The sequence below is a fragment of the Bacteroidales bacterium genome (genome assembly GCA_031275285.1).
GTDB lineage: Bacteria > Bacteroidota > Bacteroidia > Bacteroidales > UBA4181 > JAIRLS01.
This window is the reverse complement of sequence record JAISOY010000139.1, coordinates 1-41,744: the sequence shown is the minus strand read 5'-3', so window position 1 is coordinate 41,744 and position 41,744 is coordinate 1. Positions and strand designations below refer to the sequence as shown.

Annotated in this window: 36 protein-coding genes; 19 read left to right on the top strand and 17 right to left on the bottom strand. The window is 41.3% G+C overall.

Annotated features, from left to right (window positions below; genetic code table 11):
- Together ileS and aroB are read left to right on the top strand one after the other, a co-directional pair.
- A partial coding sequence (gene ileS / locus LBQ60_14295) for an isoleucine--tRNA ligase (GenBank protein MDR2039090.1) occupies positions 1-2,916 on the top strand: 2,916 nt, incomplete at its 5' end.
- A 12-nt stretch (positions 2,917-2,928) separates the two neighbouring features.
- Positions 2,929-3,963 carry a 3-dehydroquinate synthase gene (aroB, locus tag LBQ60_14290; protein MDR2039089.1) on the top strand — a complete coding sequence of 345 codons (1,035 nt, stop codon included), beginning with the start codon at positions 2,929-2,931 and terminating at the stop codon, positions 3,961-3,963.
- Positions 3,964-3,979: 16 nt separating this feature from the next.
- On the opposite strand, the gene purE is transcribed toward aroB, so the two are convergent.
- Complete coding sequence (gene purE, locus LBQ60_14285) at positions 3,980-4,492, bottom strand: 5-(carboxyamino)imidazole ribonucleotide mutase (protein ID MDR2039088.1); 513 nt, start codon at positions 4,490-4,492, stop codon at positions 3,980-3,982.
- A 101-nt stretch (positions 4,493-4,593) separates the two neighbouring features.
- Here purE and hpt point away from each other — a divergent pair, with 101 nt between their 5' ends.
- From hpt to LBQ60_14245, 8 genes are all read left to right on the top strand, one after another.
- The gene (gene hpt, locus LBQ60_14280) at positions 4,594-5,133 is read left to right on the top strand and encodes a hypoxanthine phosphoribosyltransferase (protein MDR2039087.1); all 540 of its coding nucleotides are present in this window, start codon (positions 4,594-4,596) and stop codon (positions 5,131-5,133) included.
- Positions 5,134-5,167: 34 nt separating this feature from the next.
- Positions 5,168-5,764, top strand: a complete 597-nt coding sequence (locus LBQ60_14275) for an adenylate kinase (GenBank protein MDR2039086.1) — start codon at positions 5,168-5,170, stop codon at positions 5,762-5,764.
- On the top strand, positions 5,764-6,768 hold the full coding sequence (gene obgE / locus LBQ60_14270) for a GTPase ObgE (protein MDR2039085.1): 1,005 nt from the start codon (positions 5,764-5,766) through the stop codon (positions 6,766-6,768). The genes LBQ60_14275 and obgE overlap by 1 nt, the downstream gene beginning before the upstream one ends.
- A 10-nt stretch (positions 6,769-6,778) precedes the next feature.
- Positions 6,779-7,396, top strand: a complete 618-nt coding sequence (locus LBQ60_14265) for a phosphatase PAP2 family protein (GenBank protein MDR2039084.1) — start codon at positions 6,779-6,781, stop codon at positions 7,394-7,396.
- A 148-nt stretch (positions 7,397-7,544) separates the two neighbouring features.
- Positions 7,545-7,883 (top strand): 30S ribosome-binding factor RbfA, encoded by a 339-nt coding sequence (gene rbfA, locus LBQ60_14260; protein MDR2039083.1) that lies wholly within the window; start codon positions 7,545-7,547, stop codon positions 7,881-7,883.
- Between the two features lies 1 nt (position 7,884).
- On the top strand, positions 7,885-8,691 hold the full coding sequence (locus LBQ60_14255) for a class I SAM-dependent methyltransferase (protein MDR2039082.1): 807 nt from the start codon (positions 7,885-7,887) through the stop codon (positions 8,689-8,691).
- Positions 8,692-8,774: 83 nt separating this feature from the next.
- Positions 8,775-9,920 carry a CapA family protein gene (locus LBQ60_14250; GenBank protein ID MDR2039081.1) on the top strand — a complete coding sequence of 382 codons (1,146 nt, stop codon included), beginning with the start codon at positions 8,775-8,777 and terminating at the stop codon, positions 9,918-9,920.
- Between the two features lie 6 nt (positions 9,921-9,926).
- Complete coding sequence (locus LBQ60_14245) at positions 9,927-10,532, top strand: ribonuclease HII (protein ID MDR2039080.1); 606 nt, start codon at positions 9,927-9,929, stop codon at positions 10,530-10,532.
- Between the two features lie 61 nt (positions 10,533-10,593).
- Here LBQ60_14245 and LBQ60_14240 read toward each other — a convergent pair whose 3' ends face one another.
- The 4 genes from LBQ60_14240 to LBQ60_14225 form a co-directional block, all read right to left on the bottom strand.
- Positions 10,594-11,346, bottom strand: a complete 753-nt coding sequence (locus LBQ60_14240; protein MDR2039079.1) for a LytTR family DNA-binding domain-containing protein — start codon at positions 11,344-11,346, stop codon at positions 10,594-10,596.
- 66 nt (positions 11,347-11,412) lie between these two features.
- Positions 11,413-12,447 carry a histidine kinase gene (locus LBQ60_14235; GenBank protein ID MDR2039078.1) on the bottom strand — a complete coding sequence of 345 codons (1,035 nt, stop codon included), beginning with the start codon at positions 12,445-12,447 and terminating at the stop codon, positions 11,413-11,415.
- An 18-nt stretch (positions 12,448-12,465) separates the two neighbouring features.
- On the bottom strand, positions 12,466-13,278 hold the full coding sequence (locus tag LBQ60_14230) for a hypothetical protein (protein ID MDR2039077.1): 813 nt from the start codon (positions 13,276-13,278) through the stop codon (positions 12,466-12,468).
- A 173-nt stretch (positions 13,279-13,451) separates the two neighbouring features.
- The gene (locus LBQ60_14225) at positions 13,452-15,083 is read right to left on the bottom strand and encodes a patatin-like phospholipase family protein (protein MDR2039076.1); all 1,632 of its coding nucleotides are present in this window, start codon (positions 15,081-15,083) and stop codon (positions 13,452-13,454) included.
- A 273-nt stretch (positions 15,084-15,356) separates the two neighbouring features.
- On the opposite strand from LBQ60_14225, the gene LBQ60_14220 reads away from it, so the two are divergent.
- From LBQ60_14220 to LBQ60_14195, 6 genes are all read left to right on the top strand, one after another.
- Positions 15,357-17,054, top strand: coding sequence for a DUF6377 domain-containing protein (locus tag LBQ60_14220; GenBank protein ID MDR2039075.1), 1,698 nt, complete (start codon positions 15,357-15,359; stop codon positions 17,052-17,054).
- Positions 17,055-17,435: 381 nt separating this feature from the next.
- Entirely contained in the window at positions 17,436-20,402 is a 2,967-nt protein-coding gene (locus LBQ60_14215) for a TonB-dependent receptor (protein ID MDR2039074.1), read from the top strand.
- Positions 20,403-20,414: 12 nt separating this feature from the next.
- Entirely contained in the window at positions 20,415-21,938 is a 1,524-nt protein-coding gene (locus LBQ60_14210; protein ID MDR2039073.1) for a RagB/SusD family nutrient uptake outer membrane protein, read from the top strand.
- 12 nt (positions 21,939-21,950) lie between these two features.
- On the top strand, positions 21,951-23,462 hold the full coding sequence (locus LBQ60_14205; GenBank protein MDR2039072.1) for a glucosylceramidase: 1,512 nt from the start codon (positions 21,951-21,953) through the stop codon (positions 23,460-23,462).
- A 108-nt stretch (positions 23,463-23,570) separates the two neighbouring features.
- Complete coding sequence (locus LBQ60_14200; GenBank protein MDR2039071.1) at positions 23,571-25,103, top strand: DUF5125 domain-containing protein; 1,533 nt, start codon at positions 23,571-23,573, stop codon at positions 25,101-25,103.
- 75 nt (positions 25,104-25,178) lie between these two features.
- A complete protein-coding gene (locus tag LBQ60_14195; protein ID MDR2039070.1) occupies positions 25,179-27,395 on the top strand; it encodes a glycoside hydrolase family 3 C-terminal domain-containing protein in 2,217 nt (738 codons plus the stop codon).
- A 101-nt stretch (positions 27,396-27,496) separates the two neighbouring features.
- Here LBQ60_14195 and mdh read toward each other — a convergent pair whose 3' ends face one another.
- From mdh to LBQ60_14180, 3 genes are all read right to left on the bottom strand, one after another.
- Positions 27,497-28,438 (bottom strand): malate dehydrogenase, encoded by a 942-nt coding sequence (gene mdh, locus LBQ60_14190; GenBank protein MDR2039069.1) that lies wholly within the window; start codon positions 28,436-28,438, stop codon positions 27,497-27,499.
- 121 nt (positions 28,439-28,559) lie between these two features.
- Entirely contained in the window at positions 28,560-29,354 is a 795-nt protein-coding gene (locus LBQ60_14185; protein ID MDR2039068.1) for a thymidylate synthase, read from the bottom strand.
- A 27-nt stretch (positions 29,355-29,381) separates the two neighbouring features.
- Complete coding sequence (locus LBQ60_14180) at positions 29,382-29,954, bottom strand: YIP1 family protein (protein MDR2039067.1); 573 nt, start codon at positions 29,952-29,954, stop codon at positions 29,382-29,384.
- Positions 29,955-30,264: 310 nt separating this feature from the next.
- Here LBQ60_14180 and LBQ60_14175 point away from each other — a divergent pair, with 310 nt between their 5' ends.
- The 3 genes from LBQ60_14175 (at position 30,265) to LBQ60_14165 (ending at position 33,475) form a co-directional block, all read left to right on the top strand.
- Positions 30,265-31,023 carry a LytTR family DNA-binding domain-containing protein gene (locus tag LBQ60_14175; GenBank protein MDR2039066.1) on the top strand — a complete coding sequence of 253 codons (759 nt, stop codon included), beginning with the start codon at positions 30,265-30,267 and terminating at the stop codon, positions 31,021-31,023.
- A 286-nt stretch (positions 31,024-31,309) separates the two neighbouring features.
- Entirely contained in the window at positions 31,310-32,308 is a 999-nt protein-coding gene (locus LBQ60_14170) for a sensor histidine kinase (GenBank protein MDR2039065.1), read from the top strand.
- Positions 32,309-32,572: 264 nt separating this feature from the next.
- On the top strand, positions 32,573-33,475 hold the full coding sequence (locus LBQ60_14165) for a DUF6268 family outer membrane beta-barrel protein (protein MDR2039064.1): 903 nt from the start codon (positions 32,573-32,575) through the stop codon (positions 33,473-33,475).
- Positions 33,476-34,157: 682 nt separating this feature from the next.
- Here the strand turns inward: LBQ60_14165 and mnmA are convergent.
- The 9 genes from mnmA to LBQ60_14120 form a co-directional block, all read right to left on the bottom strand.
- Positions 34,158-35,345 carry a tRNA 2-thiouridine(34) synthase MnmA gene (gene mnmA / locus LBQ60_14160; protein MDR2039063.1) on the bottom strand — a complete coding sequence of 396 codons (1,188 nt, stop codon included), beginning with the start codon at positions 35,343-35,345 and terminating at the stop codon, positions 34,158-34,160.
- 48 nt (positions 35,346-35,393) lie between these two features.
- A complete protein-coding gene (locus tag LBQ60_14155; GenBank protein MDR2039062.1) occupies positions 35,394-36,506 on the bottom strand; it encodes a DUF5009 domain-containing protein in 1,113 nt (370 codons plus the stop codon).
- A gap of 45 nt (positions 36,507-36,551) precedes the next feature.
- Positions 36,552-36,974 carry an RHS domain-containing protein gene (locus LBQ60_14150; protein ID MDR2039061.1) on the bottom strand — a complete coding sequence of 141 codons (423 nt, stop codon included), beginning with the start codon at positions 36,972-36,974 and terminating at the stop codon, positions 36,552-36,554.
- Positions 36,961-37,455 (bottom strand): hypothetical protein, encoded by a 495-nt coding sequence (locus tag LBQ60_14145; protein ID MDR2039060.1) that lies wholly within the window; start codon positions 37,453-37,455, stop codon positions 36,961-36,963. Before LBQ60_14145 ends, LBQ60_14150 begins: the two co-directional genes overlap by 14 nt.
- Positions 37,456-37,469: 14 nt before the next feature.
- Positions 37,470-38,141, bottom strand: a complete 672-nt coding sequence (locus tag LBQ60_14140; protein ID MDR2039059.1) for an RHS domain-containing protein — start codon at positions 38,139-38,141, stop codon at positions 37,470-37,472.
- A 102-nt stretch (positions 38,142-38,243) separates the two neighbouring features.
- Positions 38,244-38,888 (bottom strand): hypothetical protein, encoded by a 645-nt coding sequence (locus LBQ60_14135; protein MDR2039058.1) that lies wholly within the window; start codon positions 38,886-38,888, stop codon positions 38,244-38,246.
- 18 nt (positions 38,889-38,906) lie between these two features.
- Entirely contained in the window at positions 38,907-40,136 is a 1,230-nt protein-coding gene (locus LBQ60_14130; GenBank protein MDR2039057.1) for an RHS domain-containing protein, read from the bottom strand.
- Positions 40,137-40,234: 98 nt separating this feature from the next.
- The gene (locus tag LBQ60_14125; GenBank protein MDR2039056.1) at positions 40,235-40,780 is read right to left on the bottom strand and encodes a hypothetical protein; all 546 of its coding nucleotides are present in this window, start codon (positions 40,778-40,780) and stop codon (positions 40,235-40,237) included.
- Positions 40,781-40,811: 31 nt separating this feature from the next.
- A partial coding sequence (locus tag LBQ60_14120) for a hypothetical protein (protein MDR2039055.1) occupies positions 40,812-41,744 on the bottom strand: 933 nt, incomplete at its 5' end.

The following is a 41,744-nucleotide window of genomic DNA, read 5'->3' as shown; positions in this document are numbered from 1 at the left end:
ACCGGACTAAGTACACATGAACTGAACCAGCCCGGATGTTACAGGGATGTAAAAGATACCACCTGTGTGGCTATGTTTCATCTTCCGCTAAAAAATGATGCGGCAAAACTGGCCGGAGCCTTTTCGCTGATTAAAGAAGCAACAGGAGGATTACCAACTGTAAGTATTATGGCCTGGACAACAACTCCATGGACATTACCCTCCAATACCGCACTTTGTGTCGGACCTGGCATTAAATATGTATTGGTACAAAGCTATAATCCATATACCGAAGAACCTGTTGCAGTGATACTGGCGAAGGACCTTGTCGGAAAGTATTTTAATCCCAAGGCTGCAGAACTGTCTTTGGATGATTTCAAGTCGGGTGATAAATTGATCCCATACAAAATACTGGGGGAGTGTTCCGGTAAAGATCTGGAAGGAATTCAGTACGAGCAGCTCATCCCGTGGGTGGCTCCTCTTCCTCTTGACGGAGCTGCCGAACCAAACGCTTTCCGCGTTATCCTGGGTGATTATGTGACAACAGAAGACGGAACAGGTATTGTACATATTGCTCCCACTTTCGGAGCGGATGACGACCGTGTCGCCAAAATATCGGGTATCCCCCCGCTGCATCTTGTTGATAAGGAAGGCAACCGCCAGCCGATGGTTAACCGTACCGGGCAGTTTTACCCGATTGATGCTTTGGATCCGGACTTTGTGAAAAACCAGGTGAATGTCGGTCTGTATAAAGAATATGCAGGAAGATATGTCAAAAACGAATACTATGCGGCGCAGGCCGATGAAAACACCCTGGATGTGGACTTGTGTGTCATGCTGAAGCAACAGGGAAAGGCGTTCAGGATAGAGAAATATCTCCACTCGTATCCGCATTGTTGGAGGACGGACAAACCTGTATTGTATTATCCGTTGGATTCATGGTTCATTCGTACCACGGCTTGCCGTGAAGATATGATACGGCTGAATAATACCATTTACTGGAAGCCGGAATCTACAGGGACCGGCCGTTTCGGAAAATGGTTGGAAAACCTTCAGGACTGGAACCTTTCCAGAAGTCGTTTCTGGGGTACACCACTTCCTATCTGGCGTACCGAAGACGGTTCCGAAGAAAAATGTATCGGATCCATGGCCGAATTGATGGAAGAGATCAATAAAGCCGTCAGTGCGGGGGTCATGAAAAGCAATCCCTATAAAGGCTTCGCTGTAGGTGATTATTCGGAAGAAAACTATAATAAGATAGATCTACACAGGCCGTATGTCGATGAAATCATTTTGGTTTCACCAAAAGGGAATCCGATGAAAAGGGAATCCGACCTGATTGATGTTTGGTTTGACTCAGGAGCCATGCCTTATGCGCAGATACACTATCCGTTTGAAAATAAGGAAAAGCTGGAAGATCATGAAGTATTTCCGGCTGACTTCATCGCTGAAGGTATTGACCAGACCAGGGGGTGGTTTTTCACCCTGCATGCCATATCTACGATGATCCGGAATGAGGTGGCATTCAAAGCCGTTATCTCGAACGGGTTGGTACTGGACAAAGATGGGAACAAGATGTCCAAGCGCCTCAATAATAGTGTGGATCCTTTTGCTGTCATTGAAAAGTATGGTTCCGATCCGATGAGGTGGTATATGATTACCAATGCTCAACCCTGGGACAATCTGAGGTTAAATGTGACAGGTATCGAAGAAGTCATGCGTAAGTTTTTCGGAACACTGCATAATACTTATTCGTTCTTTGCCTTGTATGCCAATGTTGACGGATTTCAAAACAGCGGGAAGCAGGTCCCGGTATCCGAACGTCCGGAGATCGACCGATGGATCATTTCGTTGCTCAATACATTGATTAAACAGGTGGATGAGTGTTATAATGATTATGAGCCGACCCGTGCAGGCCGACTGATCCAGGACTTTGTAACAGAAAATCTGAGTAACTGGTATGTGCGCCTAAACCGTAAGCGTTACTGGGGAGGTACTATGGATACCGATAAACTGGCAGCTTACCAAACCCTGTATACCTGCCTGATCACGGTTACTAAGCTGGCAGCGCCGATTGCGCCTTTCTATATGGATAAACTGTACACTGACCTGAATGGATTGACAGGACTGGAGGAATTCACATCCGTACATTTATCCGATTTTCCGGTATATGATGAATCGTTGATCGATAGCGAACTGGAATCCCGCATGGATATAGCCCAGAAAATATCTTCCATGGTCCTTGCATTGCGCAGAAAGGTGAATATCAGGGTGCGTCAGCCACTCAGGAAGATCATGATCCCTATTCTTGATGATACCTTGCAACAACAGGTGGAAGATGTTCGTCGTCTGATCCTGAATGAAGTGAATGTCAAAGAAATCGATTTTATTACAGATACAGGCGGTATCCTGGTCAAGAAGATCAAACCCAACTTCAAGACACTCGGTCCCAAATACAGTAAATTGATGAAAGGAATTTCTGCATTGATTGCAGGATTTTCACAACAGGATATTACTGATTTCGAACGTACGGGTATTTATGAAACGGTCATTGACGGACAAGCTGTAGTACTGGAAAGTGAAGATGTGGAAATCACTTCAGAAGATATTCCGGGTTGGCTGGTAGCTAATGAGGGCAAGCTGACCGTAGCACTGGATATTACTGTTACACCGGAACTGAAACTGGAAGGGATCGCCCGTGAACTGATCAACCGTATCCAGAACTTACGTAAAGACAGCGGCTTCGATGTTACAGATAAGATCGACATCGTATTGCAAAAACATCCGGAAACGGATAACGCCGTGGAAACACACAGGGAATACATCATGTCCCAGGTATTGGGTACTCAATTAGAACTGGCAGATAATATTGATAGTACAACACAAATCGATATGGACGATTTTCAGCTGGGTATCAAACTGACAGTGGTAAAATAATTTTCCGGGCAAATGTTTCAACTAGTCATACAAACAAAGGATGCAACATCAGAGGTACTGGTAGGTGAATCATACCTGAACCTGTCCCGGCATTTACCTGAAAACAGGCAGATCATTATGGTGACTGATGCTCATCTCAGGAAACACTACCACGAATTTCTGGACAAGTATCCGATCATTGAAATAGGCATAGGAGAACAAAACAAAACCATAGACACATTACAATACATCTATGAACGGTTATTGCATTTCAATGCCGACCGTAATAGTTTCATTGTTGCTGTCGGAGGGGGTATTGTTTGTGATGTGGCCGGATTTGCCGCATCTACCTATATGAGGGGAGTGCCTTTCGGATTTGTATCCACAACACTTCTTTCACAGGTTGATGCCAGTGTAGGAGGAAAGAACGGCATAAATTTCGGTGGATATAAGAATATGATCGGTACTTTCAACCAGCCGCGGTTTGTGCTTTGTGACCCGCAAATGTTGCAGACACTGCCTCATAAAGAATTTATTTCCGGATTTGCTGAAATAGTCAAAGCCGCAGCCATTCGTGACGCGGATTTTTTTACTTATCTGGAACAGAATGCAGGTAGGGCTTCCGAACGGGATCCGGATGTATTATTATATTTAGTAACCGAATCAGTAAAAATAAAGGCAAAGTTCGTAGAACAGGATGAAAAAGAAGAGGGAGAGCGTCGTATTCTTAATTTTGGGCATACTTTTGGCCATGCCATTGAAATTTTAGGCGGTGTTAGCCATGGTGAAGCGGTAAGTATCGGTATGATGATTGCTGCACGGTGGTCTGCCGGAGAGTGTGGTTTTCCTTGTGAACAATTAGACCGGCTTGAACAGCTTCTCATTCGCTTGGGTCTTCCCGTGGTTACCCAGGCTTCCGTTGAAGAAGTATTTCAGGGATTGGTCAAAGATAAAAAACGGGAAAACGAATTTATTTATCTCGTATTACTGAACGAAATAGGGAAAACGGAAATACAGAAAACTTCGATTGAAACCATTAAGGAAAAGCTTCCTGCATATATCCGTTAACACATTCTTTTTTTATTCAGTTTGTTTTGTATTCGAATTTAACAGAAGCCAGTTCGTTGTTTGCCTGTACGATCTTTTTTTCTAGTCCGGCTTTGAAAGCAACAATTTTATCCATCAATTCGTTATCTGCCACCGCTAAGATCTGAGAAGCCAGGATCCCGGCATTTTGTGCGCCATCCAGCCCTACTGTCGCGACCGGAATACCCGGAGGCATTTGTAATATAGAAAGAATAGAATCCCATCCGTCAATAGAGATGGATGCTTTGATCGGAACTCCGATTACCGGTAGGGGTGTTAATGCTGCTATAACACCGGGTAAATGTGCTGCTCCTCCGGCACCTGCTATGATCACCCGTATACCTCTTTTATATGCGCCACGTGCAAAATCCATGGCCTGCTGGGGAGTACGGTGGGCGGACAATGCATGCAACTCAAAAGGTATGTGAAAGTCGTTGATTACTTTTGCTGCTTTTTCCATTATCGGTAAATCCGATGTACTTCCCATAATTATGCTTACCTTTGCATTCATAAAAAATTTATATATTTGTTATTTCAGGCAAAAGTAACATAAGTTAATATAGCCACCAACAAGTTTAAACCGAATTATCCATCATAAAAAACCACAAGAGTTTGAGGACAGTATCATTATCGGATAAAAAATTTAAAATGATCATCAGTGGTTCGCAGGTAAAAAACAGTATTGAACATATTGCAGACAGGATCAATAGTGATTATGAAGGAAAAGAAATCCTTTTCATTGCTGTTTTAAACGGATCTTTTATGTTTGCTTCGGATCTTGTTCGCAAGATCAAACCACTGTGTCGCATTTCATTTGTAAAAGTCAATTCCTATCAGGGTGATACTACTGAAGGAATTGTAAAGGAGTTGATCGGTCTTAAAGAAGACCTGAACGGTAAACATGTTGTTTTAGTTGAAGATATTGTTGATACTGGGTTTACATTGTCCAATATCATGAAACAAATCAAGTCAAACTATAAACCGGCCAGTATTGCTGTAGCTTCTTTGTTGTTCAAACCCCAATCGTATCGTAAAAGTATTGCCATTGATTATGTGGGAATAGAGATACCCAATGATTTTGTTGTCGGATGGGGATTGGATTATAATGGGTATGGACGTAATTTTGAAGATATTTATTCCATTGTCAAATAATCGAAGAATGATATAATTTTTTGAGTAAGCAAAAATGTTAAATATTGTATTATTTGGGGCGCCCGGAGCGGGGAAGGGTACCCAGGCAACATTACTCGCCGATAAGCATGAACTGGTACATTTATCCACAGGAGAGATCTTACGGCAGGAAATTGCACAAGGAACCGAGTTAGGGAAACTTGCGCAAAAAAAAATTGATCGTGGCGAATTGGTTCCGGATGATGTCGTGATTGACATGATTCGGGAACAGATTGAAAAATACGCTGATGCAAAAGGGTTTATTTTCGACGGATATCCGCGTACCCAGGCGCAGGCTAAAGCGCTCGATCAACTAATGGAAGAAAAAGGGATGCATATTTCATCTATGGTAGCATTAGATGTAACCATGGATGAATTGACCGATCGCCTGTTGAAAAGAGGTAAAGATTCCGGTCGTGTTGATGACCAGTCAATCGATGTAATAAAGAACAGGATTGATGTCTATCACAAAAAGACCGAACCTCTTATCGAGTATTATCAGGCTCAGGAAAAATATCATCCGATCAATGGATCCGGTCCTATCGAAGATATTTTTAACCGGTTGCACCAACATGTGAATAATTGTAAAGATAATAATGACCTGGTTGCTTAATGGCTGAATCTAATTTTGTCGATTATGTGAAAATCTGTTGTCGTTCAGGCAATGGGGGCGCTGGTTCTGCCCATTTCCACCGTGACCGCCTAACGACCAAAGGCGGCCCTGACGGAGGTGACGGAGGACGAGGCGGACATGTAATCGTGAAGGGTAATAGCCAGCTATGGACATTGATACATCTGAAATACCAGCGCCATGTTTTTGCAGGGAATGGACAAAATGGGGGAAGTGCGTTAAAAACCGGAGCTGATGGTGAAGATAAAATTATAGAAGTTCCGCTGGGTACTGTTGCCCGTGATGCCGAAAGCGGTGAAATGCTTTTTGAAATTACCCGGCATGGTGAAACATGCATTCTTTCCAAAGGCGGTAGAGGTGGCTTGGGTAATGATCATTTCAAATCACCTACCAATCAGGCTCCACGATATGCGCAACCGGGAGAACCGGGAGAAGAGAGTTGGAAAGTCCTGGAATTGAAGATTCTGGCAGACGTCGGTTTAGTCGGATTCCCCAATGCAGGTAAGTCTACTTTATTATCGGTAATATCCGCTGCTAAGCCTGAAATTGCAGATTACCCGTTTACTACACTGGTGCCTAACCTGGGAATGGTTCCGTACCGGGAAAACCGGTCATTTGTCGTAGCAGATATTCCGGGAATTATAGAAGGCGCTCATCAGGGAAGGGGACTGGGTATCCGTTTCTTAAGGCATATAGAGCGAAATTCGATGCTTTTGTTCCTGATTCCTGCAGATAGTAAAAATATCGGAGAAGAATACCATATCTTACTTAACGAATTAAAGGAGTATAATCCCGAGTTATTGGACAAAAAACGTTTGGTGGCAATCAGTAAATGTGATATGCTGGATGAAGAACTGACAGAAGAAATTAAAAGAGAAATCGGAGCATTACCCGAATTCCCTTCATCTGTTTTCATCTCATCAGTAGCACAAGCCGGATTAATGGAATTAAAGGACAAAATTTGGGAATTGTTGAATTCTGATTGAAATAATTTCAATGAATTGGTTATTAGAATTAGATAGGGATATTTTCTTGTTTTTAAACGGCCTGCATGCGCCATGGCTGGATCATGTCATGTGGTGGATTTCCCAGACCAAGACATGGATACCATTATATCTGGTTTTATTGATCTTAATTATATATAAAGAAAGGCGGTTCCGCTTCCTTTATACCCTTTTGTTTTTAACCTTGACTATTGTGTTGGCCGACCAGATTTCCGGACTGATCAAAGATTTAGTAGAGCGTCCGCGCCCTACCCGCAATGTTGAAATTGGAGAATTGGTACACACTGTAAAAGGTTACCGGGGAGGGGCTTATGGCTTTGTATCTTCACATGCTGCCAATGTGTTTGCAGTGGCGACATTTCTTGCCCACCAGATCAGAAATCCGAAATGGAGTATACTTTTGTATATATGGGCCATTATTGTGTCTTATAGTAGAATATACCTTGGTGTGCATTATCCTCTGGATATTTTATGCGGTGCCATACTGGGAGTTATCATAGGGATACAATGTTATATTATCAGGCTCAGGACATCTATTTTTGTAGAACGAAAAGCCCGTTTATATAAGGAAAAAAAGAGGAAACGGGAAAAATCAGGAGACAGGCAATAGATCGCTATTCTGTCTCTATTGGAATTTTCGTCTATTTTTATATTTAAGTAATATAAAACAATTAATGTCATATTGTTGAACGTAATCAATTTGATCAATGTGACTTAAGAAAACAATAAATAGCACTGAGTGCTTAAAATCATTGAATATGGAAACCACTCGTCAACAAAAAGTAGCGCGTCAGATACAAAAAGACCTGAGCGAAATCATACAACACCTGACCAAAGAGGCTACCCAGGGTAAAATGATCACTGTTACCGTAGTACGTATGAGCCCGGACCTGAGCCTGGCTAAAGTATACCTCAGTGTTTTTCCTTCTGATGGGTCCGACAAGTTTCTGGACAATTTCCAACTTTATGTGAAACATATCCGTCATGAACTGGGGAAGAAAGTACGTCATCAGTTACGCATTGTACCTGAACTGGCATTTTTTATCGATGATAGCCTGGATTATGCTGCGCATATTGATGAACTTCTAAAGGATTAATATGCAATACGATAATGTAAAAAGAACTTTGGGTGAGGTATTCAACCGCCGTCCTTTCATGCGTAAGTTGTTCTATTGCTTGCTTGATCTCTTGTTGTTGAGAGCCTGGCATATCAAAAGGGAACTTCGTCAATTGAAAAGGACAATGCCGGCTGATGCATCTGTGTTGGATGCAGGTGCCGGATTCGGACAATATACTTATTTTATGTCCAGATTATCCCGTAGCTGGAAAATCAAGGCAGTGGATGTAAAAACAGAACAGGTAGACGATTGCAATCGTTTTTTTGCACAAATAGGAAAAGGCGGTCAGGTACATTTTGAAGTAGCCGATCTTACGAAGTTTTCAGAACCGGAATCATATCATCTGGCGATTTCGGTGGATGTGATGGAGCATATCCTGGACGATGTGGCTGTTTTTAAAAATATCCACCTTTCCCTTAAGGAGGGAGGGATCATGTTGATCTCCACTCCGTCTGACCAGGGTGGTTCTGGTGCTGACGAACATCATGGATCATTCATCGATGAGCATGTACGGGATGGATACAATATAGATGAGATCCGTGATAAATTGAAACGTGCCGGATTTTCCCAGGTAGACGTAAAATATACTTACGGTACACCAGGGCATGTATCGTGGCTGTTTTCCATGAAATATCCATTGTTGATATTGAATGCATCCAAATTATTCCTGATTCTTTTGCCCTTTTATTATTTACTGGTATTTCCATTTTGTCTCCTGTTGAATTTGTGGGATGTCCATTCTATCCATAAAACAGGAACCGGTCTGAAAGTAAAGGCGATAAAGTAAAGTTGGTTATGTTCAAAGGTTACAGGCTAATACTCCTATCATTTTTCTCAGTCTTGTTGCACTTACCAGCATTTCCGTTTCATATGGAAAAAGACACTATCCAGGTCGTAGCTGTGGGTGATATCATGATGGGAACCATGTATCCGGATGGGAAATACCTCCCTCCCGACAGCAATTGCAGCCGTTCATTCAGCATGGTAAAACCTTATTTTGAGAACGCCGATATTTTATTCGGAAATCTGGAAGGTGCACTGGTCAATTCGTTGACAGGAGTCAAGAGTTGTAATAACCCGGCGGTATGTTATACATTCGGTATGCCTGCAAAATTTGCCGGCTGTCTGGTGGATGCCGGATTCGATATGATAAGTCTGGCCAACAACCATATGGGCGATTTTGGTGAGACAGGCCGCAGGACGACTGTAGAGACATTGGAAAAACATGGCATAGCACATGCAGGACTGATAACCCATCCGACATCTATTGTAGAAAAAGACGGTATCAAATATGGGTTTTGTGCATTCGCACCCAACAGGGGTACTGTAGATGTGCGGGATATCCCCGCTGCACAGGATATCGTACGTTCATTGAAGGATAGTTGTGACATTGTTATCGTATCTTTTCATGCAGGGGCCGAGGGGCCGGCGAGTCAGCATGTAACCAGGGAAACAGAGACCTTTCTGGGAGAGAACAGGGGAAATGTCTATGAATTCGCCCATAAAATGATCGATGCAGGCGGCGATATATTGTTGGGGCATGGCCCACATGTAACACGGGCCGTTGAGATCTACAACGACCGTTTCATCGCATACAGCATGGGTAACTTCAGTACATACAGCCGGATTAATGTAGCGGGAGTTACCGGGTTGGCGCCTATCTTCCGTATTTATACCAACCGTCACGGATGTTTTTTCAAGGCACATATCACCCCTACTTATCAGCCTATGGATGATCGTTGTCCGCGTTATGATTCGGCACGAAGGGTGGTTTCCGTTATCCGGGACCTGACCAGACAGGATTTCCCGGAAGTGAATATAGAGATATCGGAGGACGGATGGATCATTCATCCTGAAGGAACATGTATGATCCGGTTACAGCCTATACTGCTGGAGGTTCCTGAACTTAAATGGAACTATCCGCTACTTAGGGTAGAGCGTCCCGATCCGTTGGATAAATCTGTCAAAACAACCACTTCCCGTAAAAGGTTTCTCTTTTTCAGGAAGGCTAAATAGATTCGGATGGCACTGAAAGCATATTTTCAAGAAAGTTTGATTGAAGCCGGTTGTGATGAAGCCGGTCGCGGATGTCTTGCAGGACCGGTTTTTGCGGCAGCAGTTATCTTACCGAAAGATTTTACGCATGATGTACTGACCGATTCAAAAAAACTGACCCATATACAACGGTACCGTTTGCGGGATGAAATTGAAAAGTCAGCGGTTGCCTGGTCGGTTGCTTCATACAGCAATCAGGAAATAGACAAGGTGAACATACTGAAGGCATCCGTATTTTCTATGCATAAAGCCATCGGGCAATTATCCGTCAGGCCCGGACACCTGATCATTGATGGAAATTATTTTATTGCTTACTCCGGTATTCCACACAAAACAATCGTAAAAGGAGATACCCTGTATTATTCTATTGCTGCTGCTTCGGTACTGGCAAAGACATACCGTGACGATTACATGGCGAAACTTGCCGGAGAGTATCCTGAATATAAATGGGAGAAAAACAAAGGATATCCGTCGAAAGAACATCGCGACGCTATTGCCCGGTATGGGATAACACCCCATCACCGGAAATCGTTCCGGTTATTGTCTACTCAATTGAAGATACCTTTTGATTGATAGGTGATATGGTATGGCGTCTGATTGACAACAGTATGTCGATATTTTTTTTGATCAAAACCTATCTGTCCATCCATTTTTTAAAATCTGCAACCCGTTCCCTGCTTACTAAAATGTCTTCTTGTTCTATCCGGTCATTCAAAATGATCTTTAACCTGTTGGATGAATAAACGATGATATCCTTAATGGCATAAAAGTGAATGATGAAATTCCGGTTTACCCTGAAAAATAATTTAGGATCAGCCAATTGCTCTATCTTGTCCAACGAGTAATCGACCGGATAGCTTTTACCTGTATTCGTTAGAATAAAGGTGTTCCGTTCCATGATGTAAAAACAGTTGATATCTGTTACAGGTATAGACCTGTAGTGTTCGCCGATCCTGATTAAAAACCGCTCCTTCGTTTTGGGCTGAAGTTGACGGACTATGGTTTCCAGCTTTGAATAGTCCGGTTGGTGAACATGAAGAGAATGAAACTTATTCAATGCTGTTTTTAATTCATCAATAACAATTGGTTTCAGGAGGTAATCGATACTGTTTACCTTGAAAGCTTTTAATGCATATTCGTCATAAGCCGTTGTGAAAATTACCGGTACTTTCACCTCGCAATTTTCAAAAATCTCAAAACTGATTCCGTCCTGCAGTTGAATATCCATAAAGATCAAATCCGGATTGGGGTTGGAGTTGAGCCAGTTGATAGATTGCTCCACTGATTTGAGGATATCCACTATTTTGATATCCGGGTTTATCTCCTCTAATAAGCGGGATAACTTCTCTGCCGCAGGACGTTCATCTTCTATAATTAATACCTTCATTGAAACATTGATTTAATGGCAATATATCAAATATAACATTTAAAAAGTCATCCGGTGCAGTTATTTTTATTCTGATGTGCTGATAACCGGAAGTTTAACGATAAACAACCCGTTTTCCTGGCTTCGGATAATTTCCCGTCCTGTGATCAGTTTGGTTCTTTGCTCCAGATTTACCAGACCTGTCCCGGGAGAATCATTCAATATGCTTTTTCTCTGCATATTATTAGAAACAATGATATATCCGTCATTATTATCAATGCAGATCTTCAACGGATTTTCTTCGGAAGCAGAATTATGTTTTAAGGCATTTTCCACCAGTATTTGCAAGGATATGGGGATTATGTTAAATTGAGATGCATTTTCAACATCCATATCCAGAAGTATGCTATTTCCGGCACGTTCTTTCTGCAACTCAAAATACTGCTTTACAAACTCCAATTCTTCATCCAGGGGTATCAGGTCAGTTTCCTCATGTTCGAGAATATACCTGTAAATACCCGCTAGCTTGTGGATATAATTGTCTGCTTTCTTTGCATCCACATATACAAGTTCCGAAAGGGTATTCAGGCTGTTGAACAGGAAATGGGGATTTACCTGGGTTTTTAAAGTCCGGTATTTATATTTCAGGTTTTCTTCGCGTAACTGTTGTTCCCGGTCAACTGCCTGCCGCCAAATCTTATAGAAGAAAGCAACGGGCGCCATTAAAACGCCAATGGTTACGGATAGAAATGCTCCTCCAAACTGTCTTTGAAATATATGGGTTAGGAACTGACTGGTATCCCATCCTTCCACTCTGTATAAAATATACATTCCCGAAAAAAACACGGTGAAAGAAATAAAAAATGTAAAAACAGCGAACAGGATAAATGACGGTACTAACTTTTTTTTCAATGGCACCACCGGCATATTGGAAATTGATGAAAACATCTTATTAACAATAAGATTGATTAGCAGAACGATAATTAATACAGATGTGCCTAAAATAATAAGGGTCGGCAGATGAAACGGATCGGCATCCTGTATCCACCGTAACAACACAACTATACCATAACTGAATAATACAGCCGCAACAAAACCTCTTATTTTTTTATGTTTTTTCATGGTTGACGAATTTACTGATTATTTTACCTTATTCAATACTACCAAACGTTGCATGTCCATCCATTTTTCTTTCGATTCTTTTTGTTGGAGAACCACATCTTCCACCATCCTTGCATATTCAATCTGTTTATTATCTAAAGATATGAACATTTCTCCGTAGTACATGGATCTTCCTTTTGACTGTCGGTTGCCCATCAGATTAAAAAAAGATTCGAACCGAACTACAGCACATAGCTTATCATTATATATGGTAAAACTATCCCATAAAAATTGCAGATATTCACTTGCAAAATTAAAATCAAGCCCACTCATGACAATATCATTGCCTGACATGTCCCGGGGCAGATAGGGACGATTAAATTCCAGGCTATCGAGTATAAGTAATTTATATTCATGCATCATGAATGCATCTGTCAACAGCATCATGGCCCAATCTACCTGGTCCTGAGGAATATTTTTGTAGAAATCTTCATTCATAAAAGGGGCCGACATGGATTTGTATGTAAAATGGTTGAGTACAGGCAGCGGTGTTCCTTCCGAAAAGTCGTGATGGATACTTTTTATTTTTGATGTAGTTACATTCTCCCACTTTAACGAATCTTTGCCTTTAGCATAATAAATACCTTTGGCTGCATCTGCAAAGATCTTTGCGCCATTGACAGGATCAGAGCCCTGACGTTTTACGATGATTTCATATTTTTGACTTTCAGGCACTTTCGCCTGAACATCACTCATTTTAAGATAAATGTATGGGTGAATGTCACAGTTTTGTGCTTTAATGACATGGGTTGAAAGCACGGTTAGCATTACCAGCGGAATTAGTGTATTCATTTTCTTTATATTTTAATGGTTACTAGCCGCAAAGAAAAAGGATGACAACCACCTTGTTGAACATTAGTTGCAGAGTTGTTCTTTCTTATAGCTGAACCTGTTTATTCAGATGCTGAATCGGATAAAGAATAGTAATAGATGACTTTTTGGAAATATATACCTTTAAAATACAGTTACTTAGACAGAAGTGACATTTCCTGTTGGTATTTTTCCACGAGCCAGTAAGGGTTTTCCTTGAATTTTTCCCAGTCTTTCCTCAGAAAATCCTCACATGAGAGTAAAAGCTGATGGTTTTTATTGGTATTGGTGGTATCCCGTTTGATTTGTCCGATATAACCTAGCAGGTTCCAGCAAATACTGTATTGTCCGCAAGCAATCAGGGAATCGGGCACCCTGGCATCCCAGTGTCTTTTTTCAAACCATAAGGTAGTTTCCATTCCGGCAGCGATTGAGGACACTTCCTGTATTTTCGCCGAAGGTTTCAGGTAATCGTCCAATTCTCCTTTTTCAAATCTTTTTTCAGTGTTCTTTTCTCCGGCCCTTAATTCATAAATAGCATTCATGATACGACGGTTGGCCCAATAGTCGTTTTCATATACCGAACGGAAATTTAACCGGCGGATATGTTTCATAAATACGCTGCCGGTCAGTCTTAATATGGATAGGACTCTGTTCTTTAAAAGGTTTTCGAATACAATAAGCTTTAGATGCCTGAATTTTTTTAGTTTCGATACATCAAGGATACCGATATTTTTTAATTGTTTTTTGATCCATAGGAACAACAGTGCTACTATGGATGACAATGTAAAGAGTATGGTTGCCGTAACGGAAAGTACAATGGACTTTTCCCGGATGGCCAATACCATCAATCCGGCAGCAACCAATACCGTAAAAAAAGTAACCAGTTTAACTCTCTGCAATGTCAGTCGCCGCCACCAATTCTCTTTTTGCTGTATGCTCGCAGTAAAACCCTCCATATAAGGACTGGAAACATCCGATACAATGATCAGGTCGAAGTTACACTGGTCCGGATTCAGGCTGTTGAGTCTCATCCGGTTTTCGGCAAGTAACAAGGGCTCTATTCCCTGATTATCGACAATTCCTCCGTCCATCAAGCCTATCGGATATTTTTTATTTTTCCTGAGCCGGATGATCTCGTCCGTATCCGGAAGGACAAAATCAGTAGGGAAATTAATCGGCTCAAATCCTCCCGGAAAACAGGAAGAAGCGGCCAGGATATCTGCCATCCTGATATCTTTGGCTACCTTACCGGAAATATTGTTGTTAAAATTACCGATGATACCATCATAGGGAATACCGGTTATGGGGGAAAATATTTTTTCCGATACCTGAAAGCGGAATTGCAGTCCCGTTGAAAATTCGGTAGCATTAAATGATATGTGTTTCAGGTGTATCGGATGCTTTTCATCCAGGAGAACCCCGAATTTGTCTTTTTGGAACAGTAAGTCGTCATAAAGGTCCGCAAAGGCACTGATCAGGCTTTTTACCCTTGGTTGGTCCCAATTCTCCGTACTGCATAAACGTTCAATGCTTCCCGATATCAGATCGGTGTTCAGGAAAAAACGGTATAAGGAAGCATAGATCTCTTCCAGGGTTTCCCCCTTTTTAATACCCAAAGCATATTTTGCCCCGGTGATGGTTCCACCGGATACCGTTGAAAGTGCTGTGACTTTATCAAGTAAAGTTGCACCGTCAACCGAAACCCTGTTCAGGTAAGTGATAACTCCCAGATTAAAGGCTGAAGCCCTGTAGCCACCTCCTGAAAATGCCAGCGCTATTCTCATATGTACAACATTATGGTAAACAATCAAAGATAATCATAGTTCATGAAAAATAAGTTTTTGTTCAGAAAAATCAAAGGCAGACCTGCTTAAATAATTTGAATAAATTCTTATATTTGCAGTATTGATACACAAGTATACAGGAACAGATCAGGAACTTACTTGAACATCATGTTTTTATATATAAAAATACATATAAGGCCATAGTATCTTAATGGTAGGAAATACTATCATTTGAATATATGCCTGGTATATTGTTTTTAGCATTTAACACCTATGAATTTGGTTATATCTTTTATTTCAGAACGACTTGAAAGCATATATTCCCGGACATTTTTAAAAGAACCGTTTATCTTTTTTTTATTGTTTTTAACCACTGGCACACTCTGGTCAAACAATCTGGATTCATTACTGGCAGAATTAGATCTTTCTATTGAAAATAATCATTTGTATATCCGGGAAAAAGAAGATAAGATCAACAAAATAAAGAAGGTAATCGTTGAAACAGACCCTCATTCTTTACACAGGTATAACCTGAATGCGCTTTTACATAAAGAATACTCCAAATACTCATGTGATTCGGCTATTTCATATTTAAATAAGAACAGGCTTATTTCAGGACATCTGAACGATCATCAGCGGGAACTTGAAAACGTATTGCAATTATCTTATTTAATGGGATCGACCGGAATGTGGAAAGAGGCAGTAGACCTGCTGGAAACGATCAATCGTGAGGGTTTGGAAGACAAGTTGTTAGCGGATTATTACAATGCCTGTGGCCATGTGTATGGCGAGCTGTCATTTTATACCCAGGATAAACAAAGTGCAGAACGTTACCTCAATTTATCCGATTGTTACAGGGATTCACTATATGCGGCATTACCTCTTGACCATGAGTTACGGCTCATTATGGATGAAACGGCATTCAGGAATGCCGGACAATATGAAGAAGCCAGAAAAATAAACAATATACGGCTTTCAAAAGTACAATTCAAGGATCCGGATTATGCCATGGTTACTTATCACCGGGCTCTTTCATATAAGGAAGAAGGCGATGTGGAAAATGAGAAATATTACCTCGCTTTATCGGCTCTTTCCGATATACAAACAGCTACTAAAGACCATGCATCCCTTTGGATGCTTGCGCAATTGTTGTTTGGAGAAGGAGATGTTAAGAGGGCCTACGATTATATCCGTTTTTCATGGGGAGAGACCGTTTTTTATAATGCCCCCTTACGAAGTTTGCAAAGCGCGGGAATTTTATCACTCATCGATAAAACATATCAGGCGACCATTCATAAACAAAAGCAGACGCTTCAGGTATATGTTGTATTGATCAGTGCTTTGTTCATTCTGCTTGTCATAGCACTGGTATACATTTATAAACAGATGAAAAAACTATCGGTGGCACAATCAGAACTTCAGGTGAGCAATTCACAGCTAAAAGAACTGAATGAGGAACTACAGCAAATTAATGACCAGTTACAATCAACGAATACAGACCTTTTTGAATCCAACCAGATAAAAGACGAGTATATCGGACGGTTCATGAAACTCTGTTCCTCTTATATTAACAGGCTGGATACTTATCGACGGATGGTCAGTAAAAAAATATCCAGTGGGCAGACATCGGAGCTACTGTCTTTGACCCGTTCCCAGAGTGCGATAGATAATGAAGTAAAGGAATTATACGATAATTTTGATACCGCTTTTTTATATCTTTTTCCTGATTTTATCAAAAAGATCAATCAGTTATTACAGGCGGATGACCCCATTATCCCTAAAAAAGGCGAATTGTTGAACACAGAACTAAGGATCTTTGCCCTGATACGCCTGGGTATCAATGATAGCTCCCAAATTGCCGAATTCCTGAGGTATTCGGTAAATACCATTTATAATTACCGTGCAAAAGTGAAAAATAAGGCCATTGTTCCCAGGGATGATTTTGAGGACTATGTAATGAAAATCAGGTAGCTTATTTTTTGACGAACACATGAACTGAAAATTTACTTTTTAATTGAAATAAAAAATGAAGGCATAGTTGTTTTTCTTCAATCGGTAACATGACCGGTAGCTACTATCTTTTGTCATTCCTGTAGGGAAAACCATAGATTATTTTTCAGTAACTGTGTTAATTTTTTACTCATTCGAATTTACCCGGATTCACCATTGATCCACTTTTTTTACCCATACGGCATGAAGCTAATTGTTAGATATACAGAAAATTAATTCTTTTTTGATTGATTTCTTGTCCACTTTATGAGTGTACAAAAAAAAATGGAGGCACATCCTCATTAAATTTGAATGAAACAAGCTTATAATCAACATCTTTAATTAAACTTAATAATAACGCGTATGAAAAAAGACAAGTTAAATGTTCTTTTTGGAAAGACGAAACAAATAATGATTATTTTGTTGGTCTGCTTCCTGCCATTAGAGTTATTTGCGCAGAGAATAACTGCTGGTGGCCAGGTGTTGGATTCCGAAAATGAACCTCTTCCCGGAGTGAATGTCTTTGAAAAAGGCACTACAAATGGAACCAGTACTGATATAGACGGGAATTTTACCATTAATGTTGCATCAGGCAGCACCCTCGTCTTTTCTTTTCTGGGATTTAATACACAAGAAGTTACGTCTGCATCAAATCTTAGAGTGACTATGGAAGAAGAGGATATACAACTGGACGAAGTGGTAGTCATTGGTTATGGTACCCAAAGAAAAGCAGATATTACGACTGCCGTTTCGACTGTAAATGCAAAGGATTGGAGTGACAGGCCGATCATTTCTGCAGAGCAGGCACTACAGGGAAAGGCAGCCGGGGTACAGGTGATACAGCCATCCGGTAAACCGGGGGCTGATTTATCAGTACGAATTCGTGGGGCAACATCCATCAATGCAGGTAATGACCCCCTATATGTAGTCGATGGTATTCCAACCAACAGTATTTCGAATCTTTCGCCCAACGACATTCAAAGTATGTCCATCCTGAAAGATGCTTCATCAGCAGCCATTTATGGGGCAAGGGCGGCAAACGGTGTTGTCCTTATTACCACCAAGAAAGGGGTAAAAGGGAAACCTCAGATAGCAGTTGCGGTATTTGGCGGATTTTCAAATGTGAGCAAGAAAATAAAAACACTGAATACACAGGAATACTTCGATTTGATGTCGGAAATCGGGATAAGCGTTGATAATACGATCGATCATTACACAGATTGGGCCAAAAAGACTTACGGTACGGGCACCCAGCAAAATTACCAGCTCTCTGTATCCGGAGGTTCGGACAACATCGATTACTATATATCAACCGGTTATCAAAAAGAAAAAGGAATTGTTTCTCCTGCCGATTATGACCGGTTTTCATTCCGGAGCAATATTAATGCAAAGGTAAAAGAATGGTTCAGCATCAATTCAAATGTCAGCTTTTACAGAGGTACCAAAATGAATGCTCCCGATAATGAAGGCGTTGAAAACGGTGGTGTCATCATGGGGGTTTTAAATACTCCTCCTTACCTGGAAATATGGGATAAAAATAATCCGGGGCAATATGCCGGTAATCCGCATAATGCCGGTTGGGAAAATCCCATAGCACAGGCCAGTAACCATGATCTGGATAAAGAATACCGTTTCATGGGCAACCTGGGGCTGGATTTTAAAATTGTCGAAGGTTTACATTTTAAACCTAGTTTTTCGGCAGATTATACCTCTAAAAACTGGGAATTTTTTGTTGATCCGATAAAGACAAGTTACGGCAGAAGCGCCAACGGTCGGGGACAGCATGCACATGATACCTGGCTGACTTGGACCAGTGAGAACATCCTCAATTATGCGAAGGTTTTTTCTAAAGTACATAATTTTTCTGCCACCGCAGGCGCCACATTCATGCAACACCGGCATGAGAATGCCTGGATGTCCGCTGAAGATTTTGTCAAAGGAACTACTTTCAAAACCATGACATTGAATATGGCTAATAAAATTGTAGATATCAATAATTATAAGGAAGGTTATTCATTGGTTTCTTTCCTGGCAAGGGTACAATACGATTTTAAGAGCCGGTACTACATTTCAGCAGCCATCAGGGCCGATGGATCGTCTAAGCTGCATCCCGACCACCGGTGGGGTTACTTCCCCTCTGCATCTGTCGGTTGGAGATTTTCGGATGAAGATTTTTTCGAACCGTTGAAACCTGTTTTTTATGATGCTAAATTACGGTTAAGCTGGGGGCAAAACGGTAACCAGAACGGAATAGGTAATTATGATTACCTGAACAAATATAATACCGGAAGGGAAGACGCATCCGGAAACGGACCCAGTATTACTCCCGGAAAATATGGTAACAGGGATCTTAAATGGGAAACGACCACGCAATATAATGCCGGATTGGATCTTTCGTTTTTCAATAACCGCTTAGTCGCTGAATTTGATCTCTATTACAAGAAAACCAAAGATTTGCTGTTAGAAATTAATTTACCCGAACATATCGGTCGGGAATTCCCGATGAGAAATGACGGCGAAATGCTGAATAAGGGGATTGAATACAACATCACCGGATATATTTTTACCGGTGAATTCAAATGGGATGCCTCATTGAATATGTCATTCAATAAGAATGAGGTCAAAAAGCTGGGGTTGACCAAGCAGTACAGGGATGGTAACATTGGTAACAACCAGAACGTGATACTGGTAAGGGCCGGATTACCGTTAGGCGCTTTCTTCGGTCATGTAGCTGATGGTGTTGATCCGGAAACCGGGGATATGATGTACAAAGACATCAATCCGAACGGGAGGACCGGAACAGACGATCCGGCCGATCGGGTAGTCATTGGAGATGCTCAACCCGATTTTATATTTGGTTTCACCAATAATTTTTCATGGAAGAACTTTACATTAACCGCCTTCTTCCAGGGAACCTACGGCAATGATATTTACAATGCCACAAAAATGTTTACGGAAGGAATGATAGATTCGAAAAATCAATCAACCAAAGTGCTGGACAGATGGAGAATACCCGGACAGCTGACTGATATGCCGAGGTCCGGAAATTCAGAAAATTCGATCATATCGTCCCGTTTTGTGGAAGATGGTTCGTACTTCCGGTTGAAAACCCTTACATTGGCTTATAATTTCGGAGAAAGAGTAACCAGTAAATTAGGTGCTAACGCAATCAGTATATATGCTACAGCCAATAACTTGTTTACCTTGACCAATTATTCCGGATACGATCCCGAATTAAATGCGGGCGGCGGAGCTGCTGTACTGGGACTTGATGTCGGAACCTATCCGCAGACCCGTACTTTTATTTTTGGTATTAATTTGACATTTTAATATTGTACAGTCATGAAATTTAAAGTAAAACATATTGTAATGATGTCGATCATGGTATTTTCATTGCTTTCATGTGATGATTTTTTAGATGAAAAGCCGGATTCAGATATCACGGAAGATAATTATGTGGATCCTGATGCGGGAGACAACGATACATTGAAATATACTACGGCTACCCAGGCTGAACAGCTGATCAGTGGTGCCTATAAACGTTTTGAATCTGAGTTCTGGCAACTGGATATGTATATCATGAATGAGAGCCAGTCGGATAATTCATATGCCGGGGAAGAAAAAGAAGATCCCCTGCAAATAGACCGGTTGAGGATAAAACCCACTAATGAGACTGTCAAGCGCGATTGGGGATATGTCTATACCCACCTTAGCGATATAAACGAGATCATTGCTTGGGTGCCACAGATACCGGATCCGGCCCTGACCAGTACACGAAAAAATGAAATTGTCGGAGAAGCCTCGTTTATGAGGGCACTCTGTTATTTCAACCTGGTGCGTATATTCGGTTCGGTTCCCTTGATTGTACAGGATATTCCGGAAATCAACCTGGATAATCTCGATGAGGTATATCCGCTGATCTATCCTGAAAATGCTTCGATCGAAGATATTTATGTACAAATTGTGAAGGATCTTGAATACGCCCTGGCAAACGTTCCCGATTATTCGGCCTTCAAATTCAAAGTTACCAAAGCCGTGGTTAATTTAACATTAGCACAGGTCTATGCTACTAAAGACGGTTTTGAAAATACCGACTGGGGTAAAGTAAAAGGATACGTAAGCGCCGTTGTCAGTGATACCCGTTATGGCTTACTGGATAATTTCGATGACCTGTTCGCCGTTTCAGAACCGTTTAACGGGACACTACCCAATGTGGACCTTATCAATGAACACAGTAAAGAATCATTGTTTGAAATTGATTTCAACAGCTGGACCACCATGGGCAACTGGGGTAGTCAGATGCTGGTCGGTACCGATTGGAAAAAATTCAATACGCCCAGCCACGATCTTTATGATGCATTCACCAATGCAGGTGATGTTGTCCGGAGAGACGCCTCTATCCTGTTTTATGATGTGACCGGAGCCTGGACCGATTTTTATTGGCCTTCGGATAATTATCCGCTGTGTTGGAAAAACAGGGCGCAGGAGAAAAATAATGTTATTTTATTCCGGTATGCAGAAGCATTATTATTATTGGCAGAAGCAGAAAACGAACTGGGAAATATATCCGAATCGCAACGGTTGTTGAATCTGGTTCGTAACAGGGCAAGATTGGGTAACACAACAGCCAATACAAAAGAGGCATTACGTCTGGCCATTGAAAATGAAAATCGTTTTGAGTTTGCCTTTGAAGGAAAAAGATGGTTCGACCTGAAGCGCAGGGGCAGGTTTATTACTGTAATGAGTAATACTACCGACCACCAGAAACAATACGGGTCAGCTATGGCCGAATATCAACTGGTTTGGCCTATCCCTCAGAATGAACTGGACCTGAATGAAAATCTGAACCAGAATCCTGGTTATTAAAAAAACGGAATCATGAACGTAAAAAACATAGTGTTCTTTATTGGTTGCATCATCGCATTTTCCGCATGCAGCGGGTGTAACAAAGCGAAAGACAACGGAAATGATAATGGTAACGGAACACCCGGGGTGCCCGATGGAGATGTAGTCATGTATATCACTACCAACAACCGTTCGTTTGATTTCGCTAAAAAAAGTGTCGATTTCAGTGAACAAGAGAACATGTCTCCTACCACGATCACTTTGGATCCGGCTACCCGTTACCAGACCATGGATGGTTTTGGGGCTGCGGTTACCGGCTCTGCTTCCTACAATCTTTTAAAAATGAGTCAGGAAAACCGGACAAAGTTTTTGAAAGAGACTTTCTCCCCTGATGAGGGAATGGGGCAGAGTTATATCCGTATTTCCATAGGTTGTTCTGATTTTTCACTGAGTGAATACACCTGTTGTGACACAGAAGGGATCGAAAATTTTGCCTTACAGAGTGAGGAGAAAAATTATGTGATCCCTGTCCTGAAGGAAATACTGGCCATCAATCCCAATATCAGGATTATGGGCTCCCCATGGACGTGCCCCCGGTGGATGAAAGTAAATAATCTGAACGATCTGCAACCATACAATTCATGGACAAGTGGTCAGTTGAATCCTGCTTACTATCAGGACTATGCCACCTATTTTGTGAAATGGATACAAGCCATGGAAGCTGAAGGAATCAGGATATATGCCGTGACGCCTCAGAATGAGCCGTTGAACCGGGGTAATTCTGCATCCCTATATATGACGTGGCAGGAACAGCGTAATTTCATCAAACAGGCGTTGGGTCCGAAAATGCAGGCAGCAGGACTGGGTGCAAAAATCTATGTCTTTGATCATAACTATGATTATGACCTGAATAAACCGGAAAATGCCGATCAGGGACAATATCCGTTGAAAATATATGAAGATACGGATGCGGCAAAATATATAACCGGAGCTGCCTACCATAATTACGGCGGAAACAGGAATGAACTGAATGTCATTCAGAGCAGGCGTCCCGATAAAGAACTGGTGTTTACGGAAACTTCCATCGGGACATGGAACGATGGGAAAAACCTTTCCACCCGTTTGATGGAAGATATGGAAGAAGTGGCATTAGGAACAGTGAATAACTGGTGTAAAGGCGTTATCGTTTGGAACCTGATGCTGGATTCGGAACGCGGGCCTAACCGGGACGGCGGATGCCAGACCTGTTACGGGGCCGTGGATATCAATAGCTCGGATTACAAAACCATTACCCGTAATTCTCACTATTATATCATCGGGCATCTTTCCTCGGTAGTAAAACCCGATGCAGTCCGCATTGGCACCAAAGGGTATACAGCCAACGGAATTGTATATGCTGCTTTTGAAAATACCGATGGAACTTACGCTCTGGTATTGCTGAATAATACTACGGAAGAAAAGAGGATCACCATCAGTGATGGAAAACAGCATTTCGTGTATGCTGTACCCACAAAGTCAGTGATTTCATATCTATGGAAAAAATAATAAGCATCCAGTGCTATTTGTTATTTTCATAAGTCGCATTGATCAGGTTAATTACGTTTGTTAAATATGACATTAATTGTTTGATTTTACTTAATAAAGAATAATCTTATGAATCAACTCAAATATTTCTTATTGATTGTCTTTGGAGTAGTAGCGATGAACTCCTGTAAAGACGATGACGAAAAAAAAGGTAATCCCATAGTGGAGCCAAAAACAGAACTTGGGGCCGCCATGTTCGGGGACAGTATCACCTTCACCGCCCATGTATCCGATAACGAAGTGCCCCTTTCCACCTTGAAAGCACAAATATTCTTTAGTGAAGAAATGGTGGCGGAAACAGTCATACGTACCAAAACCGAAGGAGATTACAGCGGGAAGATCTTTGTTCCCTATTATGCCAATATTCCCAATGCATCGGCCACCTTCAGGTATGTTTTGCAAAATATCAATTTTACCATTGATACCAAGGAGTCTGCATTACCGTTGACCCGTCCTGATTTTCCGTACCTGACCCTCCATCTGGCAGATGGTACCGAATTAAGGATGGATCGGACAGCTCTGTACCAATATTCCATAACACAGGATTTCCCCAAAGATGTGGAAGGGTATATTGTAGCGCCTAAAGTAGGAGACCGGGGAAATGAGATCACTTTCGGGTGGTCCAACGGAGCCATAACCCAGGGAGTAACCAATACCATCAAATTTAAAAATGCCGTACCAGGAACCTATAGTATTACCTTCAATACCTTCAATTATGAAGGTAGCCCGTTCTTTGAGTTTTTATTCAACGGGGAACCAATGGAACCTGTGGATGACGAATCATATGCAACAATGGGAGGTTTCACCACCAATCAGGTAATACCTGTTTCTGGAATTGTGATCGATGAATGGGATCTGGGCGGAATATTCACGAAAAAATCAGATAATGAGTTGACTTTCGGTTTACCTGATGGCAAGTATAAGATCACCGCTAATTTTGTGACCAAAGTATTCTCATATGTCGAAGTGTTACCGATTAATATCGATCTCTCTTCCGGACCGTTTGAAGGAGAACTGGTGGAAGAACAGGAAGTGACCTTTACAGGAGTTGCTGCTGACTGGTGGATTGATCCTGATTTCTTTATTGCAGAAGATGACCATTACCTGTTCAATGCATTCTCCGGAAAATACCGGATTACTGCCGATGCAACGCTGAAATACCTGATCGTTGAAGCCATGAGCGGTAACGATCTGGCTTCGTTACAGGAAAACGGAACAGGTGCCATCTGGATCATAGGAACCAATATCGGTAAACCTAATGTTACGGATAACGAAGTAGGATGGAATACCGATAAAGCCCTTTGTATGGCGCCCATCGGAGGTAAAAAATACCGGATAACGGTGATAGGCGGTACGTCGATCAGTACTGATGAAATCAATTTTAAATTTTTCCATCAGAAAGGATGGGGCGGAGAATTTTCTTCGGACAATATCACGACCACCAGTAGCCTGATCTTTGTAGGGAATGGTTCGAACGGAAGAGATTCCGGGAATCTGGGGATTGTTGATGGTAAGACCTTAGCAGAAGGGACTACTTATGTCCTTACAGTGGATCTTTCTGCCGGAAACAGTAGTGCCGTTTTAACTGTTACCGAACAATAATTTTTATCATGAGGATGTGTCGGAAGGTATCAGATATCAATCTTTTGATACATCCTCATTTTTAATGGATGCAACATGAAATTCTATAGGATATTATTACTGGGACTCACCATGCTTTCCCTGTCTTTGTATGCACAACAGAAACCGGTATACCTCGATCCAAACCAACCCATTGAACGACGTATTGAGGATGCCTTGAAGCGTATGACCCTGGAAGAAAAAGTAGCCATGTGTCATGCGCAATCCAAATTCAGTTCGCCGGGGGTTCCCCGTCTGGGTATCCCCGAAAACTGGATGACGGATGGTCCGCATGGAATACGGGCGGAAGTGTTCTGGGACCAATGGGATCAGGCCGGATGGACCAACGATTCGTGCATCGCTTTTCCTGCTCTTACCTGTCTGGCCGCTACCTGGAATACGGAGATGTCGGCGCTCTACGGGAAGGTGATCGGTGAAGAAGCACGTTACAGGAACAAGAATGTGTTGCTGGGACCGGGAGTTAATATTTACCGGACTCCATTGAACGGAAGGAATTTCGAATATATGGGAGAAGACCCTTATCTGGCTTCCCGTATGGTGGTGCCTTATATACAGGAAGTACAGAAAAATGGAGTGGCTGCCTGTGTAAAACACTTTGCACTAAATAATCAGGAAATAGCCCGGCATACGGTAGATGTCAACGTGGATGATCGCGCCTTATATGAAATTTATCTACCGGCTTTCAAGGCCTCAGTACAGGAAGGCAAGGCATGGGCCATCATGGGTGCTTACAACAAATATAAGGGGCAATGGTGCTGCCATAATCAATACCTGTTGAATGATATTCTCCGTGACGAGTGGGGATTTGATGGTGTCGTCGTTTCCGATTGGGGTGGCGTTAACGACACTGAACAAGCCATTTACAACGGTTTGGATATGGAATTCGGTACCTGGACCGACGGGTTGAGCGAAGGAGCAAGTAATGCCTATGATAATTACTTTCTGGCCCGGCCCTTCCTTGAATTGCTGAAATCCGGAAAAGTCAGGGAAGAAGAAGTAGATAAGAAAGTGCGGAACATCCTCCGGATGGTATTCCGTACCAATATGGACGTAAACCGTCCCTTTGGTTCATTTGGAACTGAGGAACATGCTTTGGCCGGACGGAAAATAGCCGAAGAGGGTATTGTTCTACTACAGAACAGAAATAATACGCTTCCCGTTGACCCCGGGAAAACAAAAAGGATAGCCGTTATTGGCGAAAATGCAATAAAGGTGATGACGGTAGGTGGAGGAAGTTCTTCACTGAAAGCCAAATATGAGGTTTCTCCCCTTGAAGGGATCAGGAGACGGGCAGGTAGCCAGGTAGAAGTTGTTTATGCCCGGGGATATGTAGGTGATAAATCCGGCCCACAGGATGGACTGGGTACGGGACAGGATCTTACGGATAACCGTTCTGTCGGAGAACTGATCGCCGAAGCAGGGAATGTCGCCCGGAATGCGGATATGGTGATCTTTGTCGGAGGGTTGAATAAGAACAACGGTCAGGACTGTGAAGGAAATGACCGCTCAGGCCTGGGATTGCCTTATGAACAGGACCGGTTGATCCGTGAATTGGTAAAAGCGAACAAAAACCTGGTGGTTACTATCATTTCAGGTAATGCGGTAGCCATGCCCTGGGTGAACGAAGTCCCTTCTATTGTCCAGTCCTGGTATAACGGTACGGAGGCAGGCAATGCCCTGGCTTCGGTTTTGTTCGGTGACGTAAATCCGTCGGGAAAATTACCATTTACATTTCCTGTCGATCTAAAGGATAACAGCGCTCATGCGCTTGGTGAATATCCCGGTACAAAGGACCATGTTACCTATCATGAAAGTATCTTTGTCGGTTACCGCTGGACCGACCGGCAAAAAAAGGTAAAACCTCTTTTTGCGTTCGGACATGGTTTGAGCTATACGACTTTCGGGTATAGCAAACCCACAGCCGATAAGAAAAGCATGACGGAAAACGAAACGCTTACCTTCAGGGTCAAAGTGAAAAATACAGGAAACCGGGAAGGACAGGAAGTGGTGCAGCTGTACATCAGTGACCTGAAATCATCATTGCCCCGTCCTGTAAAAGAATTGAAAGGATTCCGGAAAATCAGCCTGCAACCAGGCGAAGAAAAGGAAGTAATTTTTACGATTGCTAAAGATGCATTGAGTTTTTATGATGATGCTAAAAAGCAATGGGTCGTGGAACCGGGAAAGTTTGAAGCAGTAGTGGCTGCTTCTGCGACAGATATAAAAGGAAAGGTTTCATTTGAAGTCCGGTAGTTATTCGTTATTTTGCGAATATATACGAAAAGTACTTACATAAAAAATCCCTTCAGAATCATTCTGAAGGGATTTTTTATCAATGCTCTTAAAAAAAGGTTTTATACCAGTTTCATGTCTACCAATACCTGGTTCATGTTGCGGACTGCATCAGCACTTTTATTGAACAGGGCTTGTTCTTCACTGTTCAATTTGTAATCGATGATTTTTTCCCATCCGTTTTTCCCTACCAGGACAGGTACACCGATACAGATATCTTTTTGTCCGTATTCACCGTCAAGGGAAACACAGCAAGGGAATACCTTTTTCTGGTCGCGGATGATGGCTTCTACCAATGTAGCTCCGGCTGCTCCGGGAGCATACCATGCCGATGTGCCCAGCAATTTGGTCAGTGTAGCTCCGCCTACCATGGTGTCGGCTACTACTTTATCCAATGCTTCGCTGCCCAGTAAATCAGAAACAGGGATGCCTTTGTAGGTAGCAAAGCGTTTCAAAGGAATCATGGTGGTATCACCGTGTCCGCCGATCACAGTGCCCTCTACATCTGTTGCCGCAGCATTCAAAGCCTGGCTCAGATAGCATTTGAAACGAGAACTGTCGAGGATACCGCCCATACCGATGAGCTGGTTCTTCGGTAGTCCGCTTGATTTCAGCGCCAGGTACGTCATGGTGTCCATCGGGTTGCTGATGACAATCACAACAGCCTTAGGTGAATGTTTCAGGATGTTCTGGGTAACATCTTTCACGATTCCGGCATTCACGCCGATCAGGTCTTCACGTGACATACCCGGTTTACGGGGTACACCTGAAGTAATCACTACCACGTCCGAACCCGCGGTGGCACTGTAGTCATTCGTTACTCCCTTGATACGGGTGTCGAATTCCAGTAATGCAGCTGTCTGCATCATATCCAAAGCTTTTCCTTCGGAAACACCTTCTTTGATATCCAGGATGATCAATTCACTGGCTAATTCTTTTTGTGCAATTACGTTTGCACAGGTTGCGCCTACATTACCGGCGCCTACTACGGTTACTTTACTCATGGAGGTATATTAAAATTCAGTTAATAAATTCTTCGTAAAATTATATGTTTCTTCGGCAAAAATGATACCGTTTTTCATCAAAAAAGCGATGAATACCTAACTAAAAACCTATCTGATTCTGTTAGACGGCAATGGCTCCTTTAATATGTGGATGCGGATCATAGCCTTCTATGGAAAAATCATCGAATGAGAAGTCGAATATCGATCGGACATCCGGATTCAGTTTCAGGACGGGTAGGGGACGGGGCTCCCGGGTCAGCTGCAATTTTACCTGTTCTATGTGATTAAGGTAAATATGGGCATCTCCCAGGGTATGGATAAATGTTCCCGGCTGTAAACCGGTTACTTGTGCCATCATGCTGGTAAGCAAAGCATAGGATGCGATATTGAACGGGACACCCAGGAAAATATCACAGCTCCGTTGGTATAGCTGGCAGGATAGTTTCCCGTCGGCTACGTAAAACTGGAACAGGACATGGCAGGGGGGTAGGGCCATTTTATCGAGGTCTCCGACATTCCAGGCACATACAAGGTGTCGGCGCGAGTCAGGCTGATGTCGTATGGAACGTACCACTTCACTGATCTGGTCGATATGCCGCCCGTCGGCGGTTGGCCAGGAACGCCACTGATAGCCGTAGATGGGCCCCAACTCTCCATGTTCGTCTGCCCATTCATCCCAGATGGTTACCTTATTGTCCCTGAGGTAACCGACATTGGTGCTTCCCTGCAGGAACCATAATAATTCATAAATGATCGACCTGGTGTGTAACTTTTTGGTGGTCAGCAGAGGAAATCCCTGTGACAGGTCGAAACGCATCTGGTAACCAAAAACACTGATGGTGCCGGTACCCGTACGGTCGGATTTTTCGACACCATTTTGTACCACATGTGATAATAAGTCTAAATATGCCTGCATAATTTTATTTTATAATATTTTCATTCTTCAAAGGAAAATGGCTTTCATGATGTTTCCGAAAAAATAAAAAGCCAGCAAATACACCAGGACCATCACAACAAATGAAAGGATAATGAAGGTGATCTGTTTGTCTACCGGTATCTTCAGTAAATGATGGATTCCGCGCCAGTAAAGATAAATGGAATATAGCGAGAGTACCAGTAATTCATTGAAAAACGGAAAAAGTTCTACAACGGAAATAACCAGATATACTACGCCTGAGGAATAAGCCAACAGTGAAAATACCTGGTTTGGGTTTTTGGTACCGGTGAGGAGGAACATGGTTTCATTGATCAGGAATGAAGAGATATACAGTCCGGTAGACAATGAAAGTAATAAAACGGCTACTTTTTGAACCACGTAGCCGAATGAAAAATACATCCGTGAGGCAAACAATAAAGAACCGACAATGCAACATACAACAATCAGGCAAAATAACGGGACAATAAACCGTTTGAATACGGTAGTCCTCTCTTCATCTTCCGATGCGATGGCCTCCCACTCAGTAGCGGGGTGAAGTAATAAATTGCGTATCCGGTAGAAAACACCAGCTATATCCATGTTTTTCGTCCTTTGAAACGTGTTTTTATCGATGGCTTGCTATGAAGCAACAAAATTAGAAAAAGTACTTTATCAAACCTAATTATTAGGGAAGGTAGCCCTGATTCTACGGATTTATTTTAATACTCACTGATTTCCGGTCTTTTACATACCAGTTGGCCGGGATTTTTCCAGGTTGTTTTTCCTGTTGGCAAATGATGATAGAAGTATCAAATAGGCATTTCATCCTGCAAACTCTAAAGTTCATCCGATTATATCTGATTATCCACCTCTTTATCTGTACTTTTGCAGGTATAAAATTACATACCTGATGACAAAATACCTGATAGTAGAAGACGAACGCTTCGCTTATGAAGAAATGAAGCGGATGGTAGAGAGGCTGCGTCCTGATTATCAATTATCCGGACGGACGGAAACGGTGGAACAGGCCATTCGTTTTTTTAAAGAGAACCAAGTGGATCTGATTTTATTGGATATCCGGTTGGCAGACGGAAGTAGTTTTGAAATTTTTGAACAGGTCCCGTTATCAACACCGGTCATATTTACTACGGCTTATGACGAGCATGCTATCCGTGCATTTAAAGTCAATAGCATTGATTACCTATTGAAGCCGGTTGAAGAAGCCGATTTACTTGCTGCTTTGGATAAGTTTGAACAATTACATGCGGTCAGGCAGCAACCTGTTTTCGATTATAGAAAACTGGAAGAGGCATTGATGGGCAATCATAAGAGAAACCGATTCCTGACACAAACAGGCGATAATTACCATTACATCGATACTACTGATATCGCTTTTTTGTATAGCGAAGATAAGGTTACGTTTTTACATACATTTTCAAATAAGCGATATTTGATCGATTATACCCTGACACAGGTAGAACAACAGCTGGACGATAAAATATTTTTCCGTGTTTCCAGGAATTGTATTGCCAATATCAGTTCCATCCGGAAAATATCCAGGTATTTTAACAGTCGCTTGAAGCTTACCTTTCAACCTGATTGTCCCCATGAGATTTTAGTGAGCCGGGAGCGGGCTTCCGATTTCCTGAAATGGGTCGATGGTATTTAAGTAATATAAAACAATGAATGTTATCCTTTTTGAGCGTAATCGACTTGATCAATGCAGTTTAAGGAAGTAATAAATAGCACTGGATGCTTCATCCGTATATTCTTGTACATATGAAATATCCATGAACATTACTGTTCACTCAACGTAATGAACAAAATTGGATATTACATGTGGCCATTAAAAATTAAATTTTATTCACATGAAATGTCCATAAATATAGCGGTATACCCACCGTAATGAACAAAATCGGACATTACATCTGACCTTTAAAAACAATTTTGTACAGATGAAAAATAAAAAAAATATTTTTTTCTTTATATCGATCATCGCTGTTTTCCTGTTCGCATTTCAATACATGAACAGTTCCCTGAGTGGTAATCATTCTCCAAAGGTTATCCACTTCCTGGTAAATCTGCCTGTTTGTATCCTTATCGGTATATTCGATTTCCTGATCATTAACATGGTCTATAAGAAACTCAGGAATAAGGATCAGATTTATATCCGTGTTTCTGTCGATTTGCTGCTGACAGCTCTGTTTGCAGTACTGGTGGGAATAATTGCCAATTTCATGTTATCGGTCATTAGTCCGGATAAAATTTCAAGTGAATACAGCGTGATAAAGCAGTCACTTCCCTTACTGTTGTGGAACAGCATTATTGTATTGTTGATAGAAGTATTCTTTTATAGCCAGCGGCAGATTGAAGCCGAAAAGAAGATCGCTGTTTTCGAGAAAGAAAAAATACAATACCAGTATGAGGTATTAAAAGCCCAGATCAACCCCCACTTTTTGTTCAACAGCCTGAATGTTCTTTCATCATTGGTATATGAGGATGCTGAAAAAGCAAACCTTTTCGCAAAAAAGATGTCGGGAGTCTATCGTTACCTGTTGTTAACCAATGCGCGGACAACTGTTACCCTGAAAGAAGAACTGGCATTTCTGGAATCGTACATTTTTCTGGAAAGCATACGATTTGAGAATGCATTGTTGGTAGATATAAATAATAAGGCCGATTTAAATAAACAGGTGATTCCGGTCAGCTTGCAATTACTTGTGGAAAATGCAATCAAACACAATATAACTACCTCTGCGCAACCCCTGACTGTTCGTATCAATATAGCCAATGACGGGATTACCGTGTCCAACCATCTTCAATTACGGAGTTCGGTGGATAAAGGAGGCGTTGGGTTAGCCAACCTGCAAAAGCAATATGCTTTGTTTCAGAAAACAATCCGGATATCAAAAACCAAAACTGAATTTACGGTCCAAATGCCTTTTGTAGGATAAACGATTTCCGTTTGGTGTATATATCCGGCCATTGTAGAAAAATCAACAATGGCTTTTTTCATCTGTAAGGGCCGGTCATTAAGTAATATAAAACAATTAATGTCATATTTTCTGGGCGTAATCCATTTGATCAATGTGACTTAAGGAAACAATAAATAGCACTGAGTGCTTAACTTCATCCTCCCGGTTATAAAGTTCATCGGAAAATCCTTCCGTAATGCTTTCCGTAACTGTTCCTTTGTTTCAAATTTTATATAAAAGACAATGAGGACATTTTATTTTTTTATTTTATTTTTATCGGTAATAGTGGTGGAAATCCGGGCACAGGTAACTGTAAAGTCCGAATACATGACAGGTTCTTCTTATAAAAATAAAGACGGTGAAGATTTCGGATCCGGCGACTTTCTGAAAGTTTCAGGGAGATACCACATTCCTCTTTCCGTAAAGCAAAATGATTTGGGTCAGGTAACTTTATGGGCTGCATCACTTAACACAGCATACGGAATTCTCGGAAATAACGGCATGGCCAGAGATCTTAATCCGGATAAAATACTGAATGCGGGTATTAATCTCACCCATATGAGGCCTATATCGGATAAATGGTCCCTGCTGGCGACTTTGGGTGGAGGTATTTATTCAGCACATGATGCAATTACCGGGAAGAGCATATTGGTAAACGGAGGTGTGATCTTCATGTATAAAATAGGGAATAATTTCGATCTGGGTGCAGGCCTGGGACTGACCAATTCATTCGGACTACCGGTGGTGATGCCCATGTCTGTCATCAACTGGCGTCTTTCCGGAAAATATGAAGTTAAGGTGGATATTGCCGGTGGCATGGCGGTGTCCGGAGCAATCAATATCAATGATAAATTAAAGTTAAAGCTGGTGGCGATGGAAATGGATGGTATGTCGTCTGTAATGAGCATTGACGGCGAATCCATGATCTATGCCTCTACCATTATGAAATCGTTCCTGTGTCCTGAATTTAAAATCGGGAAATCATCCACCCTGTATATAGGAGCCGGTGGAGCATGGTTGCGGTCCACCACTTTAACCAAACGTTCGCTGAAGGATTTTTTCAATAACCTGTTTCATGACAAAAACCGTCATTTAGGTTTTTCATCCTCCGGTTATTTTACGGTCGGATATAAATATGGTTTTTAAATTTTTATGTTGCTTAAAATCAGTTATATATATTATAAGCTACAACTAATGGTGTAAAAAAAATAGCAGGGTTTAATCGATGATGATGTAGTAAAAAGCGCTTGTAGAGCGATATATCGGTAATATACACATGATTCAACACCCTATTTATTACTCTGAAATATGTATTATTCAGGGTAGTCCAAAAAACAACTATATTTCTATTGATAATACTTTTGATTATCAGGGTGTTGATTATTTGTTCGCTATATGGGGTAAAATCGGACTATATTTCATGATATATTTACTTTTTATCGTTTATGTTTGCATTAATTAATGATTGAAACAAAGATCAAAAAATACAGATGAAAAAAGTGAAACATATAATCGGACCAAAGAATGAAGGAGTAGTTTCCTTAGGATTAGCGGATAAATATTTATCCGTATTGGATGGTTCCTTTTTTCAAATCTTTTTACAAACAAATTCGGATCAAGCAACACTACATAACTGGAACACAAAACAGAAACACTCAATAGTAATCTTTCCTAACACAGAAGCCGGTTGCTTGGTTAGGGGGAGCGATAGAATCGACTAACATTGCTCAATTCTAAATAACCCCGCGGCGCGTGTTTATCCTTGGCGACATTCTCACTCACGGATAACACGCGCCACTTTTTTGTAGGAAACTTATTCCTCTTATTTTTAAGAGATAGTCCCGGAACCAATCAGTTCTTCACCATCATACCAGGCGGCAAACTGTCCGGATGTAATTCCACGTTGCGGTTCATCAAAGAAAATATAGAGTCCTTCAGGCATCCGGTAAAGCGTCGCTTGTTGAAGTGGTTGCCGGTATCGGATGCGAACCAGTAGATGACGTTCCTCTCCGCTCTGTAAAACCAGGTCGGGACGTACCCAATGAATGTCGTCAGCTTCTACAAACAGGGCCTGATGATACAGCCCTGGATGTGAATCACCCTGACCAGTGTAAACAATGTTGTTTTCCACATCGATACCGATAACAAAAAGCGGCTCCTTCATGCCACCGACATTCAGCCCTTTTCGTTGTCCGATGGTATAGAAATGAGCGCCACTGTGTTTTCCCACGATTCGCCCGTCCAATTCATCATATATATAGGGTGCAGAAAGGGCCTTTAATTTTTCATGGAGGTCATTTTCCTGAATTTCCCGGTGTAATCCCGGAAAATCCGAAGGTATTTCCACAATTATTCCCTCTTTTGCCTGTAATTTCTGCTGCAAAAAAACAGGCAGGTCTACTTTCCCGACGAAACAAATCCCCTGGGAATCCTTTCTGCGTGCGGTAACCAGTCCGTTTTCCTCGGCAATTTTCCGGACTTCTGGTTTCAATAAATGCCCGATAGGAAATAAGGCCGTTGAAAGTTGCTCCTGGGATAACTGGCAGAGAAAATAACTCTGGTCCTTGCCCGGATCCGAACCGGCCAGCAGCCGGTAGGTCTCTTTCCCGTCCACAGTGATGGTTTCTTTCCGGCAATAATGACCGGTAGCCACATATCCGGCACCCCGCTCAAATGCTGCTTTGGCAAAAAGGTCGAATTTAATTTCCCGGTTGCACAGGACATCCGGATTGGGTGTCCTCCCACAACGGTATTCCTCGAACATATAATCGACGACCCTTTGCCGGTATGAATCGCTCAGGTCCACCACTTCGAGGGGGATATCCAACTTACGTGCTACCAGCTGCGCGAAAATAAGGTCATCGTGCCAGGGGCAATCCCCGGACAATGTACCTTCCGTATCATGCCAGTTGATCATAAACAAACCGGTCAAATCATGGCCTTCTTGTTTCAACAGCCATGCCGCCACACTCGAATCGACACCACCGGATAAACCGACTGCTATTTTTTTATTCACGTTGTGTTACTGATGTTGGAATACAAATACGTTTGTGGTAAAATGTTGTTATACCTTCAGGAAAACATTCTTTTTATACAGGAAATACAAGAAGAGCCAGCAGGCCATTACATATCCGGTAGCATTGATCAGGTTGCCTATATTTTCAGGACACAGGGAGACCACGCCCCTCAGGAAAAAGTTAGATATTTGCCTGAAGTTGATGATCGATTGCGCCAGATAAATGGTGATAGAGTTAAGGCCTATTACCCGGAAGAAAAACGACCAGCGGGTATGACCCTTTACATCGATGATATAGTAGAAGATCGCAAAATTGATCAGGGAATAGGCGGCAAGTACGCAAACAAATGAACTGGTCCATAGTTTTTTGTTGACCGGGAAGGTGAAATTCCATAGCCATCCGATAATACCCAGGACAAGAGCTGCACCCAGCAGGTATATGACTTTTTTATTTTCCGTACATTGCTCTTTCGGAAGTTTGATCAATTGTCCGGTAAACATGCCCATCAATGCAGTTACAATCGCCGGAAGCGTACTGAACAAACCTTCCGGATCGAAGATCCCGTTGGTCAGTAGCCGGCCGGGTAACAGGATGCGGTCAATAGCTCCCACCAGATTGTTTTCCAGCGAATAAGGATCGGATCCTCCCGGGACAAGCCACATCAATAACCAGTAACCGACAAGGATAACAACAGATATGGCGATATTGATTTTTGTCTTGAAAGTAACATACAACAGGGCGGCAAACATCCATGCCAGGCCTATACGGCCCAAAACACTTGCATAGCGCATGTTTTCGAAATCAAGTTTGAAAATACCGTTATATACCAGGCCTAACAAAACAAGTACTACCCCGCGCTTCACAATCTTCAGGTATATTTCCTTCTTTGTCCTGCCTTTGCTTTTTTGTTTGGCATACGAAAACGGAAAAGAAATACCTGCGATGAACAGGAACAGGGGAAATATGGTGTCATGGTGTTTTAATCCGTTCCAGTCAACGTGTTCCATCTGTCCCGACAGCCAGTTCATGACGGCGGAATCGGGGAAAAGGTTGCAGAGGGCGACGATCCAACCGGCAAAACCCATAATGAACAACATATCAAAACCCCTGAGCGCATCCAGGGATTTCAGGCGTATATCTTTCTTTTCTTGATTTTCCATGGTATTATAGCTTATCATAGTTTAAAGCTGCAAAAATACCATAATTTATTGATTGTTGATCAATTTACTTTCTGCAGTGATCCATATAGTAATGAGAATGATACTTATGGTGTTTATTCTTACAGGAAAATGAGTGCCAGCTGATTTTGTATATAGGAGCCAGGACTTAAAACGGTCTACCAACGGATCATACATCCTGCCGGGTGTTATTCCGCTATGCGCTCCATGCTCTCCCTCCGGTCGGGTCATATTGATCAACCCGAATTCCGGTAGGTGCTCATGACCTGTGTAACCTTGAGAGTACCCGATGGTATTGGTGGTCACAGATTGATATCCCCATGCATCATAGGAAGCATTAAAAACAGCATTGCCATTATTGTCCGTCAGTTGTACAATGCTGCCTAAGTGATCGGTGTGCGCATAATATAACTGAACAGGGACGAAGAGAAACACCTCATTTATTTTCATACGACGGCCACATCTTCATATCCTTCATTTCTTTTGTTGGCGGATAAGTAATAATTGGAACACCGCTCTTTGTGTCAGAAAGTTTCTCAAAATCTTTTATACTCAAATCATAACGTTGCAATATTTTATAATTCGATTGAATTTCTGACCAATCATATTTGTCTACTATATCTTGAGAAAAGATATATATAGAAACTGTGTCTTTAGGAAAAGTTAAAATCCAGTCTTCTAAACTTATGTTTGATATTCCCGCATAAGCTCTTTTCCCAGGTTTAGTTGGATATCCTACATTTTTCTTCTCAAATCCAATAGTAGTATCAGGATAAATACCTCCTTCCATTCCTATCAGAGGAAAATAAAGTAATGTTGAAATGTCAGAATGATTATCAACATATATAAAAGTCTCAATATCCATAGAGGAATTACATCTGAGCATTGTCAATAGTAACAATATGGGTATATATATATTTACTTTTTTCATAATCTATTTTTTAACTATAATGGATAGTTTGGATAACTCCAATTAACACCATGATATTTGTTAAAATATATTGAAGCCCTTTTGTTTGCTCTTCTTTCTGTCCAAAATTTATAATGTTGTCCATCTTTTTTTGCTGCACTAAAAATACTTGGAATACCTATACCAGACAATAATGCCGTAAAAATAAACTCTCCGCTCGGATCTGTAAATATCAGCGGGTTATTCAAGCAATAGAAATACCGGTTAAAGCTCTGCGAATACTCCGGTGCCTGTACAAAAGGATCCGGGCTAAGGAACCTCCCTACCAATGGATCATACATCCTGCCGGATGTTATTCCGCTATGCGCTCCATGCTCTCCCTTCGGTCGGGTCATGTTGATCAGTCCGAACTCCGGTAGGTGCTCATGACCTGTGTAACCTCGAGAGAACCCGATGGTATTGGTGGTTACTTCCTGTTTTCCCCATGCATCATAGGAAGCATTAAAAACAGCGTTGCCATTATTGTCCGTCAGTTGTACAATACTACCTAAGTGATCGGTATGCGTATAATAGATCTGGTCGCTTTGCCCGCTTTGTTTCACATATATGGCCGCCAGCCCGTCACCACCCGAGATATAATATAACTGCTTCGTTATCCCATTTTCTGTGATTTTTTCGTAATCTCCCGCAAAGATAACGGTTTTCATAGCAGCTTTGTTCTTTTTTTGTATGATATTCCAATGTTGCCGACCAAAATAATTATGCAAATGCATTACCTTACTCAATATGTAAACAAATATCCTAATAATTTACTCATCCTTAATACATCGTACAGGTAATCCACCACTTGATAAAGAATATACAATTTTGGCAAAATTTTCCCGGTCGGGTCTTTTATCTCCAAAAGTAAAAGCAATACCTTTTTCGGTTGTCCATAAATAAGCCGTGTAAATCCAAACTGCGCCTCCACGACCATATGAACCTACACCATTAAAGCCAGAGTCACCGGTTATTATTAATCTTTCATGAGCTTCAAGTCCCATACCTCCAAAATTATCCAAAAGAATTTCATAATCTTTTGGTGATGGCAGTCGCCAACCACATGGACATATATCTTTTTCCATTGCCGTTTTCCATCTGTAAACATAACCAAATTCCGATATATATATCTCATCATTAATATAGCACCAATACTTCCCCTTTTTAGGCTTATATGCTAAATTTTGAGCCATCCACATTTGGTTGCCAATTTTGACAATCCGATAACTCCTGCCATCACGGGTATCTATAAAAACTCTGTTATGCTTGTTTTCAATATTTGCTGTATCCTGTTCTACGGAATTTTCACTCTTTTTTAATTCTTGGATAATATTATTGATAACTAAATCAGGGTATCGGAATGAACATCCTTGTATGAAAAATATACATACAACAATCATTATTACTCGCATCATAATCTCATAAATTTAAAATCAAAATTTAGGTAATCCGTTTTCGTAATGGTTTTCATACCAATATTGAAATAATGTTTTTCCATTGTACAAAAACATATACTTATCACCCATCAGATAAACTTTTCTTGAATATTCTCCTATTTTTGATAGTGGAATCATAAATTTAGAAACAGGCGACTTTCTTAAACCGGATATTCCTTTGTTACATCTTGAAGTTTCCAAACCATGATAATGGATATTTTTATTAATCATAGTTGCTCCTAAAAGTGTTTCAAACGCCATATCAAAGCGTTGACTTCCATTAAGTCCCTTACTGAAAACAGAGTAAAGATCATTATTTTTGAAATTGTATCCCAAAATACCCACATGAAGTGAGTTTAGCTCAAATATCCCATCATCATTCATATTGTTTGAAATATTGTTCGTTAAAACAATCCCTCCCCACTGTCTTAATCTTCGAGACACATTTACTTTTGAGGGGTCAATATCCGCCCCTTGAGTTAATGAGCCTGCCAAACCATATGCACTTATAGTCCATACAGCACTCCAACTGTTTTTATCGGCTTCAGTAAGTTTTTCTCTATTTGTATAAGAATTTATCAATGTGGAAGAACCGGTTTGCCATAAATATTGTTGTGTCGCGTCACTATTGAATAGATTCATATAATGCTTAAAAGTAGCAAAATTAGGATTGGGCATGTTGTTAGGATTAGCTATAAGGTCAGGTCTTATAAAAAGATTATAACCGAGCCAGGATGTTACAGCGCCAATTCCACCGGCAGCCAGTGCTTTTCCACCCCAATTGCCGGTGCTTAGCCCGTAACTTACATAGTTGAAAACGAAACCAGATACAGCAACAAATAAATCATCCAACCCAAACCAATATCCACTCGGGTCGGTATATATCAACGGATTATTCAAGCAATAGCTGTATCTATTAAAGTTTTGCGAATACTCCGGCGCCTGTACAAAAGGATCCGGACTAAGGAACCTTCCCACCAATGGATCATACATCCTTCCATTCATGTTGATCAACCCGAACTCCGGTAGGTGCTCATGACCTGTGTAACCGCGAGAGAACCCGATGGTATTGGTGGTTACTTCCTGTTGTCCCCATGCATCATAGGAAGCATTAAAAACAGCGTTGCCATTATTGTCCGTCAGTTGTACAATACTACCTAAGTGGTCGGTATGCGCATAATATAATTGATCGTTTTGTCCGCTTTGTTTCACATATATGACCGCCAATAAAATTCTATAAAATCAAAGAACTATTTTTTTTGTAACGCTATTTCAGGACGAGACTTAATAACATAAGCATTTTTATTTTATCCATATGATTACAGTTACGGTATAAACCTATTGGTACTATCTGGCTTAGGCGAAAATTGCTTGAAGTGATATTCCCAATCAAGTTCACTTATTTTTGTTTTTTGACCATTTTCCATCCTGTAACTTTTATTGATTACAAAGGTAGTATCATTTAATATTACACCTTCATAAGTGAAAGCCGAAAAAGGACCTTCACTCGGGACCCATTTTTCGTATTTGATTTTATTACCCTCTATTTGAAATACACCCCAGTAATATTTTTCTGAATTATTACCATAATTACCATTTCTATATCTTTCTTCCATTTCATTTGTATAATCTATATCAAATGCACTTCCATATAGAATCAGACCGTTTTTGTATAAGAAAAAAACAGAAATCTGAGGATGTTTTGAATCCTTTTTATAATAATATCCATTAATCCTCAATTCATTGCCATTATAGTCAGCCCTTTCCAGCGTTAACTTGTCGTCTGAACTTTCATTTCTTTCTTTGTTACAACTAGATGAGGTAAGTATGGAATAAAGGCTTAGCATTGCAAGTATTTTTATTGTATTCATGATATTCTATGTTTCTTATTTATTTTTTTGATTACCAAAACCAGTACCAACGTGGTTTTCTTGGTACTTTTGGAAAAAATGGAATATTATTGGGTTTGTGTCCTATTTTATTTTGGAAATGATTTCGATCTCCCTCTGAGTTGTGGCCTATTCTGAGAGGTCCAATACCAAAATATTGTATGCCGTGACTGTATTTACCAGGATCATAATCTCCCCATGATTTGTAATATTTTTGCCCATTTTCATCCTCATATGTTTCTCGATAGCCATCAGGCCCAGGATCACCGGTAATGACTTTCATCCCCCACGATAAAGGTCCAACCTGAATATGAGTAGCCGCTGTTCTCCAGCGATCTTGCTTATCATCGCCTTTTGTGATGATGCGGTTAGGTGTTAACTTCCGGAAAAACTTAAACTTATCATGATGAATGTAGTCATTATAATAACTTGCATTAAGTCCGGGTCCTCCCCACTTTAAACGAAGAACAGTCTGGTTAAAATCTTCCATTCTATGCATGGTATAATCAGTATAGGATGCCGAATAAAGTCCGTTTAAAAGACTAAATTCCTCCCCTTTTGTAGTTTCCCAGCCTTTCCATCCGGTATCGTAAAACCTTGTGTAATAATTTGCACTCCATTCCCATCTGTATGCAACAGATGAAATCTGGGGAATCCCAACAGAAGTTTTTGCACCAAAAAAACGCTCGTCACTTGCGAAAGGATGTACCTCAAACTTTACTGCAATGGGAGAAATAAATTTTTGTATATCGTATCCAACATCCGTGAAAAATAAAGTGTAAGCAGCTGCAGTCGCTATTAACCAGAAGAATTCCCCACTGGGGTCAGTATATATCAACGGATTATTCAAACAATAACTATACCGGTTAAAGCTCTGTGAGAATTCAGGATCCTGTACAAAAGGATCCGGACTAAGGAACCTCCCCACCAATGGATCATACATCCT

Excerpts from the sequence above, each read along its gene's own strand:
- aroB (MDR2039089.1), top strand. The coding sequence starts at position 2,929 with ATGTTTCAACTAGTCATACAAACAAAGGATGCAACATCAGAGGTACTG.
- purE (MDR2039088.1), bottom strand. The coding sequence starts at position 4,492 with ATGAATGCAAAGGTAAGCATAATTATGGGAAGTACATCGGATTTACCG.
- LBQ60_14275 (MDR2039086.1), top strand. The coding sequence starts at position 5,168 with ATGTTAAATATTGTATTATTTGGGGCGCCCGGAGCGGGGAAGGGTACC.
- obgE (MDR2039085.1), top strand. The coding sequence starts at position 5,764 with ATGGCTGAATCTAATTTTGTCGATTATGTGAAAATCTGTTGTCGTTCA.
- LBQ60_14265 (MDR2039084.1), top strand. The coding sequence starts at position 6,779 with ATGAATTGGTTATTAGAATTAGATAGGGATATTTTCTTGTTTTTAAAC.
- rbfA (MDR2039083.1), top strand. The coding sequence starts at position 7,545 with ATGGAAACCACTCGTCAACAAAAAGTAGCGCGTCAGATACAAAAAGAC.
- LBQ60_14255 (MDR2039082.1), top strand. The coding sequence starts at position 7,885 with ATGCAATACGATAATGTAAAAAGAACTTTGGGTGAGGTATTCAACCGC.
- LBQ60_14250 (MDR2039081.1), top strand. The coding sequence starts at position 8,775 with ATGGAAAAAGACACTATCCAGGTCGTAGCTGTGGGTGATATCATGATG.
- LBQ60_14245 (MDR2039080.1), top strand. The coding sequence starts at position 9,927 with ATGGCACTGAAAGCATATTTTCAAGAAAGTTTGATTGAAGCCGGTTGT.
- LBQ60_14240 (MDR2039079.1), bottom strand. The coding sequence starts at position 11,346 with ATGAAGGTATTAATTATAGAAGATGAACGTCCTGCGGCAGAGAAGTTA.
- LBQ60_14235 (MDR2039078.1), bottom strand. The coding sequence starts at position 12,447 with ATGAAAAAACATAAAAAAATAAGAGGTTTTGTTGCGGCTGTATTATTC.
- LBQ60_14230 (MDR2039077.1), bottom strand. The coding sequence starts at position 13,278 with ATGAATACACTAATTCCGCTGGTAATGCTAACCGTGCTTTCAACCCAT.
- LBQ60_14225 (MDR2039076.1), bottom strand. The coding sequence starts at position 15,083 with ATGAGAATAGCGCTGGCATTTTCAGGAGGTGGCTACAGGGCTTCAGCC.
- LBQ60_14220 (MDR2039075.1), top strand. The coding sequence starts at position 15,357 with ATGAATTTGGTTATATCTTTTATTTCAGAACGACTTGAAAGCATATAT.
- LBQ60_14215 (MDR2039074.1), top strand. The coding sequence starts at position 17,436 with ATGAAAAAAGACAAGTTAAATGTTCTTTTTGGAAAGACGAAACAAATA.
- LBQ60_14210 (MDR2039073.1), top strand. The coding sequence starts at position 20,415 with ATGAAATTTAAAGTAAAACATATTGTAATGATGTCGATCATGGTATTT.
- LBQ60_14205 (MDR2039072.1), top strand. The coding sequence starts at position 21,951 with ATGAACGTAAAAAACATAGTGTTCTTTATTGGTTGCATCATCGCATTT.
- LBQ60_14200 (MDR2039071.1), top strand. The coding sequence starts at position 23,571 with ATGAATCAACTCAAATATTTCTTATTGATTGTCTTTGGAGTAGTAGCG.
- LBQ60_14195 (MDR2039070.1), top strand. The coding sequence starts at position 25,179 with ATGAAATTCTATAGGATATTATTACTGGGACTCACCATGCTTTCCCTG.
- mdh (MDR2039069.1), bottom strand. The coding sequence starts at position 28,438 with ATGAGTAAAGTAACCGTAGTAGGCGCCGGTAATGTAGGCGCAACCTGT.
- LBQ60_14185 (MDR2039068.1), bottom strand. The coding sequence starts at position 29,354 with ATGCAGGCATATTTAGACTTATTATCACATGTGGTACAAAATGGTGTC.
- LBQ60_14180 (MDR2039067.1), bottom strand. The coding sequence starts at position 29,954 with ATGGATATAGCTGGTGTTTTCTACCGGATACGCAATTTATTACTTCAC.
- LBQ60_14175 (MDR2039066.1), top strand. The coding sequence starts at position 30,265 with ATGACAAAATACCTGATAGTAGAAGACGAACGCTTCGCTTATGAAGAA.
- LBQ60_14170 (MDR2039065.1), top strand. The coding sequence starts at position 31,310 with ATGAAAAATAAAAAAAATATTTTTTTCTTTATATCGATCATCGCTGTT.
- LBQ60_14165 (MDR2039064.1), top strand. The coding sequence starts at position 32,573 with ATGAGGACATTTTATTTTTTTATTTTATTTTTATCGGTAATAGTGGTG.
- LBQ60_14155 (MDR2039062.1), bottom strand. The coding sequence starts at position 36,506 with ATGGAAAATCAAGAAAAGAAAGATATACGCCTGAAATCCCTGGATGCG.
- LBQ60_14150 (MDR2039061.1), bottom strand. The coding sequence starts at position 36,974 with ATGAAAATAAATGAGGTGTTTCTCTTCGTCCCTGTTCAGTTATATTAT.
- LBQ60_14145 (MDR2039060.1), bottom strand. The coding sequence starts at position 37,455 with ATGAAAAAAGTAAATATATATATACCCATATTGTTACTATTGACAATG.
- LBQ60_14140 (MDR2039059.1), bottom strand. The coding sequence starts at position 38,141 with ATGAAAACCGTTATCTTTGCGGGAGATTACGAAAAAATCACAGAAAAT.
- LBQ60_14135 (MDR2039058.1), bottom strand. The coding sequence starts at position 38,888 with ATGATGCGAGTAATAATGATTGTTGTATGTATATTTTTCATACAAGGA.
- LBQ60_14125 (MDR2039056.1), bottom strand. The coding sequence starts at position 40,780 with ATGAATACAATAAAAATACTTGCAATGCTAAGCCTTTATTCCATACTT.